This is a genomic window from Mycobacterium basiliense (genome assembly GCF_900292015.1).
GTDB lineage: Bacteria > Actinomycetota > Actinomycetes > Mycobacteriales > Mycobacteriaceae > Mycobacterium > Mycobacterium basiliense.
Genome location: NZ_LR130759.1, coordinates 2706747 through 2764417, shown reverse-complemented (window position 1 = coordinate 2764417; position 57671 = coordinate 2706747). Strand labels below are relative to the sequence as shown.

Annotated in this window: 48 protein-coding genes and 3 pseudogenes (2 of these 51 cut by a window edge); 20 read left to right on the top strand and 31 right to left on the bottom strand. The window is 64.0% G+C overall.

All coding sequences use genetic code 11. The features are described 5' to 3' along the window. Positions 1-698, bottom strand: the start of a protein-coding gene (locus MB901379_RS11795; protein ID WP_158016861.1) for a PE family protein. The gene continues 3580 nt to the left of window position 1, outside the view; the window shows 698 of its 4278 coding nt (coding positions 1-698); its start codon is at positions 696-698; its stop codon lies beyond the left edge, outside the window. 228 nt (positions 699-926) lie between these two features. Here MB901379_RS11795 and MB901379_RS11790 point away from each other — a divergent pair, with 228 nt between their 5' ends. Continuing rightward, positions 927-1493, top strand: a complete 567-nt coding sequence (locus tag MB901379_RS11790) for a TetR/AcrR family transcriptional regulator (RefSeq protein ID WP_158016860.1) — start codon at positions 927-929, stop codon at positions 1491-1493. A gap of 21 nt (positions 1494-1514) precedes the next feature. Here MB901379_RS11790 and MB901379_RS11785 read toward each other — a convergent pair whose 3' ends face one another. Together MB901379_RS11785 and MB901379_RS11780 are read right to left on the bottom strand one after the other, a co-directional pair. Beyond that, positions 1515-2324, bottom strand: a complete 810-nt coding sequence (locus tag MB901379_RS11785; protein ID WP_158016859.1) for a DAPG hydrolase family protein — start codon at positions 2322-2324, stop codon at positions 1515-1517. Next, positions 2324-3664: an FAD-binding oxidoreductase gene (locus tag MB901379_RS11780; RefSeq protein WP_158016858.1), complete on the bottom strand. Its 1341-nt coding sequence runs from the start codon at positions 3662-3664 to the stop codon at positions 2324-2326. Before MB901379_RS11780 ends, MB901379_RS11785 begins: the two co-directional genes overlap by 1 nt. A 63-nt stretch (positions 3665-3727) precedes the next feature. Between MB901379_RS11780 and MB901379_RS11775 the strand changes: the two genes are divergently transcribed. Then, a complete protein-coding gene (locus tag MB901379_RS11775) occupies positions 3728-4477 on the top strand; it encodes an IclR family transcriptional regulator (RefSeq protein WP_158016857.1) in 750 nt (249 codons plus the stop codon). A 19-nt stretch (positions 4478-4496) separates the two neighbouring features. On the opposite strand, the gene MB901379_RS11770 is transcribed toward MB901379_RS11775, so the two are convergent. The 8 genes from MB901379_RS11770 to MB901379_RS11735 all read right to left on the bottom strand — a co-directional run bounded on the left by MB901379_RS11770 (position 4497) and on the right by MB901379_RS11735 (position 12382). Next, positions 4497-4790 (bottom strand): ANTAR domain-containing protein, encoded by a 294-nt coding sequence (locus MB901379_RS11770; protein ID WP_158019119.1) that lies wholly within the window; start codon positions 4788-4790, stop codon positions 4497-4499. A 377-nt stretch (positions 4791-5167) separates the two neighbouring features. Further along, positions 5168-6454: a D-arabinono-1,4-lactone oxidase gene (locus MB901379_RS11765; RefSeq protein WP_158016856.1), complete on the bottom strand. Its 1287-nt coding sequence runs from the start codon at positions 6452-6454 to the stop codon at positions 5168-5170. Further along, positions 6451-7656, bottom strand: a complete 1206-nt coding sequence (locus MB901379_RS11760; RefSeq protein ID WP_158016855.1) for a M28 family metallopeptidase — start codon at positions 7654-7656, stop codon at positions 6451-6453. Before MB901379_RS11760 ends, MB901379_RS11765 begins: the two co-directional genes overlap by 4 nt. An 84-nt stretch (positions 7657-7740) precedes the next feature. Beyond that, the gene (locus MB901379_RS11755; RefSeq protein ID WP_158016854.1) at positions 7741-8982 is read right to left on the bottom strand and encodes an amino acid deaminase/aldolase; all 1242 of its coding nucleotides are present in this window, start codon (positions 8980-8982) and stop codon (positions 7741-7743) included. A gap of 158 nt (positions 8983-9140) precedes the next feature. Then, positions 9141-11018, bottom strand: a complete 1878-nt coding sequence (locus MB901379_RS11750; protein WP_158016853.1) for a PE family protein — start codon at positions 11016-11018, stop codon at positions 9141-9143. 195 nt (positions 11019-11213) lie between these two features. After that, the gene (locus tag MB901379_RS11745) at positions 11214-11570 is read right to left on the bottom strand and encodes a carboxymuconolactone decarboxylase family protein (protein WP_158016852.1); all 357 of its coding nucleotides are present in this window, start codon (positions 11568-11570) and stop codon (positions 11214-11216) included. Positions 11571-11638: 68 nt separating this feature from the next. After that, positions 11639-12052, bottom strand: a complete 414-nt coding sequence (locus MB901379_RS11740; protein ID WP_158016851.1) for a DUF302 domain-containing protein — start codon at positions 12050-12052, stop codon at positions 11639-11641. A gap of 60 nt (positions 12053-12112) precedes the next feature. Continuing rightward, positions 12113-12382: a metal-sensitive transcriptional regulator gene (locus tag MB901379_RS11735; protein ID WP_158016850.1), complete on the bottom strand. Its 270-nt coding sequence runs from the start codon at positions 12380-12382 to the stop codon at positions 12113-12115. A gap of 81 nt (positions 12383-12463) precedes the next feature. Between MB901379_RS11735 and MB901379_RS11730 the strand changes: the two are divergent. The 3 genes and pseudogenes from MB901379_RS11730 to MB901379_RS11715 all read left to right on the top strand — a co-directional run bounded on the left by MB901379_RS11730 (position 12464) and on the right by MB901379_RS11715 (position 15935). Next, a pseudogene (locus tag MB901379_RS11730) lies at positions 12464-12895 on the top strand (thioredoxin family protein). Between the two features lie 647 nt (positions 12896-13542). Beyond that, complete coding sequence (locus MB901379_RS11720; RefSeq protein WP_158016848.1) at positions 13543-14655, top strand: PPE domain-containing protein; 1113 nt, start codon at positions 13543-13545, stop codon at positions 14653-14655. Positions 14656-15359: 704 nt separating this feature from the next. Further along, complete coding sequence (locus MB901379_RS11715; RefSeq protein WP_158019118.1) at positions 15360-15935, top strand: TetR/AcrR family transcriptional regulator; 576 nt, start codon at positions 15360-15362, stop codon at positions 15933-15935. Positions 15936-16303: 368 nt separating this feature from the next. On the opposite strand, the gene MB901379_RS11710 is transcribed toward MB901379_RS11715, so the two are convergent. Beyond that, complete coding sequence (locus MB901379_RS11710; protein ID WP_162334469.1) at positions 16304-16870, bottom strand: TetR/AcrR family transcriptional regulator; 567 nt, start codon at positions 16868-16870, stop codon at positions 16304-16306. A gap of 363 nt (positions 16871-17233) precedes the next feature. Between MB901379_RS11710 and MB901379_RS11705 the strand changes: the two genes are divergently transcribed. Further along, entirely contained in the window at positions 17234-17668 is a 435-nt protein-coding gene (locus tag MB901379_RS11705; RefSeq protein ID WP_408632377.1) for a hypothetical protein, read from the top strand. Here the strand turns inward: MB901379_RS11705 and MB901379_RS11700 are convergent. From MB901379_RS11700 to MB901379_RS11690, 3 genes are all read right to left on the bottom strand, one after another. Beyond that, positions 17665-18048, bottom strand: a complete 384-nt coding sequence (locus tag MB901379_RS11700; RefSeq protein ID WP_158016846.1) for a DUF5073 family protein — start codon at positions 18046-18048, stop codon at positions 17665-17667. The two genes, MB901379_RS11705 and MB901379_RS11700, sit on opposite strands and share 4 nt — an antisense overlap. Continuing rightward, entirely contained in the window at positions 18048-18833 is a 786-nt protein-coding gene (locus tag MB901379_RS11695) for a heavy metal-binding domain-containing protein (RefSeq protein ID WP_158016845.1), read from the bottom strand. Before MB901379_RS11695 ends, MB901379_RS11700 begins: the two co-directional genes overlap by 1 nt. A gap of 128 nt (positions 18834-18961) precedes the next feature. Then, positions 18962-20386: a WS/DGAT/MGAT family O-acyltransferase gene (locus MB901379_RS11690; RefSeq protein ID WP_158016844.1), complete on the bottom strand. Its 1425-nt coding sequence runs from the start codon at positions 20384-20386 to the stop codon at positions 18962-18964. 318 nt (positions 20387-20704) lie between these two features. Between MB901379_RS11690 and MB901379_RS11685 the strand changes: the two genes are divergently transcribed. The 4 genes from MB901379_RS11685 to MB901379_RS11670 all read left to right on the top strand — a co-directional run bounded on the left by MB901379_RS11685 (position 20705) and on the right by MB901379_RS11670 (position 24672). Next, positions 20705-20899 carry a hypothetical protein gene (locus tag MB901379_RS11685; protein ID WP_158016843.1) on the top strand — a complete coding sequence of 65 codons (195 nt, stop codon included), beginning with the start codon at positions 20705-20707 and terminating at the stop codon, positions 20897-20899. A gap of 244 nt (positions 20900-21143) precedes the next feature. Next, positions 21144-22301 carry a cytochrome P450 gene (locus tag MB901379_RS11680; RefSeq protein WP_158016842.1) on the top strand — a complete coding sequence of 386 codons (1158 nt, stop codon included), beginning with the start codon at positions 21144-21146 and terminating at the stop codon, positions 22299-22301. A 173-nt stretch (positions 22302-22474) separates the two neighbouring features. Then, complete coding sequence (locus MB901379_RS11675) at positions 22475-23344, top strand: DUF4344 domain-containing metallopeptidase (RefSeq protein ID WP_158016841.1); 870 nt, start codon at positions 22475-22477, stop codon at positions 23342-23344. Between the two features lie 176 nt (positions 23345-23520). Beyond that, positions 23521-24672, top strand: a complete 1152-nt coding sequence (locus tag MB901379_RS11670) for a glycosyltransferase (RefSeq protein ID WP_158016840.1) — start codon at positions 23521-23523, stop codon at positions 24670-24672. Between the two features lie 187 nt (positions 24673-24859). Here MB901379_RS11670 and MB901379_RS11665 read toward each other — a convergent pair whose 3' ends face one another. The 3 genes from MB901379_RS11665 to MB901379_RS11655 form a co-directional block, all read right to left on the bottom strand. Then, positions 24860-25120 (bottom strand): hypothetical protein, encoded by a 261-nt coding sequence (locus MB901379_RS11665; RefSeq protein WP_232022055.1) that lies wholly within the window; start codon positions 25118-25120, stop codon positions 24860-24862. Between the two features lie 300 nt (positions 25121-25420). Continuing rightward, on the bottom strand, positions 25421-26440 hold the full coding sequence (locus MB901379_RS11660) for a Gfo/Idh/MocA family protein (RefSeq protein WP_158016839.1): 1020 nt from the start codon (positions 26438-26440) through the stop codon (positions 25421-25423). Continuing rightward, positions 26433-27668, bottom strand: a complete 1236-nt coding sequence (locus tag MB901379_RS11655) for an FAD-dependent oxidoreductase (RefSeq protein WP_158016838.1) — start codon at positions 27666-27668, stop codon at positions 26433-26435. Before MB901379_RS11655 ends, MB901379_RS11660 begins: the two co-directional genes overlap by 8 nt. Positions 27669-27882: 214 nt before the next feature. Here MB901379_RS11655 and MB901379_RS11650 point away from each other — a divergent pair, with 214 nt between their 5' ends. Continuing rightward, positions 27883-28521 (top strand): TetR/AcrR family transcriptional regulator, encoded by a 639-nt coding sequence (locus tag MB901379_RS11650; protein ID WP_232022054.1) that lies wholly within the window; start codon positions 27883-27885, stop codon positions 28519-28521. Between the two features lie 25 nt (positions 28522-28546). After that, positions 28547-30148, top strand: a complete 1602-nt coding sequence (gene fadD1, locus MB901379_RS11645) for a fatty-acid--CoA ligase FadD1 (protein ID WP_158016837.1) — start codon at positions 28547-28549, stop codon at positions 30146-30148. 119 nt (positions 30149-30267) lie between these two features. Here the strand turns inward: fadD1 and MB901379_RS11640 are convergent, their stop codons facing one another. Further along, positions 30268-30945 (bottom strand): hypothetical protein, encoded by a 678-nt coding sequence (locus MB901379_RS11640; protein ID WP_158016836.1) that lies wholly within the window; start codon positions 30943-30945, stop codon positions 30268-30270. 99 nt (positions 30946-31044) lie between these two features. Continuing rightward, positions 31045-31842, bottom strand: a complete 798-nt coding sequence (locus MB901379_RS11635) for an SDR family NAD(P)-dependent oxidoreductase (RefSeq protein ID WP_158016835.1) — start codon at positions 31840-31842, stop codon at positions 31045-31047. 357 nt (positions 31843-32199) lie between these two features. Between MB901379_RS11635 and MB901379_RS11625 the strand changes: the two genes are divergently transcribed. Continuing rightward, on the top strand, positions 32200-32982 hold the full coding sequence (locus MB901379_RS11625) for an SDR family oxidoreductase (protein WP_158016833.1): 783 nt from the start codon (positions 32200-32202) through the stop codon (positions 32980-32982). Positions 32983-33014: 32 nt separating this feature from the next. Here MB901379_RS11625 and MB901379_RS11620 read toward each other — a convergent pair whose 3' ends face one another. Next, entirely contained in the window at positions 33015-33941 is a 927-nt protein-coding gene (locus MB901379_RS11620; protein ID WP_158019114.1) for an alpha/beta hydrolase, read from the bottom strand. A 266-nt stretch (positions 33942-34207) separates the two neighbouring features. On the opposite strand from MB901379_RS11620, the gene MB901379_RS11615 reads away from it, so the two are divergent. After that, positions 34208-34624, top strand: a complete 417-nt coding sequence (locus MB901379_RS11615; RefSeq protein WP_158016832.1) for a CBS domain-containing protein — start codon at positions 34208-34210, stop codon at positions 34622-34624. A gap of 22 nt (positions 34625-34646) precedes the next feature. On the opposite strand, the pseudogene MB901379_RS24580 reads toward MB901379_RS11615, so the two are convergent. After that, positions 34647-34793: pseudogene (locus tag MB901379_RS24580) on the bottom strand (amidohydrolase family protein); the annotation flags it as partial. Between the two features lie 33 nt (positions 34794-34826). Then, positions 34827-36449, bottom strand: a complete 1623-nt coding sequence (locus tag MB901379_RS11610; protein ID WP_158016831.1) for a class I adenylate-forming enzyme family protein — start codon at positions 36447-36449, stop codon at positions 34827-34829. A 132-nt stretch (positions 36450-36581) separates the two neighbouring features. Between MB901379_RS11610 and MB901379_RS11605 the strand changes: the two genes are divergently transcribed. Beyond that, the gene (locus MB901379_RS11605) at positions 36582-37190 is read left to right on the top strand and encodes a GNAT family N-acetyltransferase (RefSeq protein WP_232022053.1); all 609 of its coding nucleotides are present in this window, start codon (positions 36582-36584) and stop codon (positions 37188-37190) included. 42 nt (positions 37191-37232) lie between these two features. Further along, positions 37233-38190 (top strand): annotated as a pseudogene (locus MB901379_RS11600) (M48 family metallopeptidase). Between the two features lie 204 nt (positions 38191-38394). Here MB901379_RS11600 and MB901379_RS11595 read toward each other — a convergent pair. Then, positions 38395-41016: an FHA domain-containing protein gene (locus MB901379_RS11595; RefSeq protein WP_158016830.1), complete on the bottom strand. Its 2622-nt coding sequence runs from the start codon at positions 41014-41016 to the stop codon at positions 38395-38397. A 145-nt stretch (positions 41017-41161) separates the two neighbouring features. Here MB901379_RS11595 and MB901379_RS11590 point away from each other — a divergent pair, with 145 nt between their 5' ends. Further along, the gene (locus MB901379_RS11590; RefSeq protein WP_158016829.1) at positions 41162-42478 is read left to right on the top strand and encodes a DUF1254 domain-containing protein; all 1317 of its coding nucleotides are present in this window, start codon (positions 41162-41164) and stop codon (positions 42476-42478) included. Between the two features lie 115 nt (positions 42479-42593). Here the strand turns inward: MB901379_RS11590 and MB901379_RS11585 are convergent, their stop codons facing one another. The 3 genes from MB901379_RS11585 to MB901379_RS11575 form a co-directional block, all read right to left on the bottom strand. Then, positions 42594-44039, bottom strand: a complete 1446-nt coding sequence (locus tag MB901379_RS11585; protein ID WP_158016828.1) for a gamma-aminobutyraldehyde dehydrogenase — start codon at positions 44037-44039, stop codon at positions 42594-42596. A gap of 24 nt (positions 44040-44063) precedes the next feature. Next, the gene (locus MB901379_RS11580; RefSeq protein WP_158016827.1) at positions 44064-45713 is read right to left on the bottom strand and encodes an APC family permease; all 1650 of its coding nucleotides are present in this window, start codon (positions 45711-45713) and stop codon (positions 44064-44066) included. A 63-nt stretch (positions 45714-45776) separates the two neighbouring features. Next, the gene (locus MB901379_RS11575) at positions 45777-47723 is read right to left on the bottom strand and encodes a primary-amine oxidase (protein ID WP_158016826.1); all 1947 of its coding nucleotides are present in this window, start codon (positions 47721-47723) and stop codon (positions 45777-45779) included. A gap of 358 nt (positions 47724-48081) precedes the next feature. On the opposite strand from MB901379_RS11575, the gene MB901379_RS11570 reads away from it, so the two are divergent. Beyond that, positions 48082-48384 carry a hypothetical protein gene (locus MB901379_RS11570; RefSeq protein WP_158016825.1) on the top strand — a complete coding sequence of 101 codons (303 nt, stop codon included), beginning with the start codon at positions 48082-48084 and terminating at the stop codon, positions 48382-48384. Between the two features lie 9 nt (positions 48385-48393). Here the strand turns inward: MB901379_RS11570 and MB901379_RS11565 are convergent, their stop codons facing one another. Further along, the gene (locus tag MB901379_RS11565) at positions 48394-49833 is read right to left on the bottom strand and encodes a serine/threonine-protein kinase (RefSeq protein ID WP_158016824.1); all 1440 of its coding nucleotides are present in this window, start codon (positions 49831-49833) and stop codon (positions 48394-48396) included. A gap of 176 nt (positions 49834-50009) precedes the next feature. Further along, positions 50010-51023, bottom strand: a complete 1014-nt coding sequence (locus MB901379_RS11560) for an alpha/beta hydrolase (RefSeq protein ID WP_158016823.1) — start codon at positions 51021-51023, stop codon at positions 50010-50012. Positions 51024-51504: 481 nt separating this feature from the next. Between MB901379_RS11560 and MB901379_RS11555 the strand changes: the two genes are divergently transcribed. Further along, a complete protein-coding gene (locus MB901379_RS11555) occupies positions 51505-52602 on the top strand; it encodes a ferredoxin reductase (protein ID WP_158016822.1) in 1098 nt (365 codons plus the stop codon). Between the two features lie 14 nt (positions 52603-52616). Then, complete coding sequence (locus MB901379_RS11550; RefSeq protein ID WP_158016821.1) at positions 52617-54041, top strand: fatty acid desaturase family protein; 1425 nt, start codon at positions 52617-52619, stop codon at positions 54039-54041. Here the strand turns inward: MB901379_RS11550 and MB901379_RS11545 are convergent. Beyond that, positions 54034-56244, bottom strand: a complete 2211-nt coding sequence (locus tag MB901379_RS11545; RefSeq protein ID WP_158016820.1) for a molybdopterin-dependent oxidoreductase — start codon at positions 56242-56244, stop codon at positions 54034-54036. The genes MB901379_RS11550 and MB901379_RS11545 overlap by 8 nt on opposite strands. A gap of 40 nt (positions 56245-56284) precedes the next feature. Then, positions 56285-57671, bottom strand: the 3' portion of a protein-coding gene (locus MB901379_RS11540) for an MFS transporter (protein ID WP_232022052.1). 125 nt of this gene lie beyond the right edge of the window; the window shows 1387 of its 1512 coding nt (coding positions 126-1512); its start codon lies off the right edge, out of view; its stop codon occupies positions 56285-56287.

Sequence of the window (57671 nt, the reverse complement as noted above, 5' to 3'; positions counted from 1 at the left end):
CCACCGACGCCGCCGGCGCCCAACATGCCCGCCCAGCCGCCGGCACCACCCGCGCCGCCGCTGAGCATGCCCTGCCCGCCGGCACCGCCTCCGCCACCATTGCCATACAGCAGCCCACCACGCCCGCCGATACCGCCGGCCCCGCCGACACCGGACGCGCCCCCCGCACCGCCGGCTCCGCCGGCACCGCCGTGACCGAAGAGACCCGCGCCCCCACCTGCGCCGCCCGCCTGGCCGACCCCACCGGACCCGCCGTTGCCACCGTTTCCCCACAGCAGCCCACCGGCTCCACCGGCCTGCCCGGTTCCGGTGGCCCCATTGGCGCCGTCGCCGATCAGCGGGCGGCCCAATAACGCCTGGGTGGGTGCGTTGATCAGGCTCAGCGCATTTTGCTCTATAGCCTGCAGCGGCGACACGTTCGCCGCCTCAGCGAGCCCGTATGCATTCGCACCAGCGGTGAGCGCGTGCACAAACCTTTGGTGAAGCGCCGCCATCTGCATGCTGGCCGACTGGTACTGCTGGGCATGCGCACCGAACAGCGCCGCGACTGCCGCCGATACCTCATCGGCCCCAGCGGCGAGCACCGAGGTGGTTGATCCGGCCGCGGCCACATTGGCCTGGGCCAGCGAAGATCCGATGCGGGCCAAGACGGCCGCCGCCCCTGTCATTAGCTCCGGATCCACCCACACGAACGACATTTCCACACCTCTCAGCAACCTATCCAGAAATCCACGGAACAGCTTGAGCTGCGGAAATAGAGAGGTCAACGGCATTGCGGCAAGTTGAAAACAGCAATTTGCAAACCTGATCTTGGTCCGTCTCAACTCGTCGGCTGGACCTGCGACTACCGCGAGAAACAGTGATATTTTCGTCTCACGATTGGAAAATCCTGTTGATCGGTTCCGAACCGGAAGGACACCAACTCAGTGCCCAGCGACGACTGGCTCGTTGGGGGCGATCGTCGCGCCGCCGCCACCGAACGGATTTACGACGCCGCCGCCGACCTCATTGCTCGCGATGGACTCAACGCGCTCGACATCGACAAGCTCGCAGTCCGCGTCCACTGCTCACGCGCGACCGTATATCGCTACGTCGGAGGCAAAGTCGAGATCCGGGAAGTGGTGCTGGCCCGTGCAGCGGCCCGCATCGCCAATTCCGTGCGATCGGCGGTGGAACACCTGACCGGAAGGGAGCGAGTCGTCGAGGCGGTGCTTCAATCGGTCCAACGAATCCGGTCCGACCCACTCGGACAGCTCATGATCGGCTCGATCCGCGGCGGCAGCCGCGAAGTCGCCTGGCTCGCCGAGTCACCGCTGCTCGCCGGGGTGGCCAGCGATCTCGCCGGACTCGCCGCCGGTGATCCGCAATCCGTGGAATGGGCCGCGAAATGGATAGTGCGCGTTGTGTTGTCGCTGATGTACTGGCCAGGCGAGGATGATGACGCCGAGCGCCGGCTGGTCGAAATGTTCGTCGCGCCCGCGTTTACCGCCTAGTTGAGCCCGGTGGGCAGGTCGCTACTCGTCGCCGAAATTTTCGTACAGTTCGGGTAGGAAGCCGGCCAGATGATTCATTTCCTGCGCGCAATGGATCAGCAGATTGCGGGCGGTGGACTCTGGCGTACCCAGAATCCGAGACGCAATGGCACGCACCGCCTTTGAAGCAACCCCGGGGGCTTTGCGCACCTCAATGTGCGATCCGCCCATCCAAAACCGGGAGCGCATCTCGGCGCCGCTAGGCGTCGAGCGCACGTGGTGCACGAACCAGCCGACGTCTACCGGGGCATCACCCGAGCCCAACCGCGCACAGATTGCCACCGCATCGTCGCCATCGTCCGGTAGTCCCATGCTGGCCGGTGCGACGAATTGGATAGCGCCGTTGAGCAGTGTGGAGCCGATGTATTCGCTGATCATCGAACGGCGACCGATGTAACGCTGCGGGCCTTGCCTGCCGGCGTCGTCGCCGTCCTTCCATGCCGCGGAGAGGTGCGCTCTGGGATGCCACAACTTGTAGCGACGGGTATCGCAACCATGCCAGCCGAACCACCACGCCCACATCGCGGGGGTAACCCCGGGCATGTCGGTGCGGACCGAAACCTGAAAGCCGCCGTCGGGCAGCACCCCGTAGCCATTCTCGGTCTGCTGGTAGCCCTCGTCGGCGAGCGCGGGCGCGTCATCGAATGCCAACAAGGCCATCCCGCCCTGCGGTCCGTGCTGCAGCGCCTCGACGACATGAGCTGGCAGCGAGGCCATTTCGGGTTTGAAGTACCTGCCGAACGGGGTCTCGGTGTCGGTGTCGCGGTAGCCGAGATAGAGGTCGGTGGCCATCAGATTCGTCCCATCCAACTGTTGAACAGTCCGTCGGGGTCATAGGTGGCTCGCGTCTTGTCCAGCCGAGCCATCGCCTGGTCGGTGGCGAACCGGGCCGGACGCTGGCCGAGGTTTTCGTCGGCAAGCTGAATGCCGGTGGCCAGGTGGGACATCGCAGCCATATTGGATCGCGCCCAATCGCCGTACTTGGTGTCGTCGGCGGGGTCTTTCCACGAGCCATACAGCGCCAGATAGATCTCATCTTCGATGCTGTAGGCCATGTCTTGGCGCGCCGGCGAGGGGCCCCAGTTCAGCCACAGAAAGTGCGATGGGTGCGGTGGCAAGGTGTCGAGGATGTTCCCGATGCCCGGCAGCAACGCGTCGGCCGACGCCGACGTCCACATGTTGTCCGCTGTGTAGCGATGATCGGCGAGGTAATGCGTCATCACGACGTCGTACCAGGTCGGTAAATCCGTTGGCATATAAGGGTTTTTGATCAGCGCGCGGTCGACCACCGGGCAGGAGTCGAATACCGACAACGCTTCGCGCGCTTGTTCTTCGGAGTCTGCGAACGCCGGCGAGGCCATCAAGATGACCGGGCCGTCGAGGCCCATTTCCGGGACGCTACTGGTGGCGAGAATCTGCATCTCGACGCGACGGTCCACCTGGGCGCTGACGCTTCGGGCCCACCTGTACACGTCGTCGGCCACCTCGAACGGGTAAACGTACACGCTGGTGCCGCAGACCGCCGGGCGCGAATACAGCTTGAGATAGAACGCGGTAACGACGCCGAAAAACCCCGGTCCGGCGCCACGGGCCGCCCAGTACAGATCGGCGTGATTGTCTGCGTCACAATGGATCTTCTGGCCGTCGGCGGTAATTACGTCCAGGCCGATGACGCTCTCGCATGCCGGACCGAAAACCCTACTGTTCCACCCGTAACCGCCCTGCAGCAGATAGCCGCCCAAGCAGACGCCCTTGCAATGTCCGCCGGGGAAAAAGAGACCTCGTGCTTCCAGGTCGGCCATGAGCACGCTGCCGCCCTTACCGGGGCCAGCAATGGCGGTCTTGCTGTCGACGTCGATACTCGCGTGATCGAGGCGGCTCACGTCGAGCAGGAGCGCGCCGTCGCGCAGATGGCTGGCGGCGAAGCTGTGCCCACCCGAAACGACACTGACCTTGTGGCCATTGGCCTTCGCGTAGCGCAGGCCCGCGACGATGTCGTCGCCGTCGGCGGCCTGCACAATCACCTCGGGATAGCGCTCGGGCACCCGTTGATGCCACACCGTTGCTCGCCGGGCCGCTTCATAGCCGTCATCGCTGCGGAAGAAATGCCGCCCGGCCGGTAAGGCGTTCATCTGCATACTCCTTGTTCCGTAATTCGGCTCCTATGAGACCGTAATGCGGATCACTATAGTGGAATGGTGCCCCGGACGGAACGAAATCTGCCAACAAATCGGGACGAAGGCATCCAGGTGCTACGTCGGGCGGCGGCCGCGTTGGACGAGATCGCGGCCGAGCCGGGCAACTTGCGACTTGTCGACCTCTGTGAGCGCCTGGAGCTGGCTAAGTCGACCACCCGCCGCCTGCTGGTTGGACTCGTTGAAGTTGGTTTGGCGAGCGTCGACGATCGCGGTCGGTTTTCTCTGGGCGAGCGATTATTGGGTTTCGGCAACGCGACCGGCGCTCGCGTTGCGGCGATGTTTCGGCCGACCATCGAGCGTGTGGCCGCAGCAACTGGCGGCGAAACCGTCGATCTGTCGATTCTGCGCGGCCAGCGGATGTGTTTCGTCGACCAGATCGAGTCATCGCACCGGCTTCGCGCGGTTTCGGCGATCGGCATCCGATTCCCCTTGAACGGGACAGCCAATGGAAAGGCGGCTCTTGCGGTACTCGACGACTCCGACGTGGCGGCCGCATTGGAACGATTCCCGCCCGAGGTTGCGGCCGGACTGCGCCGCGAAATCGATGAGATACGAAGCACCGGAATAGCTTTCGACCGCGATGAGCATACCCAGGGGATTTCGGCGGCCGCCATCGCGCGAAGAAGCGTAGATGACAGTGTGATCGCGATTTCGGTCCCCACACCTACCGAGCGATTCGTGGGGAAAGAGCAACAGATCATCGATGCGTTACGCATCGCCGCCGATTCGCCGGCGTGGATGCGGTGACGGCGTTCAACTCCGATGCTTAGCCATTGGCCACGGGCATGGCCGCCAACAGCTGACCCCACTCACTGCGAGCCGCGGCCTGAGCATCGGGGAAGCTGGCCGGTGCGGTTCCGGAATCACCGGCCAGTTGGGTTAGTGCCCATGCCATGGCAAACAACGAAACCTTGTGACGTTGCGCGGCGTTGAACAGCTCTTCAAAGGCCGTCTCCGACGAGCAGCGCCGAAGGCCCATGAGTATTCCGCGCGCGGTATCGAGAATCCGGCCAGAATTCGGGCCGCAGGACATCCGGGTGGGCGCCGAGTTCACCGTCATGCGTTGCCTACCTCCGACCGAAATCACCCATCCACCCCGAACGAATGCGGAGGTTTTTGGGGACATCTCGCTAGCGTGAGCGCTGCGACGGCCCACCGTGCAATGATTTGTGCAACCACCGCCGCTCGGCCAGCTTGTCGGCGATATCGGTATGCCCTTGTGATCGTCTTGATGCCGGCTACGCCGGCGCATCCTCCCGCTAGCGGCCAAACCCTAACAAGGATCTTCGCCGTGCCAGGCACGACGTCTGCGGTTCACGGAGCGCCAGACCGCGGTCGATTCGCAGCCCGGGTAGCCTGCAAGCGCTACGCGGTCGCCGCATCCGGCAAGTCGGTCAATGAATTTGGCCCTGATACGTCAGGCCTTGGTCGCTCCGGTCAGGGACCGAGCACTCGCCGGGTGTAGTTGTTGAGGAACGCGCGGTTGGGGTCGAGGCGGTCGCGCACCGCAGCGAAGCGGTCCCAGTCGGGGTACCGGTCGCGAAGTGTGGCGGCGGTCTGATAGTGCCGCTTGCCCCAATGCGGCCGTCCGCCGAACTCGTCCATGATCTCTTCCACCGCGCGGAAGTAGGTTTCGTACTCCATACCGGTGAACTGATGCACGGCGATGTAACAGGTGTCCCGGCCATGAGCGGTGGACAAGAACGCATCATCGGGAGCGCTGAAGCGGACCTCGAGCGGATACATGATCGGCAGTTTGCGCCGGCGTACCAAGTCGATGACACGCTGGACTGCAGTCCTCGCGTGCTCGCGCGGAATCGCGTACTCCATCTCCGTGAATTTGACGTTGCGTGCGCTCGCGTACACCTTCCAACCATGGTCTTGGACGCTCGATGGCGACATCAGGCTCGTTAGCAGACGGTTCAGTCTCGGTGCCGCACTAGGAAACTGCCGACCGGTACGGCAGATCAGGCTCAGCCCGGCGTTTTCCACATGGTCGCCGATCCTGCGCTTCCACGCGGGCGTCGGCCGAGGCTCCTCGTCGCTGCGCCGGGTGGTGCGCGTCAGCGCGGTTTCGGCATAGGGGAACACGAAGAATTCGAAATGGTCGTTGCTGTCGACATGTTCGTCGAGACGGTCCAGTGTGCCCGCCAGCGGCCGCAGTTCGTCGTCGCGGTGCAACGTGAATAACGGCACGACCTTGAGGGTGAGCTGTGAGATGACCCCGAGGGCGCCGATGGATACCCGCGCGGCCAGGTAGTCGTCGCCCTCCGACAGGGTCAGTACGTCACCGGACGCCGTGACCAGCCGCAGCGACACGATCTGTGCTGACACGTTGGCAAAGCGCGCTCCGGTCCCATGTGTCGCAGTCGCGGTGGCGCCCGTGATCGACTGCTTGTCGATGTCGCCCTGGTTTTCCAACGCAAGCCCGTTCTCGGCCAATTGCGCGAAGAGCGGATGCAGTTTGGCGCCCCCCTCGACTGTGGCTAACCCGGCCGCAGAGTCCACCTCGAGGATCCGCTGCATGCCCGTCATGTCGATCATCACGCCGTCTGTGCACGCGCAGTCGGTGAACGAATGCCCGGTGCCGACGGCACGCACCCGCTCACCGCGCTGGGCCGCTTTTGCGACAACCTCCGCCAGTTGGTCCTCCGAGGTTGGCCGGACAATCTCTGACGGCGCGCAATACTGCTCGCCGGCCCAGTTCCTCCACACCGTGCTCAATGCGCTAGCTCCCTTACTACCGACTCGGCCACGGTGACCGCGTGCGTCACCGTCTCATAGTTGACGTTGTCCGGCGTATCGGACATCTGATGGTAATTCGAAAGCGCCTTATGGCGGTCAATCGACGAGAAGCAGGCGGTCGGGTAGCCCGCACGACTCATGATCACCGCATCGGTGCTGTTGCGCGACCGCATGCCCCGTCGCAGGGGTGCATTGGCGCGCTCGGCGGCGCGGATCACGAGATCGCGGAACGGCCGGTAATAATAGTCTTCCATGATCGTGGTGCCCTCGCCTTCGAGCATGATCAGCTCGGGTGACCCGACGGTGTCGAAATTCAGGAAATAGGTGCGGTCACGGTCCAGTTCCGGCTTGTGGCGCGCCATGAAACCGTAAATGCCACCTTGCAATTGCTCCTCTGCGCCCAGCGATACCAACAGCACCCGCACGCCTTCCACCGGGCGGTCGCGTAACCGCTCGGCCAGTGCGACGATCAGCGCGACGGCAGACAGGTTGTCGTTGGCTCCCGGGACAATTGGGCTGCGAGCAATGTCGGCAAACGCCGCGACTCCGATCGCGCTCATGGCCGCCCCCGCGAGCATCATCTTGGGGCTGCGCCGCCACGCGCCGAGGCCGGCGACGGCCGGCGCCAGGATCGACGGCCACCAATTTGGCAGGGAGGTGTCGATGCGCTCGACGATCCCCGGGAACCGTTCGACAAAAAACCGTTGATAGCCGGGCTCGAAGAACATTCCGCTGTGTGCGGCGTCGTGGTGGGCGCACACCACCACCGTCCGTGCACCGGCCGGGTCACCGGCTTCGGCTACCACATTCCATGTCGTTCGCGATTTGTGAAGGGTCTTGCGCACGACGCGCACTCCGTTCGAACAATCGTCGGCGATGGCCAGTCCCGCACCCACACCCGCCAGCGCTGCAATGCCCCGTAAGCGGCGACTGAGCAGGCCGGCAATCGCGGCACCGACTCCAATCGCCGACAACGTGGCGTGCAGCTGCGGGTAGCCGTCGTAGAACTGCTCCTCTTCGATCCGTGCATGCCGTGCCCCGGCAGCGCTGAGCCATTCAACGATCCGGGCCGCCGATTCCTGCTCACCGGGCTCGCCGGCAGCACGTTCAATAGGGGCGAGGGCCTCGATGACCTGACGCATCGTGGCCAGCTCTGTTGGCGAGGGGGTGGTCGCAGTCATAATGCAGCTCCTTGTCGCGCGGGTTCGTCACCAGCCGGACCAGTCATGCAGTCGAGAGCGGTTGGGTCATCAGAGAATCGACCATCAGAGAAACGTGCACCCCTCGCCGCGGTAGGTGGGGACGGCGTCGATGATCCGAGCGCCTCGAACCAGATACAACCGGTCGAAGCGCTCACACAGTTCGCCGGCTTTTGTGTGACGGAAATAGACCTTGTCGCCAACCCTAAGCGACCGGGCGACGGCACCGGACAACGGCGTCTGGACCTCGCCAGTGCCCTCCATAGGATCGAGTTTCAGCCCGCTAGGCAGATATGGCGTGGGCATGCGATCCTTGGCGCCGACCCCACTGGCCAGGTAGCCGCCCCCGAGCGCGGTCACCGTGTTTCCGTTGGGACGGCGGCACACCGGTAGCGCGAACATTGCCGCTGGTTGCAAGCTGAAGGTCGAATAGCTGTCGAACAGCGTGGGCGCGTAGAAGCCCGAGCCGGCAGTGGCTTCGGTGATCTCCGGCTCCTGCGCAACCAGCTGGAGGTCGCCGGTGCCGCCGGCATTGATGATCTTCAGGTCGGCGACCTGGCGCACCAGTTCAACGGCGCGCGCGCGACGCTCACGTAGCTCCGCAAACGACTGCCGCTGCATCCACGTCACAACGGCATTTTGGGCGAATTTGCCTGACACATTGTCGCCGAACCCGGCGATATGACCTTCATAGGACATCAGTGCCACCAACCTCAGCGACGGTCGGCGCTCGATCTCCACCGCCAGAGCTCGGGCCTGCTCGGGCGTGTGCAGTGGGGAGCGTTTGGGGCCGATCCTGAGCAAGCCACCCGCTCGCCAGTAACCGGCATCAAGGTCTAGGCACAGTCGGAGCGGTTGGGCTGTAGCCGCTTCGAGCAGGTCGAGGTGTTCGAGGCTGTCGACCATGATGATCGGTGCCCGCTCGGGATCCGCAGCCGTCAGCTCACCGAGCTCACGAAGTCCCGCCCGATCGGCCGTCGGATAGGCCAGTAACAGGTTGTCGAAACCCTGGCCGGCCAGCCAGAGGGTCTCCGCCAACGTAAAGGTCATCAGACCGTCGAAACGTTCCCGGGAGTCCAGGATCTCGCGCTGTAATAACCTGCAACGCAACGATTTCGACGCTACCCGAATTGGCTTGTCCCCCGCGCGGGAAAGCAACTGATCGGCGTTGCTCCACATGGCATCGAGATCGACAAACGCAAACGGCGCGTCCTGGTCGGCGAACGCTTCTTCGTACCGCTGCAGCCGACCTTGGACATCCAGCCTCACCGGCTTGTCGGTACGTTGCTCGCGACCTACCTCATGCACGCCGTCACCCTACTGACACGCGGACCATTCCGACAGAGGTTCGGCGGTGTTGCCTCACCGAGCTCAGTCAGGGAAGCAGCATTATGTGCGATTTGCCTTCAAAGTTGCCAAGTCTTGGGCAGATTCCCCTTGGCCAGGCCAATCTGATGGGGTCCTGGCTAGGGCGTTCCATTCGTCCCGTTTTGGCCGAAGAGCAGCCCTCCCGATCCGCCACTACCGCCAACGCCCGTACCGGTACCGTTGCCGCCGTTACCGCCGTTACCGATGAGCACAGCGCTTCCGCCGCTACCGCCCGCGCCATTGCCACCCGGGGCTCCGTTCCCGCCCGCACCGCCGCTACCGAAGAACAGCGCGCCCGACCCGCCAGCGCCACCCGCACCCTGGCCGTAGGCACCGCCGGTCCCGCCGGCACCCCCGTTGCCGAAGAACGCCGAGGCGGCGCCGCCGTTACCTCCGGCGCCGACGCTGGTGCCGCCACCTGCTCCACCTGCTCCTCCGGCCCCGCCGAAACCGAAGATCACGCCGCCGTCGCCACCGTTGCCGCCGGTGGCATAGAGCACTCCGTTGGTGCTGGTCGCTCCGCCGTTACCGCCCGCGCCGCCGACACCGAACAGCAGGCCAGCCCGACCGCCATTGCCGCCGATACCGCCCACCGGTTGCGTATCAACCGGCGTCGCGGCAGTGGTACCGCTGCCGATCCCTCCACCAGCGCCGCCGGCGCCACCGAATCCGAGCAGCTGTGCATCGCCACCGGCGCCGCCAAAGCCGCCGGAACCCGCATAGCCGGTGGTGGTGGTGCCGACCCCGCCGGCGCCGCCGAGTCCGCCGTCTCCGCCGGCGCCGCCCACGCCCAACAACAGACCACCGGGGCTGCCGGTACCCCCGAGACCGCCGACCCCACCATTACCGCCGTCCATCCCGGCGGCCGCGCCGTCCCCGCCGACCCCGCCGTCACCGCCGGCCGCACCGTCGCCGAACAACCCGACGGCGCCGCCGTCACCGCCCGAGCCACCGTGACCGCCGGGGTTCGCGAAGGCTCCGACACCGGCGCCGCCCGCGCCACCCGCTCCGCCGGCACCCGGCGCGCCGGCCACCAGACCGCTCTGGCCGCCCAGGCCACCCATGCCCCCGAAGCCGCCAACGGTCTCGGTGGTCGAGTCGCTGAGCCCCCCGGTACCGCCGGCGCCACCGGCGCCGCCGAAACCGAACAGCGCCGCGCTACCGCCGCCGGCTCCACCGGTGCCCCCGACACCACCCGCGGAGAGGATGGTCTGCCCGACCGCGGTGGGCGGCGCTACCCCACCGGCTCCGCCGGTGCCGCCGGCACCGCCAAAGCCATAGAACAATCCAGCGCCGCCGCCATTGCCGCCGTTGCCGCCACTGGTGCCGACAAAACCCGCCAGTGGAGCGCCGCCCCCGTTGCCTCCGGCCCCGCCGGAACCGCCATTGCCCCACAGCAGCCCACCGTTGCCCCCAGCGCCGCCGTTGAAACCATTAACACCCGCAACGGTGGAGTTACCGGCGGCGCCGCCGTTGCCGCCATTGCCCCACAGACCGGCGCTGCCACCGTTGCCACCGGCTTGGTTGGTCGCCCCGGAGCCACCGTTGCCACCGTTGCCATACAGGAACCCGCCGTTACCGCCACTCTCCCCGGTTCCCGGCGCCCCGTCTGCGCCGTTGCCGATCAGCGGACGTCCGAACACTGCCTGCGTAGGCGCGTTGATCAGGTTGAGCAATTCCTGTAGCGGCGAGACGTTGGCGGCCTCGGCAAGGGCGTAGGAACTCGCTCCCGCCGTGAGTGTGTGGACAAATTGCTCGTGAAATAGTGCGGCCTGCTGACTCAGCGATTGATATGCCTGTGCATGCGCACCAAACAGCGCGGCAATGGCCGCCGATACCTCATCGGCGCCGGCGGCCAGCACCGCGGTCGTCGGAATAGCGGCGGCGGCGTTGGCCGCGCCGATCGACGAACCGACATTGGCCAGATCGGTTGCCGCCGCAGCCACCATCTCTGGCGCTGCGATGAGATACGACATCGGGACCTCCCACCACCTCACGGAAACCCGGCGGTCGCCCGGTCACCATTGAACCCTCGGCAAAGGGTATCGCTATCGGACCGACGCACCGCGCATTTCCGGTCGACCTACCATGCGTTTCGTTAGACGGTCGCGGAACGTTTCAGCCGTCGGGAAAAGTGCCGAGCATGCGACCGCAGATGGTGGGCGCAAACGCTAGGCGGACTCGGACTCCGCGAACTCGCAAAACGCGGTGTACGCACGTGCCCCGTGAATGGTGGCTGGTCCGCCGTGCATGAGGATGGTCACGCCGATCGCCTCGGCCGCCTCCTCGACGGTGGCGCCCGCACGCACCGCCGCTTGGGCGTGCGATGCAATGCAGCCGTCGCAACCTTGTACGACGCCGATGGCCATCGCCATGAGTTCCTTAACCTTGCGGCTGAGGACCCCGTCGGCGAACGCGGCACCACTTAAGGCCGCAAATCCCTTGTAGACCTCGGGGATCTGTTTGCGCAACGCGCGATGTTGGGGCAGCAACTCCTCGAGAACCTCGTGATGATGTTGGTCTGACATGGCCGCAACTATACCCCTATGGGTATTTGGGGAAGGCGCCGGGCGTCGGGGCGCGCTGACGCCTGCGACTATTCGTTGGAGTCCGTGCTTTTCAGATCGTCGATGGCCGCCTGCAGCCTGGCCGTAACTTCGTCGGCAATCGGGACGAGCTTCGGTTCGCCGGTAACGTCGGCCAACATCTGCGGGTTCATCGCTTCGATAAGCATCACGCCGGCCTGCTCGGGGGCCGACCGCACCACAACATTGCACGGCAGCAGCGTGCCGATCTGGCGATTCACCCCTAGCGCGCGGTGGGCCAGCGGCGGATTGCACGCGCCAAGAATCAGGTAGTCCTCCATGTCCTCCCCAAGTTTGGCTTTCAGCGTCGCTTTCACATCGATCTCGGTCAATATGCCAAAGCCCTGCTCCGCCAGCGCCTCACGAGTGCGCTTGACCGCCTCGTCAAAGCTGGTACGCAGCGTGGTCGATAGTGCGAGAGTCATAACCGATGCCTCCATCATTTCCAATGGTTTTCGCGTGTTGTTGGGTGTTGTCGGGCATGTTCAGGCCAGCGCCAAGAACAGCTTCTCCAACTCGGCCTCACTGAGCGGCGCCGCGCCGTCGGCCTTAGCACCTGCGACACATTCCTTGAGCCCCGTCGCAACGATCTTGAATCCAGCGCGGTCGAGCGCGCGTGACACCGCGGCAAGCTGGGTAACCACGTCCTTGCAGTCACGGCCCTGCTCGATCATGGCAATCACGCCGGCAAGCTGCCCTTGGGCACGGCGGAGCCTATTGAGCACCGCCACCATGCTGTCCTCGTCGCCGATCACGGTAGATCCTCCCGTCTCGTTGGTTCTGTCCAGCATAGTACCCGGGGGGGTATATATCGCTAGTGTTGCTTACAGCGGAATATACCCCATCGGGTATCCGTTCCACCAGAGCAGTATTCCGCAACGAAAGGACGGAAAGCGCCAACCGTCGATCTTACCCACGACACGTTCGAAGCCGCAGTTACCACTAATTCCCTTGTACTAGTAGCGTTTTAGGCGTCGCATTGCCGTCCTTGCCGATCGTTCGCCCCCACCTATGATCGGTCGGCGCTCGCCCATCCCGATGTGCTGCACGCCAAAGTCGACACTCAGGCCGAGCAAGAATTGGCCGCCGCGGCCGGCATTCGCTCGATTCCAACCATTATGGCGTTCCGCGACGGTGTACTGGTTTACAGCCAGCCCGGCGCAACGCCGCCGGCAGTGCTGGAAAACCTGATCAACCAGATGAAGTCGCTGGACATGGCCGAAGTGCGCGCCAAGATCGCCGCCCGCAAGGCAGAGGCGGTCGGTTGACGGGGCGGCATCAGAGTACGGCGTTACGGTCCTCGGCACGTGTGCTGTCGTCGCAAATCGACATCGATCTCCAGGAGTATCTTCTCGGGGTGCTGACCATGTTCCGGGGCCGTACGGGCGCCGGCGGGATTTTCTTGAATTACACTGGCGCGGCCAACGATCCGGTAGGACTGACCGTGGTCGTCGACGTTGGCCACCACATGCCCGTTGAGCCCGGCTTGCGGATTCGTCCTCGAGCATCTTTCGCCAGTGCACCAGGTCGCGGTCCGTGCGTGCGGGACGAGACGTTTGGCTCCACCGGAAGTTCTCGCCCACGGGCGGAGTTCTATCTGCCACGGACTCAGGCAGGTGCACTTGCCGGATGAACGACACGTTGGGGTTTGTTCCGGGCCTGTGGGGGTGTCTAGTACGGTGCTGGATGCGGCGATCGCTCGCTGGGTGACAACAACAAAGCTGTTGTGACACAGACGATTGCAGCGGTAATGCCGGTAGCCGATCCGGCGTGGTAATGGAGCGCGGGAGGTCGAGCGCCGGGGGTTGAACCTGCGCTGGCCGCGGAAGGGACTGAGGAATTTGCGGCATTGTGCGGTCGACGTTGCGGCCAGCGGCGACACGTCGGGGGCTTGGGTAGCTTCGGGTGGTCGTTGATGGCCGTGTCATTTTGGGCGGCTTGGCCGCCGGAGGTGCATTCGGCCCTGCTCAGCACCGGTGCGGGGCCCGGCCCATTGTTGTCGGCGGCGACGGAGTGGAAGTCGTTGGGCGATCAACATGCGAGGGCGGTTTCCGAGCTGGAAGAGCTGCTGGGTTGGGTGCACGCTGGGGTGTGGGAAGGCCGCGGCGCCGACGGTTTCGCGGCCGCCTGCGCAGCCTATCTGGCATGGCTGACGAAAACGACCGTTGACTACCTGATGGCGGCCGCGCTTCTGGAGACCACCGCAGCGGCGTACGTTAGCGCGTTGGCGATGATGCCGACGTTGGCGGAACTGACTGAAAACCAGGAGATTCGCACGGTATTGGTGGCGACGAACTTTTTTGGGGTCAATACGGGTTTGATCGCGCTCAACGAAGCCCACTATGCGGCGATGTGGGAGCGGGCCGCTACCGCAATGACTGTTTACGAGGCAACGTGTACCGCGGCGGTGGCGGCGGCCCCACCCCCGTTGGGGATAGAACCGGTCGTTGGTCAGGCGCACGCCGAACCCCGGCAGGCCATGCGTCAGCCGTTCTCGCCGGACTCGTCCCCATCGCCTTCGCCGTCGCTTGGCGGGCGTGCGGACAATGGACCGATGCTGGGATGGGACGAACAGGAGTTGGGTTGGCGGCTGGGATACGACGTGGTACATGATTCGGATTGCGACGACCCGTTTTGGGTCTGGGATGGTCCAGCGGAGTTGGAGCCCGATGAGCCGCCGTTTGCCCTGAATTCGTTGGCTCCACAGCGGTCTTACGTTCCGGCGTTACCACCCCGACCCCTTCCGCTTCCGGTTGGGGGAGGCGGCGGCGGGCGTGCTGTGCGCCCCGCATGTGATTCCGCCATTGTGGCGGATCATCCGACCGAACAGCACCGCGTACCGCTCGGCGGACCAGTGCAGACTGGCGCCCGCGGTGCTGGCGCGTTCGGTTTCGCCGGGACTATAGACAGGGCGGGCGGCACGCTCGGTAGTGGCTTAACTCTGCTAGAGACCGCGGGTCCCGACTGCGGCCTGGCGGCGCCGCTGCTGCCGGCTACTTGGGGTCAAGGGAGCGGGTTGCTGCCCTAAGCGATGGGTTGCTCCACGGTCTAGCAGGTGAACTACTAAAGCATTCAACAGCTTTAGCCGGGAGATCGCCTGCGGTACCCGAGTCCCCCGACAGTCGTGAGCTTCAGACCACCTCGGTTGCCGATGAGCACGCGGATCTCATCGGCGAACGCGACCGGATCACCGTCCGGTGTGCACCCGACCGGCTGTGCTGTGCCCGGGTACACACCCGAACTGGCCGGCGCCGCAATGGCTGCTGGTCGCCGACGCGCGATGTCCCGCCCATCGGTGGTCATGGATCGCGCGATCGTTGATGTGGGAAGTCCCCTTGGATACCGGTGTCGGCCACCGGAAATGGTCGAGGGTGCGTTTGTGTCGGTCGGCCCTCTGCGCACGTCCAGACCCATCCTCGCGGTGCGGAATTGGACAAGCATAGGAACACGCCTACCAGGACCGGTGCGGCTCGCAACCCGAGCAGCAAACCGTTGTGCCCGCATCCGACGACTCGCGCTATCCCCTTTTTCTGGACAGCAGTCCGTTTCGGACTCGCGCGAGGCGGCAAATGGATCGATGCTCACCCCACGCCGGACCCGACATGCCCTACTGCTCAACAAAGATTAGTTCCGATCATGTTTTACGGCCATGTTGTTGCCGATGGTTCGGGTTCCTACACTGGACGGATGTCTAGAAAGGCGGTGTCCCCACGCAGCGGTCCCGCAACTCGAATGACCGCCGCGGAGAGCGCAGGTGTCGGCCGCCGTTCGGATCGTCGACCGGGCCAAACGATTCGCAAGGTCCTTGACGCCGGGTTGGAAGAACTGCGCGATTCGTCGTACGCCGACCTGACGATGCGTGCAGTCGCCTCTCGCGCCGGGGTTTCGGCGGCCAGCGCCTATACCTACTTTCCTTCCAAGAGCGCACTGGTGGCGGCGGTCTACCTGAGGTTTCTGCGTGAGCTACCGCTACATACGGATGTCAACGACACGACCAAGACACGGGTAAGCGCCGCGATGCGCGATATGGCTGTTGTGGTCGCCGACGAACCCGAGCTCACCGCTGCGTGCGGAACGGCACTGATGGCCGATGATCCTGCCGTCGCGCCGCTGCGTGATCAGATCAGCGAGGAGGTCGCGCGCCGGATCAACGCTGCGCTGGGCCCGGGTTGGCCGCGCGCGGTCAAGTCCACACTGCACATGACGTTCGCGGGCGCGCTGATGACGGCACGGTTCCTGAGCTACCGGGAAATCGCCGGACAGCTCGAGGAGGCAGTCAACCTCATCCTCGGCGCATCTGTTGCCTGAAAGCCGGAAAGTACCGTGGCGGCTAAGGAATTTCCTTATGTCGATGGCAACAACGGCGGGCTCTTCGTCATGATGATCGGTCGCGCAGCTGCCGATGCAGCCCACCGCGGTAACCGCCCTGCCCGAATCCGGACGCCGTCGGTTGTTGCACTCATTTCTGGTCGACCGTGACCGACCGCCACGCGGCAGCGCCGACCCTCGCCGCTTCCTCACTCGATGGATCGGGCCGGCGATCGCCTACCCACAGCTGGCAAGCCCCACCGATGCGGCGCGTAACCTGGCTCCGCCCCGGGCTCGTCGGCGGTCTTCGGCGGCCTCCTGATCGGCGGATGTCGCTGCCCGCCGGCAGTCCGTTCGAATCCCGAAACTCAGCGGATTCCCGAGTTTTCGAGGTAGCAGACGATCGCGTTGGTCAACCCGCGGCGGGCCTCGTTCAGGTCGGAGTAGGTCCCGAGTTGCTTCTCGGAGGTGATGCCGCGCATCGCTCCCGGGATGAACGCGGCGACTTCGTTTACCCGGTTTGGATCGACGTCGAGGCCGGCAAATGCCTTTTGGCAGGCGTGTGCCCAGCTGCGCTGCCATGAGGAGAGTTCGGCAGCGGTACGCGGATAGTTGCGCTCAAGTTCCTCACGGTTGTTGGGCAGCGCCCTGCGCAGCGTCTCGATCGCGCGGGAATGTGTCGATGTCAGTCCCGCGTACAGGGTGTCGATGATGAGGGCAACTCGCTCCCGCAACGGTCCATCGGTGACGGCGTTCGATGGGAGCTCGCCGCGGCGTTCTGCCGTGCGGTGCAGCACCGCAGCCCAAAATCCGTCGATATCCCCGAACTGATACTTGACCGCACCCCAGGTCGCGCCGCACTCTTTAGCGATCCGATTTGCCGAAGCCGCCCCCGGATCACCGGAGGCTAGTGATCGCAGCGCGGCCGCCAACATGCTCTCGCGCGTTGCCAGACCGCGCCGATTGGTACGCCGCCCGTGCACCTCTACTCCAGCCATTCCCGGCATGCTAGCGGGCGCGTTTCGACTTTGGTGGCGATCCCGCCGCCCACATCACCGTCCTATTCGCCCCGAAACGACGGAACATATTCGGCCCGTGCCGAGTCCGGGCTGATAAGACCGCCGCACTGGCTACCATGCCGGTGGCACGGGCACGGGCACGGGCATGCGAGAAGTTGCTCCGTCGCCGAAGTTCGGCGATCCTCTACCGAGCCGACGTTGGATGAACCGAACAAGGGAGTGAGCTTGGTGGGCCTGGGACAACTCGCGCTCGACAGCGCGCCGGTTTTTGGTGGCGTAATGCTGGCCGTTGCGGCCGGGCAGTTCAAAGGCCCCGACTACCGCGGGCTCATCAAGCAGGACATGGACCTACTCGACCGGCTGCCACCGGAGGCGACCCAACGTCGGGCGGAACTGCAACGCACCATCGATGCGCGCATCGATGAGTTGGTGGAAGCGTCCGACAAGAGTCGGGCGCTGCGCCGAGCCGCCGCGTCCTACCAGGGTAATTGGCGCGACATCGTGCTCCTGCTGTGTGTGGTGCTGTTCGCGATCGTGTGGTGGAACGTCGATCACAGCCGAGCCAATTGGTTGCCGACGTTCATCCTGCTGATTGTGCTGGCGGTGGTGGCCGCCGGCTACGCGGCACGCGGGGTGATTCGCGCCGCGGCCACAACGGTGCTCGGCCGCCGGCGGGACAAGCAGAAATCGCCGCCCGCGGACCGGGCGTCCTAATTTCCGCCGACTCCGAAGGTTTCCAGCATCTCCACGGCCGCATCGATGCTGGGCACGATGGTGAGCCCGTAGTGGTTGACCACCTTGGCCAGTGCGTGGGCGATGTGTGGGCCAACCGCTGTGGCGGCGAGAATCTCTTCAGCCAGCACGATGCCGTTCACCAGATGCGCCGCGCTCAGGCGGCCATCCGCGGTGACCTGGTAACGCCAGTCACCGATCAAGATGCGCTCGGGTTCCGACCTAAAAAATCCACGTCGGGCCGGCTGATGGACGACTCCGGGAACCGCGCAGAACACCTTGACCACCATCCCGACTCCGCCGGGGCCGGCCAAGGCCGCCCCCACGGCCCGACTCACTCGCTGCTGGTCGTAGCCGGTCATCAATCGCTCATCGGGAGGACGAACGACGGCCTGATGCTTTGCGGTTCGCCGCTGCGACGCACCGCGGTTCCGGCCGCGTAGAACTCGACCGTGTGATGTCCCCACGCATAGTTCGAGATGGCGAAATGCACACCCACGACCCCGGTTCCGCCGTCTCGCTCGGCCTCGGCCTGCATACGGGACATCGCCAGCTCCCGGGCCTGGTAGCTGCCCTGCGTCCACTGCGGCATCTCGACGTTGCGACCAACCTGGCTCAGTGTTTTCAAGAAGCCCTGAACCGCGATGTGGAAAACACAATTGCCCATCACGAAGGCGACCGGGGCGAATCCGGATCGCAGCAATGTGGTCAAGTCCTGGCCGGACAGGTGACTGGTGAATGCCTGCCCGTTTGCGCGGCGAAATGCTCCAGGTTTGGCGCTGTATCGCACGGCGGTCCCGACCGCAATGAACTCGAGATGCTGCCCCTCCCCCTGATGGCGCCAGTCGAGGCGGACCCCAACAACTCCGTCCGCACCCACCGCATCGGCTTCGGCCTGCATGCGCGACATCGCATTCCAGCGAGCACGGTAGGTCGCTTCGGTGAGCACCGGGAGCTCCGACTGCTGCCGTAGACCGGTGAACTGATAGCCCACGTGATAGACCGAAACTCCCATGACGAGCTCCATGGGTTCGAATCCGGCGCCGTGCAGGAGCGCGAACTCGTTGATCGACAGATCAGAGGTGAAGACCCTCGCAGCGTGGGATAGCCGTTCGCTCGCGACTGGGTCGAGCTGGTTGGGTTGCATGGTCAAATACCCTCCTGCGGTCCCGGACAGCCTAGGACGCAGGTCGGTGCCGCATACGCATTATGTGCGACATCCACCAGGCATGTCGTGCAGACAAGTGAGCTGTCGGATTCGCGACGGAAATCCGGTCAGTGGCCGATCGGAGGCAGCCCGGAGTCCGACGGTTGCCTGCCGTTGCGCTCGACACCGCACTCCAGCAATTCTTTGAGCGCGTCGGCGAATCCGTCGGCCAACTCCCACAGATCGGGGATCAGGTCGGGGCAAGAAATGAGACCGATCCCGAGTCCACCGTCGAGTGACATCACGGTGATGTTGAGTCCCGCGCTCCCCAGGATCGGACCGAGCGGATACATGGCGTCGAGGTGGCATCCCAAGAAGTACAGCTGCGCCTGCGGGCCCGGCACGTTGGACAGGATCAAGTTGTAAGCCGGATTCGACGACATCGGAATGTGCGGCAGGATCCGCATGGCCGCGCCGAACATCGTTGGGCCGCCGAACTGGGTCCAGTCGTGGAGCAGGGTGGGGCCTATGGCGCCCGTGTGGTCTTTTGCAGCGGTGTTTCCCGCTGCGATGGTGCGGATCCGTTCGGCGGGATCACCGATTTGGGTATCGACCCGGCAAAACATCCACGTGGTCTGGTTGCGTCCGGGCCGGTCAGACTTGCCGTGCACCGACACCGGTACCGTCGCAACCAGCGGGGTGTCGGGCAGTGCGCCGGATTCAAGCAAGCTGCGCCGCAGCACGCCCGCGCACAAGGCCACCACAACGTCGTTGACTGTCACCCCGAAGCGGTCTTTGACTCGCTTGACGTCGCGAAGATCCAGTTCGGTGAAGGCGATGTTGCGGTGCCGACTGACGGTGCCGTTGAAAGGGGTCGGCGGAGCGGAAAACGGCGCGGCCATGGTGCGGCCGTCGCGCGCCCGCATTAGCGTTTGCGCCAACGTGACCATCGTGGACGGCAACAGCGTGGCTAATCGCAACGGGCGCAATGCAAACCCTTTCAACCCGCTCGCCGCGATCTGCAGTGGATTGCCGGCGCCCGCTCCCGGCGCGGGCCGAGGAGGCAACGCGTCGGGCTGCAGGCTGCACAAGTGCGCCAGCAGGTTGGCCCCGGCGACCCCGTCGACAACGGCATGGTGAACCTTGAGCATCAGCGCCACGAAGCCGCTACGGGCACAGCCCTCGATCACCCACATCTCCCACAACGGGTGATCGCGGTCCAGTGGCAGTCCGGCGATGTACCCACAGACCTCCGCCAGCTCGCGCCGGCCTCCCGGCGAGGGGACCCCCACCCGCCGGACGTGATGACGCAGGTGGAAATTTTGGTCGTCGACCCAGACCGGATGATCCAGGTTCAACTGGTTGTCAGCCAGCTTCATTCGAAACTCGGGCACCGCATACACGTGCTGCTCCAACAAGGCGCGGAAGCGGCTGTACGTGTAGCCGCCCGGCATCGTCGAGGTGTCCAACTCCAATATGCAGCACACATTCAGTGGCTGCGTCGGCGTCTCCAGGTAGAGAAAAAATGCGTCAAGCCCACTAAGTCGTTCCACGGCCGCCCCACCCGACTAGATGATTTAAGTACTATCTGAGAAATTCCCCCGCCCACAAAGTCTAGGTACCACGAACGCCGGGATCCAGCCCCTGAGAAGCCTTTTCGAGTTAAATGTTGATGATCGCAGCGGAGTTGGAAACCCTGACGATAAGGCGCATCGCACCACAAATTGGGACGTGCCTGCCCGCGTCCGTGCGGCTGGTGTTCCCAGATCACATCAACGATAAACATCTTGTTTGGGCGCCATCGAGGAGCGTGGCCAAACGCACTATTCCCAGTCAGGTCATCCCCGCATCGCGCACTCTCGGGTCGCCGGATGCTCAACAATCCCGCGCCGCTGCCGGTGTCCAGGCCCCCGGTGTTACCGGTGTTGCCCGGCCGGTTGAAGGCCACGGGTCGAGTGATCGACACCGTGAGGACTACGCAACGGGATTACTACGGCTCCCACGAAAGCGCCTTCCCGAAGTCGACTGCCGGCGGGCGGGGCATGTTGCTGCTGTCCAACCCCTGAGCACCCAAGATCGAGCCCAAAGACCGCCACGAGACAGTATGTTCTGGGTGTGTTCTGGGCACCGAAACCTCAAGAACGAATCCGCGTCCCAGGTGCGGACGTGGGCACGGCAGCAAGCCAGTTGGCAGACAACGGGAGTGGTGCGCTGCCGCAGCCTCCCGACGCGGTCGCGGCGGGACGCCGACACCACAGCTGGGCAGAAATTCTTCGTGACCTCGCGGCCAATCCGCGGTGAGATATTGGTATGACCGTCGACGTGCCGCACGTTGTCTACGCAGAGTTGCCGATGGCCGCCGACCGGGGAACCGGCTGGGGGGCCTTACGCGCGGCCGGTCCGGTCGTGTTCGGCGACGGGTTTTACTACCTGACCAGGCGCGCAGATGTGCTCGGCGCGCTTCGCAATCCCGACATTTATTCGTCCAAGAGTGCCTTCGATATCCTGGGCAGTCCGCTGCCGTTGGTCCCGCTGGCATTCGATCCGCCCGAACACACTCGATTTCGGAAAATTCTGCAACCTTTCTTCAGCCCGCACGCACTCCACGGTGTACTGCCCTCGCTACGAACCCAAGCGATCGAGATCATCGAAGCGATCGCCAGCCGACACGAGTGCGAAGTGATGTCGGATCTGGCAATTCCCTACCCGTCGCAGGTGTTCCTGACGCTGTTTGGTCTGCCGCTGGAAGATCGGGATCTCTTGATTCGCTGGAAAGACGCCATCATCGATCTCGGCCTGCTGGACAGTCTCGACGGCGCCGACCTGACCCCAGCGCTCGAACTCACCGCATACCTCATCGAGGCCATCGCAGAGCATCGGCGCAACCCCGGCACCGATATCTTGTCGCAGGTATTGACGGGCGATGATCCGCTCAACGACGAGGAAGCCCTCGGGCTCAGTTACGTCTTCGTGCTCGCCGGTCTGGACACCGTCACCTCCGCAATCGGGACAGCGCTACTCGAGCTGGCCCAAAGCCCATCGCTGCGCGATTTGCTGATCGAAATGCCGGATCAGATTGCCGTTTTCGTTGAAGAGATGGTCAGGCTCGAGCCGCCGGCACCGGTCGTGCCGCGGGTGACGACCCAAGAAGTCACTGTCGCGGGTGCCAGGATCCCGGCCGGTGCCAGGGTGTGGCTGTGTCTGGGAGCAATCAACCGCGACGGCAGCGACGCGATTTCGGTCGACGAAGTGGTCATGGACGGCAAGGTTCACCGACACTGGGGCTTCGGCGGCGGCACTCACCGCTGTCTTGGTGCACACCTGGCCCGCATGGAGCTAGAACTCGTCATCGGGGAATGGCTGCGTTGCATACCCAACTTCGAACTGGCGCCCGGGTTCACACCCGAAATAGTTTGGCCATCAGCAACTTTTGGCATTTCTGCGCTGCCGCTGCGGTTCGCCGCGTAGCCCACCGGTGGGGTTGACTCAGCGGCTCGGGGTGGCCATTCGCCGTCGAACCGCACGATGTTTTAGCCGGGAGCCGGAATTTCGCCTGCCAATGGTGCAAGTGCCGTACCGTTCTGCACACCCGAGGACATGCGTTGTCGCGGGCGCGAGCGTGTCACAGAAGGGACAGCGCAATGAGAAGACCTGTCGGTATCATGGCGATCTGTTCTGTCCTCGTGTTGTCTGCCGGATGTGGTGGGTCGGCTCGCCGCGCCGACGACAACCCGTCGTCGCTCGAAGCGTCCAGCCAGGCTTCACCGCCAGCCCAGCCGACCCAGCCCGCGCCGGCGGGAACCATGACCGCTCGGTATGAAGACGCCTCAACTCCAGAAGCACAACAAGGCCGCCAACTCATGGCAGACGCCAAGATTTTGGAGGCCGTCGCGCAACAGGTTAACGACATCTTGAATCTGCCCTACGACGTCGCTGTGGTGGGTAAGCAGTGCGGTGAGGCCAACGATTACTGGGACCCCAGTGTCAACGAGATACAACTGTGCTACGAAGACATTCAGGAAAGTGAGCAAAGGTTCGCCAACAACGGCAATCCGGACCCGGTGATGGCCGCCGTCGACGTCACGACGTCGGGCTTTTATCACGAGCTGGGTCATGCCACTCTGGCCATATACCAGCTCGCGTTCACCGGACGTGAGGAGGACGTGGCCGATCAACTGTCGGCGTTCATGCTGCTTGCCCCCGGCGCGGATGGGAGGCCCTACCCCAACGGGGTTCGCATCGCCATCAATACCGCCCAGGACTGGAAGTTGAACGCGAAAGAGGACGGCGACGCCAACGAGCTGCCCTTCTGGGACGGCCACTCGATGGACATCACCCGCATGTACAACTGGGAGTGCTGGATTTACGGATCCGATCCGGCGTCAAACGCCACTATGGTCGCCTCCGGCGACCTTCCCGAAGACCGGGCCAGCAATTGCGAAGATGAATTCCAGAACATGTCCCGCGCATGGCATCAGATGCTCGAGCCGCACCTCAAAAAGCCCGGCTAGTTCACTCCAGTCCGCCGATTGGGCGGCGACATCGCGCTAGGCATCGGCCGAGGTCCCGACCGCAGCTCGCAGTGAAGTTTTGGTTGCGGCGTTCCCCGGCAGAATTTCACGGACTGTTCAGGTTCCGGTCGGTTCTAACTCGATGACCGCACACGGTCGCCGGTTTTTCTCACGGTATGCGTGTCGTTCAGGTGGCAAACTTCTACGGACCGCGTTCGGGCGGACTACGCACGGCGGTCGACCGGCTGGGAGCGGAGTACTGTGCCAGCGGTCATGAGGTATTCCTGATCGTTCCTGCTCCGCATGCCGCATGGCACCGTCTCCAAACGGGTGTCGTGCGAATTAGTGTGCCCGCCAAGCTGATTCCATTCACTGGGGGCTACCGTGCGGTACGGCCGGGACCGGTGCGGACCTTGCTGGCAGCGCTGCAACCGGACGCTCTGGAGGTTTCCGACCGGCTCACGATGCGGTCGTTGGGGCGCTGGGGCCGCGAACGCGGTGTCACAACCGTGATGATCTCCCACGAACGTCTTGATCGGTTCGCGGGCCAGGTGCTGCCGCATCGAGCCGCCCGCAGGTTCGCCGACTTCGCGAACAGGCGCACCGCCGCGAATTACGATGCCGTGGTGTGCACCACCGTCTTCGCGCGTGCAGAGTTCGACCGTGTCGAGGCGAAAAACACCTTCACCGTGCCACTGGGCGTCGACCTGCAGACCTTTCACCCGAGCCGACGCAGCGCCCTGGTGCGCCAACGCTTTGCCACACCGGAGCAGCTACTGCTGATGCACTGTGGCCGCTTGTCGATGGAGAAGCACGTCGATCGCAGCATTGGGGCGGTCGCCGCGTTGTGTGACGCCGGCGTCGACGTCCGACTGATCATCATCGGCGAAGGCCCACTGCGCGCCAAGCTGCAACGACAGGCAGCCTCATTACCCATCAGCTTCATTGGTTTCATCTCCCAGCGACACACCGTCGCCACGTTGCTGGCCTGTGCCGATGTCACGCTCGCCCCCGGACCTCACGAGACATTCGGGCTTGCCGCGCTCGAATCGCTGGCCTGCGGCACCCCGGCCGTGGTTTCGCGCACATCGGCGTTGACCGAGATCGTCACCGCAGACAGCGGCGCACTCGCCGACAACGATCCCGTGGCCATCGCTCGTGCGGTGCGCGCCATTGTCGACCGGCCGGAATATGTCCGTCGGGCCTGCGCAAGACGCCGAGCCGAAATGTTCACCTGGCAACAGGCGGCAGCAGGAATGCTGACAGTGTTGGGCGTCGACGGGTCCGGAAGCGGCAACGATTTCGACTGTACTGCCTGTACTGCATAGCGTTTCGTTGATTTTCCCAGGCTATCCGCACCGGCATCGGGATTGGGCAAACATTCGCCCGCCGGCTTAGCAACCGGTTTCGGCACGCTGACCGATGACCGCCGCCGATATATCTGGGGGTGCTAGCCGCAACCATCCCACCCAGGAAAGCACGCCGGCCCGGGGCCGTTGCGGCATTTGCGACCGATCAGGTACACGGAACCCCGTGCGGCCCACCGATCCAGTGACCGGGTGGGGACTGCCAAGGGCAGACCTTCTTGATCTGCCCGGGCGGCAGCGGGCGCCAGTTGCCCCCACCGTCGAAATGCGGGCCCGGCGGACCCGGTATCCGTGGTCCGGGATCTGCCTGCACCGTACCGGCGCCGAACCCGAGTGCTGCAAGGCTCAACGCACCGGCCAGAGTCGCGGTTCCAGCGAGTTTCTTGACGTGGATCTTCTTGGCGCTCATTTCTGCCCCCTTCCGGCCGATCCGGCGGGACCCGGGAGTTGACTTGGCGAGTTCCGGGTCAGACCGGCCTAACAGACCGCAATCGGTCATAGGAGTACCCCTGCTACGGGTATCTGTAACCTCGTGTGCCCGGCCGGGTGGGGACCCGCGCCCGGCTCCCCACCCAGGCCTTTCCGTCGGCTCCGGCGGGCGCCAGCAACAACGCAGATCACCACGTCCGCCTACATCCCGCCTCGTCACGAAAGCGATTAGCCATGTGCCCATGCGGTCGCCGATTCCCGGCGTTCGTGTCGCGGTTTCTCAACTGGACGACGTTTTGCTGGGGTTGCGAAGCGGGAGTCCAGCGGCACGGTAGATCGCGTCAATGACGGTCATATTCTCGACAGCGTCCTCGGGGGTCGTCTTGATTGGTTGGCCACGCAGGACCGCGTCAGCAAAGGCCTCGAGCTGGTAGGAATACGACGTTCGGCGCGGAAGACGCTCCGTCCGTTTGCCGCGTGCGGATCGCACCGATAGACGGTGGAAAAGCTGCGGCACTACGGGATTGAGCACCCTTACTTCACCGGCATCGCCGACCACCCGCGCACTGATATTTAACAGATCCGACGACCACATCGAACAGCGGACCCGTCCCGTACACCCGCCAGCAAATCGCAACTCGGCCGTCATTGCCCGATCGATCTCGGGGCTACGGAGTTTAGCTTGTGCCGCAACAACTTCCGGCGTCGCACCAGCGAACGTGCGGACCATGTTGACGGCGTAGCAGCCGGCATCCATCAATGCCCCTCCGGCCAGCGAGTAGTTGTAGCGGATGTCGGAGAACTTCGGCAGCGGAAAGCACATGCTCGCCTCTACCCGCTGCAATGTGCCCAGTTCGCCCGAGGCGATGATCTGCTCAACCCGTAGCACCAGCGGATGGTAGCGGTAGTGGAATGCTTCCATCACTACCCGGTCCGACATTGCCGCCAGTTCGGCGATGGCTCTGGCTTCGGTCGCGTTGGCGGTGAGCGGCTTTTCACACAGCACGTGCTTACCGGCGGCCAATGCCGCTGTGGTCCATTGACCGTGCAACCCGTTCGGCAACGGGATGTAAACGGCGTCGACTGCGGTGTCTGCGAGGAGCGCCTGGTAACTCTGGTGCACGCGTGCGATGCCGTGTTTGGCTGCGACGGCGTGTGCCCGCGACTTATCGCGCGACGCTACCGCCGTTACCACGACCTCGGCGTTCGCCTTGGCAGGGTTGATCAACGCCATCGGCGCGATTCGAGCTGCACCCAGGATGCCGAAACGCAGCGGTGCTGCAGGCGCAGACTCAGCCATCGCGGTGGTCGGGTGGGCGGCGGGCGTAGGCGGGGGCGTGTTCGGGCCGTACGCCGACGCCGATGAAGTAGGCGGGCAGGATCGACAGCCACGGCAACCGTTGCAGCATGGCAAGCACCGCCGTCGGCGGAGAGGGATCGGCGCCGCGCAAGAGTGGCCCGAGCAACTGTCGCTGCAAGATCCGCTGCACGGATTGGGTTAGCGCGGTGGGAAACGCCCGACGCCGCCGGACGGCCGCCAGATCTTTGTCCGTCACCCGGTGCTGCCGCAGCGGTTCGGCCAATACCGCGCCGGCCGCCACCGCATCTTGAACCGCAAGGTTGATACCGACCCCGCCCAGCGGAGACATCGCGTGCGCGGCGTCGCCGATGCACAGCAACCCGTTGGTGTGCCAGCGACGCAGCCGGTTTACCCGGACGTCGAGATGCTTGACGTCGTCCATGGATGCCAGCTCATCGACCGAGTCGGCCGCCTCGGGCACCACCTCGGCGATGTCGCGCCGAAAAGCCTCCACCCCACGCTCGCGCAACTGGGCGTCGGCGCCCTTGGGCCCGATGTAGGCGATCTGGAAGTAGCCCTCGCGGGGGATCACCGCAAACGCCTTGCCGGGAGCCACTCGCGGCAAGAATGAGTACTTCGTTTTCTCGTGACGGGGCAACTTGAACCACCACACGTCGAATTTCACCGGGAATTCGTGGGTCTTGAGACCGGCTGCATGGCGAGCGATCGACCACCGGCCATCGCATGCAACGGTCAGCTCGGCGGTGAGTTCGCCAGGGCCATCGGGTCCCCGATAGGTCACGCCGATCACCCGGTCGCCGTCCCGCAGCAGCCCGGTGACCTCGGTGTTCATCCGCAACGAGAACGTGGGCTCGGCTTGTGCCGCCTCCGCGAGGAGATTCAGTAGGTCCCACTGCGGCACCATCGCGATGAACGGGTGGGGCTGATTCAGCCGATCAAAGTCGACATAGGTGACCGAGCGGCCATCCTTCTCGAACGTCGCGCTATGCACCTCCGTGTAGGGCAGGCGTTGGAAACGCTCCCACAGGCCGAGCTCGTCGAGCAGCCGCATGGTCGTCGGATGCACGGTGTCACCACGAAAGTCCCGCAGAAAGTCGCCGTGCTTTTCCAGCAATGTGACATCGACGCCCGCTCGAGCCAGCAACAGACCAAGGACCATGCCGGCCGGGCCGCCGCCGATAATCGCGCACGTGGTTTTCTCAACCATTAGCGCACAAGCATAGAGGGCGGCCCATCCGGCAATGCCGCCCCTCACTGCTGCCCGTCAGCCAAGTTGGCAACCGCGATATTCGCCCCGCCAGGTCCTCGATAACGCCCCCGATGGTCCTGGTGCTCGACATAACATGGCCGGTGCAAAGCTTGATGGATCTGGCCGCGGGTGTCCGGCGATCGCCCGCCAAGCAAACAGATGAGGTGTTCTGGTGGTGCTGTCCCGACGAGTCGCTCCCACCCGTCATACGCACGGCGGGCAGGCACGTGCCGACCGCACCCGCGCACTGGCGATCGATGTCACCGTTCAGATCGTGCTAAGTGAGGGCATCGCGGCGGCCAGTGGCCGACATATCGCCGAGCAGGCCGGCGTCACGTGGGGCGTGATTCAGTATCACTTCGGTGACCGTGAGGGCTTGCTCATGGCGGTTGTAGACCAAGGGTTCAGCGAACTGCTGGATGCCCTCAACTCCGTGCCCCCGCCGGCGCCGGGCGCGAGCACACGCAACCGGGTGGAGGCCGTGGTAGCGGCGGCCTGGCATGCCATCTCCAGCCCCACCGCACGCGCTGCCACCGAAATTCTGATCGGAACCCGCGCCAACCGTGGAGCTGCGGCGGTCGGACATCTGCGACGGTTGGCCACGACGTTCACCGAGCTCGGCAGGAGAATCGACGATGATCTGGGCCCGACGCAAAGCGCGGCGGTCGGCGAACACTTGCTGACCACGCTGCGCGGCATGATCGCCAATCAGCTGATCGTGCCCACGGCCGTCGACACAACCAAGAGTCGTCGGGTACTCGTCGACATCCTGTGCGGATATCTTGGCCAACAGCACCCAACAACGACGTAACCGGTGAAACAAGGGGATCCGCTACATGACCGACACGGTTCAAGCGCTCTTGCAGCGGCGCAAGTCGGATTCCGCTGTTGCCGTGAAATACCAAGATTTGCACTGGACTTGGAGCCAATATCTGGCCGAGTCGGCAGCGCGTGCCGCCGCGCTGATCGCCGCCGCGGATCCGGATCGCCCGATGCACATCGGCTGCTTGCTGGGCAATACACCCGAAATGCTGGCCCAGATGGCGGCGGCCGGACTCGGCGGTTACGTGCTGTGCGGCCTGAACACCACGCGGCGGGGTGCGGCGTTGGCAGCCGATGTGAAGCGGGCCGACTGCCAGATCGTTGTGACCGATGCCCAACACCGGGGGCTGTTGACCGGTTTGGACCTGGCACCGGTGCGGATTCTCGATACGTCCACACCCCGGTGGTTCGACCTTGTCGCTGATGCCAGCCCGTTGGTCCCGCATCGGCAAGTCGACATGATGGACCCCTTCATGATGATCTTCACGTCCGGAACAAGCGGAAATCCCAAGGCGGTGCAGGTGTCCCACCTCATGCCGACCTTTGCCGGTCGCAGCCTCACCGAACGCTTCGGTCTCTCCGAGCGGGACACCTGCTATGTGTCCATGCCTTTGTTCCACTCCAACGCGGTGGTCGCGGGCTGGGCCCCTGCGGTGGTGTCCGGTGCTGCTATCGCCCCGGCGAGGTTTTCGGCGACCCGCTTCCTGGCCGACATCCGTCGGTATGGTGCCACGTACATGAACTATGTCGGCAAGCCGCTTGCGTACATACTGGCCACCCCGGAGCGGCCCGACGACGCCGATAATCCCCTGCGAGTGGCCTTCGGCAACGAGGCCAACGACAAGGACATTGACGAGTTTGCGCGTCGTTTCGGGGTTCAGGTCGAGGACGGCTTCGGCTCGACCGAGAACGCCGTCATAGTGATTCGAGAACCTGGCACGCCCCCGGGCTCGATCGGCAAGGGCGTCGACGGGGTCGCGGTGTACAACAGCGACACCGTCACCGAGTGCGCGGTTGCCCGTTTCGACGAAAGCGGCGCCCTGACCAACGCCGACGAAGCCGTGGGCGATTTGGTCAACACGACGGGATCGGGCTTCTTCACCGGTTACTACAACGACCCCGACGCCAATGCCGAACGTTTGCGCAACGGGATGTACTGGTCGGGCGACCTCGCGTACCGGGACTCGGCGGGCTGGATCTATCTCGCGGGCCGCACCACCGATTGGATGCGGGTGGACGGCGAGAATCTTGCTGCCGCGCCAGTTGAGCGAATTCTATTGCGACACAACGCGGTCAACCGTGTTGCGGTGTACGCGGTGCCGGACGAACGGGTCGGCGATCAGGTGATGGCGGCCGTGGTTCTCCAGGAGCGTCGGGGCTTCGACCCCGACTCGTTTGAAGCATTCTTAGACACGCAACCTGACTTATCCCCCAAGGCCTGGCCTCGATACGTCCGGATCGCGGCCGATTTGCCCAGCACCGCCACCCACAAGGTGCTCAAGCGCCAGCTGATCACCGAAGGAACATCGATTGGCGAGGGTGAGACGCTGTGGATCCGCGAGCCACGCGGCACCAGTTACCGGATCGAAACCCGCGGTCCGGCTCATACGTCATGAGGCGTGCGCCACCTGGACCGCGCGCCCGTTGATTGGTCAGGCACTCGCCGAATCGCCGGGAGCTGTGCGGTTTTCGTAGCGCCCCTGCACAGTGCACCGGGGGGCGGCCCAGGCACGAATTATCCGTCGATCTCACCGGCGATGCCGCGTTCGAGGCTGGCCCGCGTGTTGCCCGGCAGCACGATCAGGCCGTCGAGTTCGGAACGGGCCAAGTCGTAGGCACGCGAACGCTCCTGGGCGGTCGCAGAGGCATCTGCAGCAACTCGCAACAAGCTTTGGGCGCGGGCCAGCCGTTGTTGTGCCTCCCGGGAGAAGTCGCTTCGGCGCCTACGCATCGCCTCGACTTCTGCGGCATTGAACGCAGTGACATAGTTTTCGACCGCATCGAAGTACCCGCGTGCGGCGTCGCGATCATCCAGCAGGTCTTCCGCGCGCATCGGACGCTGGAGGTCGGCCGCCAACTTGGCCTTGTGAAAACGCGTGGTCAGCGGGTCCCTCATGTCGGTCATGACGGGGAAGTCGAGGAGCTTGGCCACGTCGAGCTCGTAGTCCAGCCAGCGAACGTCCGTTTGATCGTGCGTGTCGATCGCGCGCCTTATCGCCTGCCACTGTGCGGCTTGGTTGCCGCGCGCGACCAATCGCGAATCGGCGACACCCGAGCCGCCGGGCACGTCATCGGTCGGTGCCTCATCGGATCGCCTGGTCAAAGACGAGATGGCTCTGATGCCGGCATAGATCACACCGACAACCGGTGCGAGCAGCAGCAACAACTCGACCAACCGAAACAGCAGTCCCACGAAGCCAGGATGCCACCATCGCAATCGGCGCAGGAACGCTCACGTAGCACCGGGCCCGTCACCACCGTCGGGCGTGCGGTGCCGGATGCGCGGACCGACTCAGCGTTTGTCGGTCTGGCCAGCGGCGATCTCGTCGGCCGCCTTGGCGGCGATGCCCCCCGCCAGGCGTGAGGCTACCTCGGGCACATTGGCGGCGAAACGTGCCAACGCCCGCTGGCGTAGGGGCGCCACGGTAATCTCTCCGCGGTTACGCTCGATAGCGCTGACTACGGCCGCACCAACCTGATCGGGTGTACCGGTGCCGATCAGCGGCGGGGCGGATGCTCCGGAGTCGGCGAACATCCCCGCACCGCTGATCGCTCCGGGGCTGACTACCGACACGCCAACCCCGGCCGGCCGCAAGTCGTCGCGCAGGCACAATGCAAAGCCACGGATACCGAATTTTGTTGCCGCATAAAGCGACGCGCGTGCCGTTGCCGTCTTGCCCGAGATCGACGAGACAAAGACGAAGTGTCCGGAGCCGCGCCTGGTGAACGCCGGGATCAATTCTCGCGTCATCTGAACCGGCGCCTCGAGGTTCACACGCAACGCACGACCCACCTGCTCGGCGGTAAAGCTTTCCAGCTTTCCGGAGGCCGGCAGCGCGGCATTGGCGACCAGGACGTCGATCTCCCCCGCGTGCTTAAGCAGCGCGAGCCCAGCATCCGGCTCGGCCAGGTCTGTGACGATCGTTCGGTGATCGTGTCCCCGAAGCGAGGCGGCGAGCTCATCAAGTTCTGCGGGCTTACGCGAGCTGAGGATCAGCACGGCGCCGCGGTCGGCCAGCGACGATGCGATCGCGCGGCCGAGACCGCCGGTAGCGCCGGTGAGCAGGACGATCTTCCCGGATAGTTCCATGTGGACGACGGTAGCCGACTCCTCCGTTGGACACGATGGGACGTCATGGTCACGCAAACCGCGTCGAACGAAATTGGGGATCGGACGGAAGTGGGGAGGTCACGCATCCGCCGACCCGTTAAAGCATGGCAATCCATACCACCATGTTTGTATGGTGAATTCGAGGTTTCCCGGATTGTGTCGCCGCACCGCCGGGCTCGCGTGGCTGGGTGGTATGCCGTTCGACGAACCTGTTGATGTCGACGGCGCATCTTGCCTCTTGAAATTGGACGACGATGGGAATGGGACCGTGCGACCCGACCCGACCACCACCGGCTACGGCCCCCAAGAACGATCCGGACTCACTGAGGAGCTGCAATGTCGAACCGATTGACTGGCAAAGTTGCCCTTGTCAGTGGTGGTGCCCGCGGCATGGGCGCATCCCACGTACGGGCCCTGATCGCCGAGGGCGCCAAGGTGGCGTTCGGCGACATCCTCGACGACGAAGGCACAGCGGTGGCCGCCGACCTCGGCGATGCGGCTCGCTACTTACACCTCGATGTCACCGATCCGGACCAGTGGGATGCCGCGGTTGCCACTGTGCTCAGCGAGTTCGGCGGGCTCGACATACTTGTGAACAACGCCGGCATTCTCAACATCGGAACGTTCGAGGATTATTCACTGTCCGAATGGCAGCGCATCCTCGACGTCAATCTCACCGGCGTGTTCTTGGGTATTCGTGCCGTCGTCCAGCCCATGAAAGCCGCCGGCCGCGGATCCATCATCAACATCTCTTCCATCGAAGGGCTGGCGGGCACCATGGCCTCTCACGGCTACACCGCAACCAAGTTCGGTGTACGAGGCCTGACCAAATCAGCAGCGGTCGAGCTGGGAGTCAATGGAATCCGGGTGAATTCCATCCACCCCGGCCTGGTCAAAACTCCGATGACGCAATGGGTTCCCGAGGACCTGTTCCAGACCGCGCTGGGCCGGGCCGCCGAACCCCAGGAGGTCTCCAACCTCGTCGTCTACCTCGCCAGCGACGAGTCGAGCTATTCCACCGGCGCAGAATTCGTGGTCGACGGCGGTACCGTCGCTGGCCTGGGCCACAAGGACTTCGCCAACGTCGACGTCGCCCAGCAACCCGACTGGGTCACCTAACCCCAACGTTGGAGGAGTAAGGAGCCGTGGCGCTAACACCCCGGTGCCAGTGCGGTTCGTAGATAGTGGCACTGGCTGGCAAAAAACGACAACGAAATCGGTGCCTTCGGTGCGAGCAGATCGAAGGCGTGGAACGCGCCGGCGGCAATCTCTTCGTGCACCTCCACGCCCGCGGCACGCAGGCGCCGCGCGTAGTCGCGGCATTCCGCATGGAACAGGTCCAGGGTGCCCACTCCGATCCACGCCGGCGGCAGACCTGACAGGTCGGCGCGTCGCGCGGGTGCGGCTTCGGCGGGATTCGCCCCGCCCAGATACCACCGCCAGGCCTGCTGGTTGTCGCTCGCGCTCCACATGATGCGTTGATGACCGTCCGGAGGTGCGCCGGTCCGGTCATCGAGCATCGGATACACCAACATTTGCAGCACGGGCTTGACCTCGCCACGGTCATGGGCGCGCTGGGCCACGGCGGCCGCAAACAGGCCGCCGGCGCTGGCACCACCAACCGCAATCCGGGATGGATCTACCCACGGTTGGCCCTGCAGCCACAGCAGCGCGGCGTAGCAGTCCTCGAGCGGGGTCGGATAAGGGTGTTCGGGTGCCAGCCGGTGGTCTACCGCGGCGACCGCCACCCCGGCGAAATGAGCAAGCTTGCGACAGTACTGATCTTCCTGCGCGGCACTGCCCATCACCGTTCCGCCGCCATGAATCCAGAGCAACGCAGCGTCGCGGTCGGCCAACTCGGACGGTCGGTGCACACGCACGGTGACATCATCGTTGACGCTGGCCACCGGTACGTCCCGCACACGGCACATCGCGCCCGCCAGGCCCATGAGCGCCCGTGGCAGCTTGAGACCGCGGCGCAACCCATATCCACGAGGCAGTAGCCGGGCAACGGATCGCAGGCCGGGGTCTAGCACCCTCGATGAGGTGAACGGGCGACCGGAATGTGGGTCCTTCATCAACCGCTCGCCGTCCGGGGATCGCGCATACCTCATACACTCCCACAGCCATCTGACGGCGGGCATGCCCTCTGCCGGCAAGAAAGACACCGGCTCACGCGACCACCACGCCGCTCGGGGATGCTAGCGGTCTGTCGATCCGGCGACTGCTTCTCCCTTCTTGGAACAGAGCCCCGAGGCGGCCGATTTGCACGGGCGACCAACGCGATCGGTATTGATGACTCAAGTCACTAGATGTACGGGCCGGTCACGTGGAACATGGTGGCGTGCCTAGTCTTCCCTCTGCCGGGTCGCTCCCGATTTCCACTGTGACCGGCGACCCAGTGGCGCGAGTTGTCGGCGATGCCAGCGTTGCCGATGCGGCCAATGCGATGATCGCTGACAATGTCGGAGCGATCGTTATCGGCGACGACGACCGGCCCACGGCGCTTATCAGTGAACGTGACGTTGTACGACTGGTCGCTACCGGGAAAGATCCCAACGTCGTGCCCGCCCTTGAGGTCGCCAGCACCAAGCTGGTGTGGTGCGATGCTGCGGCCACCATCGATGAAGTGGCGAACCGGATGATGGAGCACTACATCCGGCACATTCTGGTGGACCGCGACGGTACTCCAGCGGGGATCGTTTCCGCTCGCGACCTGCTCGGCGTCTATTGTTCCGAGGCCGACCTGGATTTGAACTAGGCAGCAGCGCGCGTGGCGGAGTTCAGAACGCGTCCGGATTCCGCTGGACATCGGACAGTACCGGACGGCGATACAACCGCGCGGCGTTCTCCCAGGTGATCTTGCGGATCACCTCGTGGGGCCACCCGCTAATTTCGTCATGAATTGTCTGTTGGGTGTGCGGCCATGTTCAACCCAGCCAATTCCCCCGCCCCGCCGGGCACTAGGAGCTTTCATCAGCGGCCTCCATCCTGTTTCGGATATCCTCGCGGAGTTTGCCTTTGGCGATCTTGCCGCCAGAAGATCGAGGCAGTTCGTCAACCACGACGAGGCGCTCCGGCAGCAGTTCTTTGGAAACCCCTTGCGCCAAAAGATGGTTGATGAGATCGGTCAAGTCGATGATATGGGAGGTGACCAGTTCGGCGTACAAGCAGACCTTTTCGCCAAACACCGGATCGGGCATCGCCACAGCTGCGGCCACCGCAACCTCAGGGTGCGTCATCACTGCGTCTTCTACCTGTGCGGCGCTGATGTTCTTGCCGCCGCGCAGGATGAAGTCGGCGGTGCGGCCGGTGACGGTCAGGTAGCCTTCGGCGTCGATTTCGCAGATGTCCCCCATCCGCATCCACCCGTCGTGGGTGAACAAACTGGCATGGTCGGTGCCGCCCAGATAGCCGAGGCTCGTGGCCGGCCCGCGGCACGCCGGCTGACCATGGCCGGTCTCAGTGACGTCGCGTTGCCCCTCGAAGAGCCGTACCGACATTTCTGGGACTACCCGACCACCCGTCCGGAGCCGACGATGCCGCGGATCGTCCACAGTGGTCCCGCTCAGCAGTCCGGTCTCGTTGGATCCGTAGAACTGCAGAATCTTTGCACCGGTGAGTTCTTCGAAATCGACGGCCGGCCGATACGGTAATGCTTCGCCACCAGCGAAAACGACTCGCAGTGAACTCAAATCATAGTTGCGGCAAGTACCTTCAGTCATCAGCAGGGTCAACTGAGTACTTACGCAACATAAGACAGTCACCTTGTGCCGGAGTATTGCCTCACAAGTGGCTCGCGGCGTGAACTGTTCCAAGATCACCGCGGTGGCGCCCAGATAGATAGGCGTGGTGTGGCTGGTCCATACTCCGAACCCGAACGGCGTCGGTATCGCGGGCAGGAAGACATCGTCGGACGTCAACAGCGCATTGGCGATCGCCTTTTGGTGAAAGTAATGCCACCGGTTTTGGGTATGAACGACGCATTTGGGTATCCCGGTGGTGCCGGACGTCGAGTTGATCAGGAAGACGTCGTCGGGACCTAACCTGGACTCGGTTCCCAGCGCCACCGGCTCGCTGTCCACCGTCAAGCAAGGTACATCGCCGTCACAACCGAGGGCTAGCACCGACACCGGGAGTTCGGTCTGCAGGCCGGCGGCCAGCGTGGCGCGCGATTCATCACTGATCATGATCCGCGACTGGGTGTCGCGCAGAATCTGGACCACCTCACGAGCACCGGCGCGCGCACCGATCCCAACCACCACCGCGCCACAGCGCTCGATCGCGACGAACAGCACATGAATCGCGGCGCAATCCCGATGCCACACCGCGATCCGATCACCCCGTAGAACGCCGATACCGGCGAGCTGCTCGGCCAAAGCGCTTGCCGCAAAGTCGAATTGCTGCCAGGTAAGGGGACGACCCGGGTGGTCGACATAGGCAACACGGTCAGGTATCCGCTCGGCATTGCGACGTACGGCGTCGGACACCGTCGAGTCCGACCACCAGCCCGCGGCGTGGTATCGGATCGACTCCGGCGCGCTAAATGCCGGAGATCCCGCTATGTCGAGTTCACCGGCGCCCATTACCCAATGATAGGAAAATACGATGCCGCTCCATCCAGAGTCGTAAACGGCCGTCGGGCGGTCCAGCACGGGACCCTTCGACGCGCGGGGCCCTGCGCTACTCTCCCCTAAACCTTTCGCCGGGGAGGGACGGTGCGCATCCGTTCTGGCTCCCCGATCAACCACACCACGGGGGTAAGCGTGACGGAGATGCCCGACGGTATCTCGATCCGGCAGGCTGAGCCGGCGGACTATGAGGACGTCGCGCGGATGCACTACCCGAGTTGGCGGCTGTCCTACCGGGGCATCATGACACCGGAGATGCTCGATCTGTTCGACTGGCAGAGATGGATTGATGAGGAATACCCACGCAGACTCAGCAGACCCGGATGGGCCATGTGGCTTGCCGAGTCGGGGGACCACATCGTCGGCATGAGCATTTTCGGACCTGAGGACGACCACCCCGATCGTCTCGAGATCGACTCCCTCTACGTCGCCGCGGAGAAGCCTCGCCGAGGAATCGGCAGTCTGTTGCTCGATCATGCCCTCGGCACAGAGCCGGCAAACGATGCGGTGCTGTGGTGCGCTGAGAAAAACTATCGAGCGCGCCGCTTCTACCAGAAGAAGGGCTTCCAGCGCGACGGGCGGTCGTTCGTGTGGACTTTGGTGCCTGGCATTCTCGACATCCCCCAAATAGGTTTCACGCTGCACAGATCACCAAGGATCCAACAAGAATCCGCCAAGCGCGTGCCAGGACGGTGAACTCGTCAACTACCGACATCACAGAGGTGCCCGACCATACCCATGGCCATCGTGGAATCGCCGGCGAACGCACATGCGCCCGACCAGCACATCCCGCCCTCGTTCTATGGCGCACCACCCGGACCGACCCGGGCCGACCCGGCTCTTTCGACCACCCCAAACGGCATCCGTGGGAGATCGGTCTTGCTTGCCCTTGGTCATCACGTGCAGTGTGCCGCTCTATGTGATCGCGATCGCGGTCGTGCTGGCCGGCAAGGCCAGCGTGCTATGGCTGTCAATCCTGGCCACGCCCGTCGTGCTGTTTTTTCTCCGCGGGTTGACCTACGGACAGCAGCGGGCCAACGGCGTCAAGATGTCACCCACCCAATTTCCCGACGGCTACTGGCTGGTGGTCGAAGCCGCCCGGCGGTTCGGGCTCAGTGAAGTCCCGGACGCCTACGTGGTATTGGGCAACGGCTTGATCAACGCCTTCGCCAGTGGGCACGGTTTTCGCCGCTACGTGGTCGTCTACAGCGATCTGTTCGAGATCGGTGGCCACGCCCGCGACCCCGAGGCGTTGGGATTCGTCATCGGCCACGAGGTCGGTCATATCGCCGCCGGGCACGCCTCCTACTGGCGTCAGCTGCTGCAGCTGGCGATGCGGATCCCGCTGCTGGGCCCGTCCCCGTCTCGGTCGATGGAGTACACCGCGGACAATTACGGCTACGCGTTTCGTCCGCACGGTGCCGGCAAAACCATCGGCGTGCTCAGCGCCGGAAAGTATCTGCTGAGGTCGGTGCATTTCGACGGCATGGCAGACCGCGCCGGGTCGGAGACCGGCCTTTTCGTCTGGCTGGCGAACATGGTGTCCTCCCATCCGGTGAACACCTGGCGCGCGGCGGCGCTGCGCAACCCTACCGTCGCGGGTTCGCTGTTCTTCCGGCCCACGCAACTCGCGCCGGCCGCACCGCAGCCCTGGCCGGGCGGTGTCGGCTGGATGCGCGAAGTCGCTGACACCTGAATTCGACAGCCTTGGCACCGCTGAAGCGGTAGACGCGGGACGTATCGGTGACCATTGTGGCCGCATACTTGCGCTCGTCGGCAGCGATCTGATTCCGCACATCGAATAAGGCGTAGTTACCGCCTATGGTGCTCTGCTGCGTCTGCCGGTCCCGCTCGCCTTCGGCCGGACAAACCGAACCACCGTGACCGCCGCACCGACCGGTCAGCCGCCTTTGAGCCGAATCTTCCACCGGACGAAGCTGACGTAGAACACACTGATCACCACCAGCATCGCCATGTCGAACCACCACGCGCCGGCGGTGTGACGCCAGTGGGAGTCCTTCGGGGTCAATGGGCCGGGTACCAATTTGGTCAGGTCGACGGATGATGCCGAGGCCGCAAACCCCCATCGGGCCGGAGTGGCCCATGACATCTGGTCGAGCCCGATACGCCCGGTGACCGGAATCATGCCGCCGGAGAACACCAGCTGCGACATGACCGCCACCACCAGCAGCGGCATGATCTGTTCGTTGGACTTAGCGACGGCCGACAGGGCCAACCCGAGCATGGCCGAGGCAACGCAGGTCGCCGCGACGTCGACGAACAACTCCAGTCCGGGCTTGCCCAGCGCAACCGCGCCCTGGGTGGGGCCGCCCTTACCGACGAGCACGATGATGGTCACGATCGCCGACTGAACGACCGCGAACACGGTGTAGACGCAGATCTTTGCCAACAGATAAGCGGTCGTGGACAGGCCGACGGCCTGTTCGCGGCGGAAGATGGCGCGCTCGCCGATCAGGTCGCGGATGGTCAGCGCCGTGCCCATAAAGACCGCACCGACATTGAGCAATACCAGGATCTGGCCGGGCTCGTTGGGCGCGTTGCCCATGGGATTCGGGAAACCAAAGCCGACGTTGCCGGGCACCGACATCGACAGCGACCCCATGATGAAGGGCAATATCGCCAGGAAGATGAAATAACCCCGGTCGGAGACGATCAGCCGGATCTGCCGTCGGGCGATGGTTGAGAATTGCCGCAACAGGCTGGTGTGCGACGGGTCACCGCCCAGGTCGGCCGGGTGCTCCACGGCGGGCACCGGCGGGGGTGGACCCGTCTGCGCCAGGTAACGGGCGTTGGCCCCATCTGGGTCGTCGGCCACCGTGCTGAAGATGTCGGCCCAGTTCGTGGTGCCCATGGCCGGGCCGATCTGGTTGGGCGGCCCGCAGAATGCCGTCTTGCCTCCGGGGGCCAGCAGCAGAACCTGATCGCAGACGTCCAAGTAGGTCAGCGAGTGAGTCACCACCAGCACCACGCGACCAGCGTCGGCCAGTTGCCGCAGCATGGTCATTACCTGCCGGTCCAGCGCAGGGTCCAGGCCCGACGTCGGCTCGTCGAGAATCAGCAACGACGGTCCGGTCAGCAACTCCAGCGCGACCGAGGCCCGCTTGCGCTGACCGCCGGACAACTTGTCGACTCGAGTCTCAAGGTGCTTGGACATCTCCAGCTCCTCTAGCACCCGAGCAACCACCTGTTCACGGTCTTCCTTGGTGGTGTCCGGCGGCAGCCGCAATTCGGCGGCATACATCAACGCCTGCTTCACCGTCAGCTGACCGTGCACCACGTCGTCCTGCGGCACCATGCCGATCCTGCTGCGCAGCGAGGCGTATTCGGCGTGAATGTTGTGGCCTTCGAACGTCACCAAGCCGCTGGTCGGGTGGGTGTAACCGGCGACCAGCCGGGCGAAGGTCGACTTGCCCGCACCGGACGGACCGATCACCGCGGTGAGCATTCCGGGGCGTGCGGCCAACGAGATGTTGTCCAGCAGGATCTTGTTGCCCTCGATGGTCCACGTCACCCCGTGCACATCGAGCCCGCCGGTGCGCGTCTCTAGCAGGCTCTCTTCACGGCGTGCCAGGGCACCGTTGGCGAAGACGAGGTCAATGTTGCCGATCGTTACGACGTCCCCGTCGTGCAGCAGCGCCGACTCGACGCGGGCGCCGTTGACGAAGGTGCCGTTGATGCTGCGATTGTCGCGGATCTGGGTGCCCTGGGGCGTCGGGATCAAGGTCGCGTGGTGGCGCGATGCCAACACCTCGGGAATGACGATGTCATTGTCATCGGCCCGGCCGATCCTGACGGCGCCCGCCGGCAGTTCCCCTGCCGCTCTACCCGGCCGCAGGATCTTCATCATCGACGTTGCGATGTTGCCCGTCTCCCCGCTGGGACGGGGGGCCAGCGGAGGCGGCTGAGCTGCCGAGGGCGGCCGGTAAATCTGTGGCGCCGGCTGTTGTCCGGTGTACGAACGAACCGGCTGCGGACCGCTCGGGTATTGCTGCTGCGGCCCCGATGGCGGCGGAATATGCTGCGGCCCGCTGGGTGGTTGCGCGGGCATCCGGGTGGTTGGTGGCGCCTGTGGCGGCGGGCCGGACACCTGTGCGCCGGTTTGCGGCGGACCCTGCGGCGGCCAGGGCCCGCCGGGTGCGGGCGGAATCTGGATTGCCGCTGTCGGTGGTGGGCGCCCCGCCGAGCCCTGGCGACGGCCAACTTCAAAATCGAGCGCGGGGCCGTCGGGGTTGCCGATATTTACTCGCTGGCCATCTTGGATGTCGACGACCGGCACGCGCCGGTTGTGCACATACAGGCCGTTGAGGCTGCCGTTATCAATGGCAATCCATCGGCCCTGGTCGTAGCGCAACAGCAGGTGCACCCGGGAGATCAGCGGGTCTGCGACACGGACATCGGCCCGCAGATCACGGCCGATCACGACATCGTGTCCCGCTGCGAAGGTGCGCTCCGCTCCGTTGTATCGCACGGTCAGCACCGGCGGGGCGGCTGTTTGGGTCATCGGGACCAACTGTAACGGCACCAGCGTCCGCTGCAGAACAGGACGCCCATGTGTGCACGCCCATGCCCGGTTGGACTTCGCTGATCCGTTACATCGTCCGGCTATCGTTCAATTCGCTGGAAGAAATCTGCCGAAGGAGCCTTTCGTGAGCACCCTGTCGGATGACCTGCGCACCCTGAGCAACGAAGCGTTCATCTACTTCTACCCGCTGGTCACGATGGACGTGACTCGGTTGCAGGCGCTTAGCCCGGTACCCGACGCCAGGCCCGGGGTTGGCCCGCCGAACCGCTTCTCCCACATGCGCACGTTTCCATCGGCTGATTTCCGCGCGGTGGTGCGGCCGAACTTCGACACGCTGTATTCCCTGGCCTGGTTGGACCTGCGCGACGGCCCCGTTCGTCTACAAGCGGCCGATACCGACGACCGCTATTACATGCTGCCAATGCTGGACATGTGGACCGATGTCTTTGCCAATCCGGGCAAGCGAACCAGCGGGACCGGCCCGTTGGATCTGGTGATCGCCGGTCCCGGCTATTCCGGCGAACACTCTGCGGGAACGACGGTCGTCGCCGCCCCCACGCCCTACGTGTGGATCATCGGCCGGACACAGACCAACGGGCCGGCCGATTACCCTGCAGTGCACCGGGTTCAAGACGGCTATCGCATCACCGAACTCGCCACCCGATCCGGGTCCGCCGATGGACCAGCTGCACCCCACCACGACACGACCGCCGAGCCGTCGAAGATCGTCAACGGAATGTCCGCGCTGGAATTCTTGTCCTACGCGGCCGATCTGTTGCGCGTCAATCCACCTCATCCGACCGATTTCTCCGTGCTGGCCCGGCTGGCCCACCTGGGAATCGTGCCCGGCCAGCCGTTTGATGCAAGCCGGTTCAGCGCCGCTGAGGCGGCAGCTGTAGAACAGGGCAAAACCGACGCGCTCAACACCATGATGGCGGTGGCTCCGACGCTGGGCGCCAGTGTCAATGGCTGGATCACCCTGGCCGAAAGCATGGGCGTATACGGCAACAACTACTTGCGGCGGGCCGTGGTGACCCTCATCGGTCTGGGTGCCAACCCACCCGAAGATGCCGTCTATCCGCTTCTTGGCGCCGACGCCGACGGCAGTCCGGTGACCGGCGAACGCGATTACGTCATCCACTTCGACGCGGACAAACTGCCTCCCGCCGAAGCCTTTTGGTCCATCACCATGTATGACGCCGAAGGGTTTCAGGTAGCCAACGAGCTCGACCGGTTTGCGATCGGCGACCGCGACCCGCTGCGCTATAACCCGGACGGCTCACTCGATATCCATCTTCAGCACCAGAACCCCGGGCCGGAGCGTGAGTCCAATTGGCTTCCCACGCCGTTGGGGCCACTCGGTGTGACCATGCGGCTGTATGCACCGAGGCCCGAGGCAATTGGCGGTCGCTGGTCTCCCCCGCCGGTGCGCCGGGCCTGACCCGGGGCCAGTCACACCACCGCGTGGCCATTACTCCGAGATCGAGGTCTTGCCGCGAAAGTTCGGGGAGCGCTGGCCGGCAAAACGTCGATCTCGGCGCCGTTGCGTCGCTCGGCTAGCCCTCGAATCCGTGATAGTGCATCACGTGCTTGATTCGGGTGTAGTCCTCCAGCCCGTACATGGACAGGTCCTTGCCGTAGCCAGAGTGTTTGAACCCGCCATGTGGCATTTCGGCAACCAGCGGAATGTGCGTGTTGATCCATACGCAGCCGAAGTCCAGCTGTGCTCCCATCCGCGCGGCGGTGTCGACGTTTTTGGTCCATACCGAGGACGCGAGACCGTATTCGGTCCCATTGGCAAAAGCCAGGGCTTGTTGCTCATCGCCGAATCGCTGCGCGGTCACCACCGGGCCGAAGATCTCGGTCTGGATCAATTCGTCGTCTTGTTCTAAATCGACAATCAACGTCGGCTCGTAGAAAAAGCCCGCACAGTCTTTGCGCTTGCCGCCAGCCAGAATTCGGGCATGCGCCGGCGCGCGGGACACCAGGCCATCGATATGGCTCATCTGGGTGCCGTTGTTAATGGGTCCAAACAGAATGTCCTCATCCGCCGGGTCATAGCCGGTCCGGGTGTTGGCCACGGATTCGGCCATGGCCGAAAGGAACTCGTCGTAGATGCCATCCTGGATAATCAGCCGGGTGGCCGCCGTGCAGTCCTGACCTGCGTTGAAATAGCCTGCTGCGGTAAGCCCCTCAACGGCTGCTGCAATGTCGGCATCGTTGAAGATGACTACCGGCGCCTTGCCTCCCAATTCGAGATGCGCACGCTTGAGATCATTGGCCGCGCTGGCGGCGACCGCCATGCCGGCCCGGGTGGAGCCGGTGATGGACACCAGCTGCGGCACCCGATGTGCGACGAGCGCAGCGCCGGTGTCGCGGTCGCCGCAGACCAGATTGCACACCCCGGGCGGGAAGATCTGCTGCATCTTCTCCACCATCCAGTACGACGACGCGGGCGTGGTGTCCGACGGCTTGAGCACCACGGTGCAGCCAGCAGCCAGCGCCGGGGCAAATTTCCACACCGCCATCATCATTGGGTAATTCCAGGGTGCTACCTGCGCGACGGGGCCGACCGGCTCCCGCCGTATCGACGAGGTGTAGCCCCGCATGTACTCGCCTTGCGCGCGGCCTTCCAAAACCCGCGCCGCCCCGGCGAAAAAGCGGATCTGGTCGACCATCGGCGGAATCTCCTCCGACCTGGTCAAGGAGATTGGTTTGCCCGTGTTCTCGCACTCGATCGCGACGAGTTCTTCGGCGTTTTCCTCGATGAGGTCGGCGAGCCGCAGCAGCGCGCGCTGCCGCTCGCTCGGGGTCGACCAACGCCACGACTCGAACGCCTTGGCCGCCGCGACGAACGCATCATCAACATCCCTGCCGGAGGAGTTCGGCGCCGATGCATACACTTCGCCCGTGGACGGATTGACGATGTCCATCGTGTTTCCGTCCGGCTTTGCCTGGATTTCGCCGGCAATGATGTTGTGAAAGACCTTCTTTTCGGCCATGGTGTCCCGTTCTACGAGTAGTGCTCAGCGATGTTCGTCCGGACCGGCGTCCGGCTGGCTAGCGGTGGCGACGGCGGCGTCGTCGGTGAGGGCCGGGGTTGACGGCGTCAGCGTGTGACCCAAGAAGAAACCGGGTTGGCGAACTCGCATGACGACCATCAGCACCACGCCGAGCAACAAGATGCCGAAGCCAAGGTAGAAGACTAGCCCGACACCCGCGATCGACGCGCCGCTGCCGTGCCGCGGGTCCATGCTCTCGTGGACCGAGACCGCAAAGACGAGTAGCAGCATCATCCCGCCGAGCAGCGGGCACACGAACTTGAAGGCCACGTTGCGCAGGGACCTGAAGAGTTCCTTGCGGAAGTACCACATGCAGGCGAAGGCGGTAATGCCGTAGTACCAACAGACCAGCATGCCGAGGGCCGCGATGGTGTCCAACAAAGTTCGCTCGGACAGCAACCGTGCAAGGGTGTAAAAGGCACCGGAGGCCACTGCCGCCGCGATGGTGCTGAAGAGTGGCACCTGAAAGCGCGGGCTCACCGCCGAGAACCGCTGGGGAAACGCCCGATACGCGCCCATCGCGAGCATGCACCGCGATGCCGGGAGGAATGTCGTCTGCAGACTCGACAGCGTCGATGCCAGGATCCCCACGAACAACAGCTGGCTACCCCATGGGCCGAGCACCGGTCGCGCGAGCGCACCGAACACGTTTTCCGAGTTGTCCGGATTGCCCAACCCGGGCCCCTCCGAACCAACGCCGGCATACATCATCATCGCCACGCTCACTAGCAGGTAAGTGAGCAGAATGCTGACCACACACAGCACGCCGGCGCGGCCGGGAACTTTCTTTGGGTCGGTGCATTCCTCGCCCAGGGTCAGGCAGGTGTCCCAGCCCCAGAACGAGAAAATCGAGCCAGTCACCCCGATCACAAATGCACCCATGGCAAGCCCGCTGAACGGGTCGAACCAACCGAGGTTGAAGCTCAGATTGGCCGGGCCGTGTCCCCGGATTGCCCCGACAATGGCTGCCACACCGAAGCCCAAAATCACCGTCATCTGAAAACACACCAGGAGGCCCTGCACCCGCTCGCTGGTTTGAATGCCTCGACTCGAAACCCACGTGGCCCCGGCAATAAACACCAAGGTGGACGCAATATCGACCCACCGGTTTGCGCCCAGTGCGGCGATTCCGGGGCTGTCGAACATGCCGGCGAGCAGCAGATAGAAAAATTGCACCGCGACCGCAGCCAGGTTTGACAGCACTATGACCGTCGCAATCACCATGCCCCAGCCGCACATCCACCCCACGTACGGTCCGAAAGCCTTGGTGGACCAGGTGAAGGACGCGCCACAATCTGGCGAGTCGGCGTTGAGCTCGCGATAGGCGAACGCGGTCAAAAACATCGGGATGAACCCGAACACAAATATCGCTGGCATCTTGAGCCCGACCGCGGCAACGATCAGACCGACGCTGGCCGTCAACGTGTATCCGGGTGCCACGCACGCGATGCCGAGGATTGCACCAGAAACCGTGCCAACCGCACCGCTGGCCAACCCCTTGGACAGCACACCGTCAGACGCGGTGTCGTCGCGGTGCGGCACCAGGGGTTGCGCCTTGAACCTGTTTCCTTTGGGACCGCGTGCGAAAATCTGCGCCGCTGGCGTGCCGGTCATGAGGCGTTGACTCGATCGCTGATGCGCGTACGGGCGCAGCGGCTCAACGGCTGCTGCGGCACGTCAACGACCGCCCGCGCCATGACACATTTCCGATGCCGTCGGTGCGACATCCAAAGCGGGATTGCGGTCAAAAAACCCAACGGGCTTGAGCCAGAACGACGCGGTGTCTACCGGCATCACCGGCCAGTCCTCCGGCCTGGTTACGTGGTGGATGCCGAACGTGTACCAAACCACAACGTCGGTGTTCTCTATCGACCGGTTCGCCGCCGTCCACTCGGGCAACCCCAGTCCCGGACCACTTTGATTCACGAATTCTCCTGCTGGCCAGCGCTCGCCGGGATGATTCGGGGTTACCCAAACGGTGTGGCTGATGACCTCGGCGCGGCGCAGCACGGGCGAGCTGGGATCAAACATCGCCGGGATGGCCGCACCCGGTACGAGCTTGTAGGACGGGTGCGTGCCCAGCCCATTGGTGACATTCTCGTTTACCACCCGCCAGGCACGTTGGGTCTCCCAGTTGTAGTCCTGCTTGCCGTCTTCCTCGGTACGCAGCGGGATGTTTTTCTGCCGCAACGATAATCCGTACGGGTTGTTTGGCCCGGTGGGTACTACCTCGGTCTCACTGACATACACGGTGTTGTGGGTGCCGTCGATATCCAGATCCAGCCGTGCGGTCAGAAAATGTTGGTGATACGGGGCGTAGGTCCGCTCGTCCACCAAGGTGCCGTGTGGATGAGGCTCTCCGTCGGTGACGGCAGTGGTCACCATCAATCCGGTTGCACGAATTTCACATTCGATGTTGCCGTCCTGATAGAACCGCCAGTAGACCAAGTACTCGTAGTTGGCCACGGTCACGTGGAAGGAAATGGTCAATCGGCGCATCCGCCGCACCTCGGCGCTGCCGTCGTAGGCAACGTGCTTCCATAGCACCGCGTTATCTTCTTCATGGATGCAGATCGCGTTCTTAATCGTGTGCGGCTCCCCCTTGCTGTTGTGCAGGACCGCATCGAGATACCGGATTTCACCCAGACAATCGCAACCCAGCTCCAGCGAAGTCGTCATGAATCCGAGTCCCCATTCGCCGATATCGAACGCGGTGCGCCGATAGTGATCAGCGCAATGATCGCGGTAGGGCACCGTCATCTCGGCGAACGAAATCCGGTGAGCGATTGGACGGACTCGACCATGATCGTTGTAGGCGACCTTGTGCAGCGTCATCCCCTCGCGATAGTTGAAACCGACACGCAGCGACCAGTTTTGCCATTCCAGATGGTTTCCGCGCAATGTGAACGACGGGCCCTCCGGTTGGCTAATCTGCAACGGCCGCAGTGCGCCCCGGGCGCTGGAATCGCGCAGCCGCTCGGGAATATGCCGCGGAATGTACTCGGCCATGACGGCCGGGAACTCGAGCGGATTTCCCTGCTCGATCTCTAGCAGCTCCATGGTGTTCAAGTCGATGACGCAATGGAATCCCTTGATGTGTTGGGCATACAGATTTGCGCCACCCGGGGTGGTCAGCCAGCTGTCTGACCACGCCAGCCGTCGGCCGCGATACTGCACTGGAATCACGGCGTCTCCGTAAGCCCAAACGTCGACGAGCATGTTTTCCAAATCGGTGATGCCGCGTCGGTGCAGAGCCTGGACAACATCTGGATGGCTCCGCAGCACTGCGCCCGCCTCGAGCCATTCATCGTGGGTGATGTTCGCCTGCACACCTGGCAGGCAAACCCACGACAGCACCTTGTCCTCGGTCAGTGAAACACTGGCCTTATATGTGCTATTCGAGTCGCGGTTGAAGCACACGATGACCGCCCGGCGCTCCGGCACCGTACCGCTATGGTCAAAGGCAACGAGCTCCGGCTTGCTTGGCTCCTCGAGTTCCATTGAGGCGAATCGCCAGCGCCCGTCGACACCCCGGTCACGGCGCAGGATGGCGACCGCCTGCTTGAACTCGTTCTCGGCGAGCGGGTCCAGCGGGTGGAAAGTCTGGACGATCGTGTCGGTCATAGCTGCTCCTGTGTCAACCCGGCCCATAAACGTACCTGCGGGACCTCGCCTTCCTCCGTCAGCGGGCAACATTTTCCCGCAAGTTAACATTGCGCTGGTCGGTTCCCGCAGCACATGGCTGACGGGTGCGTCCGAAAATCTACTGCTTCGCCATATTCACCGATCGATTACTGCAGAAATTCACGACTTTCTCTGTGCCGCAGGGCCCCCGAGAACTGCTCGCCAAGTTGAGCGCAACCAATTACCAACTATCGGTAAGCTGCCCCGGGATTCCGTTCTTGCTCGAACTCGCCGAATCCGCCGCCGGGGTCACTAGAGTGAGCAGCGTGCGGGCGGGCATTGGCAAAGGAGAATCTCGATGAGTACCTGGAAGAGGTCATCGGCCACCGTGGCGCTGGCGGCCCTGACGTTGACCGGTATCCCTGAACTTTTCGCCATCGTGGCGCCGTCCGGCGTGGCGCTAGCGGATGTGTGCGTCAACGCCGGCCGGCGGGTTTCGGTTAGCGGTTGCGCCAACGTCGCCGATGCGCTCGCCCCCTATGCGCCGCCCCCGGCCGAATACGCACCACTGCCGGAGGACTACCCGCCTCCCCCGCCACCTCCCAACATCAACGTCTGCGCCAATGTCGGTCGTCGGGTCAGCGTTAGCGGGTGCGTGTAGCCACCGCCATCACGGCCAGCCGTTGCTGCGGCGAATTTCGTCGCGGCATATACGGCGGGACTGACCTGTCTGCTCCATGCAGATGCGTATCGGTGATTCTTGCCCGATCGGTAGTGGCGTCTCGGTCGGATCGACCGACGCCGTGCCGGTCGGGCTGGCCACCGTGCCCTCGGTGAGTGACCAGATACTCGTATTGGTGCCCTGCAGCGTCGCACAGTAGGCAGTTGCACCCGTCTTCGTGGTGCCGGTGCTGCCCAGCTGAGAACACATCGCCCCGATAACCACCACCGGCGCAGGTGCCGGTGAAGCCGTGGTCACCGCAGCCGAAGTCGTCGACGCCGTTGTGGGTGCCGTCGTGGATGACGTCGTGGATGGGGTTGCCGCGGCCGCCGAGGTGGTCGAGGGCATGCTGGAGGTCCTCGGCGCCGGGGTGGCCACACTCTCATCGTCGGCGCGCTGGTACTCCCGCAGCGCCACTGCGACCGCGATGATCAGCAGCACCGCCAGCACCGCAGGGATGATGACCGAGGGGCGTGCCAACGACCGTTTGGCTGGCGGCTCGGCCACCGCGACCGGCTGGGACACGCGGGTGTCCTCGGGATCGCCAGATCCGCCCAGCCGATGACTAAGGGCTCGCGCGAAGTCGATGCACCGCTGGTAACGGTCCTTGGGATCCTTGGCCAGCGCCTTGGCAAAAACCGGGTCCAGCTCCGCCAGGGCGGGAAGTCGTTGGCCGATCGCCGGAGGTGCGGCGCTGAGGTGCTGGCTGATCACCACCGCGGGGTTGGAGTGCTCGAACGGCGGGGTGCCGGTCAGCAGTTGAAATGCCGTCGCGGCCAGGGCGTACTGGTCGGCGCGCCCGTCCAGATCCCTGCCCATCAGCTGCTCGGGAGGCGCGTAGGACACGGTGCCCACCGTCATGTTGGTCGCCGTCAATCCGCTCGCTTCGCCAAGCCAGCCTGCGATGCCGAAGTCGGCCAACATGATTCGCCGGTCTGCAGCGCCAGCCTTGGCAATGAGAATGTTGGCTGGCTTGACATCGCGGTGCAACAGCTTGTGTTCGTGGGCGTAGTCCAGCGCCTCGGCCACCGCGGTGACGATCTCGCTGACCTCTGGGCCGGGCATTCCGTTGGGATACCGATCGCGCAGCAAGGTAACCGCGTCGGTGCCATCGACGTAGTCCATGTCGATCCACAACTGACCGTCGGTTTCGCCACGGTCGTGCACAGCGAGGATATGCGGATGCCAAAGCGAGGCCGCTGCGTCGGCTTCCCGGTGGAAGCGCTGCCGGTACTCGGTGTCCGCGGACACCTCCGGACGGAGGACTTTGAGCGCATCCTGCCGAGGCAGTCTGGGGTGTTGGACCAGATAGACCTCGCCCATCCCGCCGGAGCCCAGCTGTCGCACAACGGTGTAGCCGGCGAACGTCGAACCTTCGGCGAGCGGCATGGCGGCATCGTAGCTCGCCACCGGCTGACAGGTCGAAAGTGAGGCCGTTATACCAGGTCAAAACCATCAGGAGGGGTGTATCGGCTGAGCGGCCCAGCACAGGCCACCTTGCCGCACGACGGGCCGATAGGCGTGCGCCCTAGCGGGTTCACCCAGCAATGTGAGTGCTATCTGCGTTACCCCGCCGTTGGCGCAAGGTGCCTGTGGGGGGCGTCAGTGACCTCTTTGACGAAATCGCCGATGTATCGGATGGCCCGTCGGCCCTCGGGCAAGACGTCGGCCGCCAGCGGGAAATCGTGGATTTGGCCATTCCACAGGTGCAGATCACAACGGATTCCAGTGGCATTGAGACGTTTCGCCATGAGCTCGGCGTCTGCGAGTAACAGTTCATCTGAACTGGCGTGGATGGTCACCGGCGGCATGGCGGATAGATCGGCGTCCGCCGGTGATGCAACGCTGCTCGGACAATCTCCTAGCCGAGCCTCGCCCAGATATTGCACAAACATCGACAGGGCTCTGCCGGTGAACATCGAGCACCCGCGCACGTTGCGTTGACCGAGCTTGCGAGTCGGATCTGTGTCGGTGAAGGGTGACACGGTGGCGACCCCGGCGGGTTTGTCGATGTGACTGCCAAGGGCCGCGAGCGTGGTCATGAATGCCAAGTACCCGCCTGCCGAGTCACCCGCGACGACAACCTGGTCGCCATCGAAGCCCCGATCGTGCAGCCATCTAAGGCCGCTCAATCCGTCATCGATCGCATCACTCAGCTGGTGCGACGGTAGTTTTCGGTATCCAATGTTGAGCACGCGCGCATCCGCCGCCGCCGACAATCGGATAGCCAGAGAGCGGTGCGTATTCAGCCCACAGGTAAGGAAGGCCCCGCCATGGAGGTAGAGGATTGCTCGCCTCGCGGAGATGCCTGGAGCGCAAATCCATTCGGCTGCACAGTGTTTGAGACTGACCGGTTCGACTGCGGCCGCCGATCGCGAAAATGGCAGGACACCGGCCAGCACATCGACGTAGTCAAATGGCCAGCTCAGATTCGGCTGCATGGCCCAGGCTCGCACGGTGTTCTTGACGATCAATCGCGAGGCCACCGAGATCGCAATCGATTGCGCGCTGCGGCGGCGATGAATGCGGCGTCGCACGCAGCCAGGAGATGCGCGATGCGGACTCCAAGCGGCGACCATTGCGAACAACTCCTTGGTTAGAGCTACCGAATACCCTCGCCGGAGGTAATCAAACCTGCCGTACGCCGGCCGAACAATGGTATGCATTCCCCTGTTGCCAATAGTTTCCAGCTGGGTTGTCGGTGGAGCACGTATAGCGTTGATGCCCAACATAACTCGACATCACGCGCGCGAATCGCTAATCCGCACAAACGGTTCCGAAGGACCCTCGTCTTGAGACCATGGCGGCTCCCACGCCGGACCCGCGCCACTACTGGTGTTTGACCAGCGCAGATATCGGGCATCCGGTAGCCGGGGCCGACGTTTCGAGGTGCACAGAAGACGACTTCGTGGTCCGAAGTCCGAGCGTTGAGCAGAGGCTACAGTGAACGAACGTTCATCCAACTATAACCCCCAGTGTGCAGCGCCATTAGTCGGCTTATACTCGTAATTTAATGGAACATCGGTTTACTTTTAGTAAACATCTGTGTACTATGTTGGAATGGCCGAACGCGGTGCGCAACCACAGGTTCCACGCGGCCGGCGCTTGTTCCTCAGAGCCGTGCGTCGACTGTTCAGCCCGTTACAGCCCGACGACTACCTCGAGATGATCAACCCGCTTTGGACGACCAAGGAGCTGCGCGGAAAGGTCGAGCGCATCGAACCGCAGGGTTCGGAAGCGGCCAGCGTCCTGATTCGTCCGGGCTACGAATGGCCCGGTCACAAGCCGGGTCAGTACGTACGGCTGGGAGTCATCATCGATGGCCGCTACCACTGGCGGGCGTATTCACTCACATCCGACCCTCAACCCGATGACGGCCTGATCAGCGTCACCCCCAAACGAGTCGACGGCGGTGTCGTCTCGCCGCATCTGGTGCACGAAATTCAGCCGGGGGGCCTAGTACGCCTTGGTGAGGTCGAGGGCGTATTCACACTGCCCGAGGCGCTGCCGACCAAACTGCTGTTTGTCAGTGCAGGCAGCGGTATTACGCCGATCATCAGCATGCTGCGCAGCCTCGACCACCGCGGCGAATTGGGCGACGTCGTGCTCATACACTCCGCCCGCACCAGCGAGCAGGTGATGTTCTTGTCCACCCTCGAGGACCTCGATCGACGCCACGAGAATATGCGGCTGGATTTGCGGCTCACCTCCGAGCGTGGCCGAATGTCGGCTGCCGACCTGGACGATCTGTGCCCGGACTGGCATGAACGCGACGCATTCTGCTCCGGCCCGGGCAAGCTACTCGACGCCCTGATCGAGCATTGGGAGAACAACGGCGACCCGGATCGTCTGCACTACGAGCGGTTCCAGCCGAAGATCGGCGGTCAGGCGGGTGCCGGCGCGGGCGGCACCGTGACCTTCCTTGACAGCGACGTGACCGTCGAGTGCGACGGCAACACGCCAATTTTGGAAGCCGGGGAGAAAGCGGGCATCAACCTGGCTTACGGCTGCCGGATCGGGATTTGCCATACCTGTGTCGGGACCTTGAAAACCGGCAAACTGCGAGACCTCCGCTCTGGCGAGGTAATCGAGCCCGCCGAGCAGGACGTGCGGATCTGCATCAACACCGCCGAAGGCGACGTCGAACTCCAACTGTGATCGGAAGGTACACCATGACTTCTACGGCCGCTCACGTGATGAGCCCGTTGGACCAGCTGAACGAACAAGACTTGGAAAGGCTCGCCGAGGAATTCGATGCCATTCACGACGAGGTGTTCGCTGACCTCGGGGACCGGGACCGACGCTATATCAAGACGGTAATCTCGGCGCAGCGCCAGATCGTGGTGGCCGGACGCGTACTGCTACTGGCTTCACGCTCCAAAACCGCATGGCTGCTAGGCACCACGTGTCTGGGCATTGCCAAGATCCTGGAGAACATGGAGATCGGCCACAATGTCATGCACGGACAGTGGGACTGGATGAATGATCCCGATATTCATTCCTCGGTCTGGGACTGGGATTCCGCTTCCACCGCGGAAGCCTGGAAACACTCACACAACTACATCCATCACACCTACACCAACATTCTTGGCAAGGACAAGGACCTCGGCTACGAGATCATGCGGATCGATCCCGCCCAACCGTGGCGGCGCGCCTATCTGGCACAACCGATCTACAACCTGTTACTCATGGTCCTCTTCGAGTGGGGGGTAGCCGTTCACGATATGGACTTCGACGCCGTGCGAGCTGGCGAAAAATCGTGGTCAGAGGTGCGAAAGGACCTCAAAGGCGTTCGTGGTAAAGCACTCTCACAACTGCAGAAGGACTACATCGGCTGGCCGGTGATCAGTGCGGGCGCGTTCGCGCTAGCCCAGCTGGCGCTGCGCGGCAGGATCAACCAGCCGACCCGGTCGCGGATTGGACGACGGCTGGCCAACATAGCCAGCAATGGGCGCGTCGGGACGGTGGCCCGGTATCTGGACCGGATGCTGCCGGGCGTGGAAAGCACCTTCCTGCGCACCCTCACCGCCGACGCCCTGGCCAATGTCATCCGCAACGTCTGGGCACACGCCATCATCTTCTGCGGCCACTTCCCGGACCAGACCTACACATTCACCGAAGAGCAAGTCGCCGGCGAGACCCGTGGCGGCTGGTACGTGCGCCAGTTGATCGGCGCGGCCAACATTACGGGCAGCCCGCTGTTTCATGTGCTCAGCGGTAACTTGGGATACCAAGTGGAACACCATCTGTTCCCCGACATGCCGAGCAGCAGGTACTCCGAAATCGCCCCGAAGGTCAAGGACGTCTGCGACCGCTACAAGTTGCCCTACAACTCCGGCCCGTTCCTCAAACAGTGGGCTTCAGTGCACCGCAGCATCTTTCGGCTGGCACTTCCCGGCGGGAAGCCTCGGCCCAAGCCCGGGCCGTATCGTCGCGAGGACCACCCAACTGCGGCGCAGGCTTCCAGCGAGGCCAGCACATTCCGGCAACGTGTCCCGCCACCCGCACACCCGGTCGCGGGTCCCGAGCACGAGTCCGGCGGTGTCGAAGTCAAACCACCACCACGGCCAAAGGCCAACGCGCGACCCGCTAACTGACGATCACCGGGATGCCGTTGAGCACACCATTGCCGGATGGCTCGTCGACAAACGTCGGTGGGGACAGCACGTTGGTGTTGGCGCCGGGCGAACTGTTGGCTACCGCCATGCGGGTGTCCGGTTTGCCGTGCCCCCAGCCGTGCGGCATCGAGACCACACCGGGTCTGATCGCCTCGGTGATCTCTACCGGCACCCGGATCTCGCCCGCCATCGATTTCACCGTGACCGTATCGTTGTCGGCGATGCCATTTCTGGCCGCGTCGTCAGGGTGAATCAGCAACGTGCAGCGATCTGGGCCCTTCATCAGCGCCGGCACGTTGTGCAGCCACGAGTTGTTCGAGCGCAGGTGCCTGCGGCTCACCAGGACCAATTGTTCGGCCGGCCGCTCGATTCGCGCGGCCAGCCGGGGCAGGTCATCCAGCAGGTACTGCGGCGTGAGCCGGATCTTCTTATCCGGCGTGCCGAGAATGTCGGGTAGCTGGGGAACCATGGGTCCAAAGTCGATCCCATTCGGATTGGCCTTGAGCTTGTTGAGTGTCAGCCCACCGGGGTTTTCGCCGTACCGGTCTCCGAACGGGCCGGTTCGCAGGGTGAGGTCCAAGATGCGCTCCGGGCCACCCCGGTCGTAGAGCTTGCGGATCGCGGCACCGTCCAGTCCACGGGTAAAGGCCAGATAGTCGAAATAGCCGTCGTCGATGGCGGTGACGTCGACATCTTCGGCCGGCGTGCCGGTACACAAGCCAGTCAGCCGAATCAGGATCTCCCACTCGTGCGGGCGATCACCCGAATCGAACACCGGCGCCGAGTAATTGGCGAAGCTGCGGATCGCGAACTGCAGCACTAGGTCGTCGTGATGGGGCTGTTCGAGCGGGGACAGCCCGGGCAGGATGACATCGGCATGACGCGTCGTCTCGTTGAGCCACAGATCAACGGAGATCATCGCGTCCAGCATCGGCAGCGCCTCGTCGAGCTTGTCGCCACCGGGGGTGGACAACACCGGATTACCGGCGACGGTGATCAATGCCTTGAGCTGCCCCTCCCCCGGTGTGGCGATCTCTTCGGCCATGCATGAGACCGGGGCTTGGCCGAGGACTTCCTTGGCACCGCGAACCCGGGTGCGCCAACGTCCGAATTCGGCGACCCCGCCTTCCAGGCCCGGCAGCGGCTGTGTGGTGATCGACCAAGCGGCTGGACGGGGAAACATCGCACCCCCGGGGGTGTCGAAGTGGCCGGTCAACACGTTGACAACGTCGACCAACCAGCTGGCCAAACTGCCAAACTCCTGGTTGCACAGGCCAATCCGGCCATATACTACCGACCTCGGGGTGCTGGCGAGTTCGCGGGCCAATTCACGGATGCGACCGGTGTCGATTCCGGTGGCGGCGCTAACTCGTTCCGGAGGCCAGTCGGCGGCCACCTGTCGCATCGTGTCGATACCGTCGACGTGCGGTCCGGGATCGATCAGGTTCTCGTCAAAGAGCGTATGCGCGACCGCCAGCAGCAGTGCCGCGTCGGTACCTGGGACAATCGAAAGCCATTCATCGGCACGGGCAGCGGTCACCGTGCGCACCGGGTCTATAACGATCACCTTGCCGCGCTTGCGAATTGCGTCGATGAGACCCATCACGTTAGGTGCTGCCAGCAGCGAGCCCTGCGAAGCAGCAGGATTGGCGCCCATGATCACCAGCAGATCGGTGCGCTCAATATCCGGCACCGGGAAGCTCCACCAACCGCCGTACATCAGATGCGATGAGAGATTCTTCGGCCATTGATCCACCGTGCCCGGCGAATACGTGATCGGAATTCCCGACATTCCCAGCAGCACACCCGCATAGCGCGCCAACGAAAACGAGTGGGCCAGTGGATTGCCGGTGTAAGCGGTAACCGCGGCGATCCCATGCTTCGCAATCACCGGCGCCAGCAATTCGGTGCAGCGGCGAAACGCATCCTCCCAGTTGACCTCCTGCCAACGCCCATCGACCTTGATCATGGGTTGGCGGATACGGTCCGGATCGTCATGTAGGGCGCCCAATGACACCCCTTTGGGGCAGATGTGTCCGCCGCTCCACACGTCGTCGGGATTTCCGCGGATTCCGGCGACGCGGCTATGTCGCGGGCCGCCGTCAACGCGAACTTCTAAGCCGCACATGGCTTCACACAGGGGACATGTGTGCAGATGTCTGCCGTGGCTGACGGTCTTCATCCCCCCACCATATTCCGCTACCATAGGTAACGGAAGTAAATTAGCGCTTGCCGTTCACCCCGACTTCGGCAGTGGGATGCGGTTGCCGGCGCTGGCCGGCCGCGTGTTCGGAGGCGAGCGCGGTGGCAACGTCACGTGGGTATGTCCGGCGAGCAACCAGCAAGATCAGGGCGCCGGCCAAAAACATCGTCACAAGCATGATCAAGAACGTTTGCTGCAGCCCGCTTGACCCGTTGACCAGGTGTGTCGGGCCGCCGCGTTGTGGCGCCAACTGCACGGCGACAAAGGCGAATACCAAAGGGGCTACCGCGGTGAATCCCGATCGGAGCGTAGTGCGAACAGCTTCGGCACGCCCCCATAGCCGCGAATGCACGATGTCGAGCCGCGCCGCATCCAGCGGGGGGTTGACTCCGCCGAGTCCGATCGCCGCGAGGAACGCAGCCACGACGGCGACACCAAGGTTATCGGTGAGCAGGGCCGGTACGAAGAATGCTCCCGCCATCAGAAACGCTGCCCCGGCAACCGTCAGCCGGGCACCGATGTGCCCGCGCCCGATCAACCAGTCCGCAATTCGTCCAGCACTTAATGCCCCGATCAGCGCGCCGATACCGATAACCCCGATCAGCGATATCGCCACTCCCTGCCCGATGCCGAACCGGCCTCTCAACAGCGCCACAGCAAAGGTGCCGAGACCGGTGAAAAAGAAATATCCGCACGTCGATGCGACGATCAACGCCACGTTGGTGCGGATCGATAGGACATATCGCACCGCTCTCCACAACGGCCACGTTCGGGGGCTGTACTGCAAGACCTGCTTTGGATGAGGCCGGATGCGCCGCGCCAGCACCGCTGCCGCAAGGACATCGGCTGGCTGGCCAGCCGGGCGGCGTCGTACGGCGTCGACCCTGTCCGCGGTGCGCGCAGGTTCGGGTACCGTCTTGGCCACCGCAATCGCGAGCAACAATCCGGCCACGGCTAACCACAGAAAACTCAACCGCCAGGCAATAGTGGCCAACCACCCCGACACTAATACTCCCAGCGCGGTGCACACACCCTCGCCGGCAAGCACAAAGCCGTAGATTCGGCCCCGGTCCTGCTGAGCGAAGAAATCGCCGATCAGCGAGGCGACCACCGGGCCACCGACGGCCACCACCACACCCAGGGCAACGCGGCTGGCCAGCAACCAACCATATCCGGCGCTGGCACTGCCCAGGCCCATCGCAACCGCCCAGATAAGGACGGTGATCCAAAGGACGCGGGTTCGCTTCACCCGGTCGGCTAGGGTGCCCGATACCAGCGTGACGATGATGCCGATTGCGGTCGACGCCGACACCAGCAGGCCAACCTGCATGTTGCTGATCCCGAACGCTTGTTTCAAGGCCACCGCCAGTGCCCCGATGGTGCCGTTGCTGGCGCCTTCCAGGCCA

Bases quoted from the DNA above. Each gene is read 5' to 3' on its own strand.
- MB901379_RS11705 (WP_408632377.1), top strand. From the start codon at position 17,234: ATGCTGGCCGTTGCGGCCGGGCAGTTCAAAGGCCCCGACTACCGCGGG.
- MB901379_RS11675 (WP_158016841.1), top strand. From the start codon at position 22,475: ATGAGAAGACCTGTCGGTATCATGGCGATCTGTTCTGTCCTCGTGTTG.
- MB901379_RS11670 (WP_158016840.1), top strand. From the start codon at position 23,521: ATGCGTGTCGTTCAGGTGGCAAACTTCTACGGACCGCGTTCGGGCGGA.
- MB901379_RS11660 (WP_158016839.1), bottom strand. From the start codon at position 26,440: ATGGCTGAGTCTGCGCCTGCAGCACCGCTGCGTTTCGGCATCCTGGGT.
- MB901379_RS11550 (WP_158016821.1), top strand. From the start codon at position 52,617: ATGACTTCTACGGCCGCTCACGTGATGAGCCCGTTGGACCAGCTGAAC.
- MB901379_RS11620 (WP_158019114.1), bottom strand. From the start codon at position 33,941: ATGAAGGACCCACATTCCGGTCGCCCGTTCACCTCATCGAGGGTGCTA.
- MB901379_RS11555 (WP_158016822.1), top strand. From the start codon at position 51,505: ATGGCCGAACGCGGTGCGCAACCACAGGTTCCACGCGGCCGGCGCTTG.
- MB901379_RS11575 (WP_158016826.1), bottom strand. From the start codon at position 47,723: ATGACCGACACGATCGTCCAGACTTTCCACCCGCTGGACCCGCTCGCC.
- MB901379_RS11745 (WP_158016852.1), bottom strand. From the start codon at position 11,570: ATGTCAGACCAACATCATCACGAGGTTCTCGAGGAGTTGCTGCCCCAA.
- MB901379_RS11685 (WP_158016843.1), top strand. From the start codon at position 20,705: ATGCTCAACAATCCCGCGCCGCTGCCGGTGTCCAGGCCCCCGGTGTTA.
- MB901379_RS11720 (WP_158016848.1), top strand. From the start codon at position 13,543: ATGGCCGTGTCATTTTGGGCGGCTTGGCCGCCGGAGGTGCATTCGGCC.
- fadD1 (WP_158016837.1), top strand. From the start codon at position 28,547: ATGACCGACACGGTTCAAGCGCTCTTGCAGCGGCGCAAGTCGGATTCC.
- MB901379_RS11680 (WP_158016842.1), top strand. From the start codon at position 21,144: ATGACCGTCGACGTGCCGCACGTTGTCTACGCAGAGTTGCCGATGGCC.
- MB901379_RS11655 (WP_158016838.1), bottom strand. From the start codon at position 27,668: ATGGTTGAGAAAACCACGTGCGCGATTATCGGCGGCGGCCCGGCCGGC.
- MB901379_RS11635 (WP_158016835.1), bottom strand. From the start codon at position 31,842: ATGGAACTATCCGGGAAGATCGTCCTGCTCACCGGCGCTACCGGCGGT.
- MB901379_RS11780 (WP_158016858.1), bottom strand. From the start codon at position 3,664: ATGAACGCCTTACCGGCCGGGCGGCATTTCTTCCGCAGCGATGACGGC.
- MB901379_RS11665 (WP_232022055.1), bottom strand. From the start codon at position 25,120: ATGAGCGCCAAGAAGATCCACGTCAAGAAACTCGCTGGAACCGCGACT.
- MB901379_RS11740 (WP_158016851.1), bottom strand. From the start codon at position 12,052: ATGACTCTCGCACTATCGACCACGCTGCGTACCAGCTTTGACGAGGCG.
- MB901379_RS11545 (WP_158016820.1), bottom strand. From the start codon at position 56,244: ATGAAGACCGTCAGCCACGGCAGACATCTGCACACATGTCCCCTGTGT.
- MB901379_RS11585 (WP_158016828.1), bottom strand. From the start codon at position 44,039: ATGGCCGAAAAGAAGGTCTTTCACAACATCATTGCCGGCGAAATCCAG.
- MB901379_RS11570 (WP_158016825.1), top strand. From the start codon at position 48,082: ATGAGTACCTGGAAGAGGTCATCGGCCACCGTGGCGCTGGCGGCCCTG.
- MB901379_RS11710 (WP_162334469.1), bottom strand. From the start codon at position 16,870: ATGTTGGCGGCCGCGCTGCGATCACTAGCCTCCGGTGATCCGGGGGCG.
- MB901379_RS11610 (WP_158016831.1), bottom strand. From the start codon at position 36,449: ATGGGCGCCGGTGAACTCGACATAGCGGGATCTCCGGCATTTAGCGCG.
- MB901379_RS11560 (WP_158016823.1), bottom strand. From the start codon at position 51,023: ATGGTCGCCGCTTGGAGTCCGCATCGCGCATCTCCTGGCTGCGTGCGA.
- MB901379_RS11695 (WP_158016845.1), bottom strand. From the start codon at position 18,833: ATGCAACCCAACCAGCTCGACCCAGTCGCGAGCGAACGGCTATCCCAC.
- MB901379_RS11580 (WP_158016827.1), bottom strand. From the start codon at position 45,713: ATGACCGGCACGCCAGCGGCGCAGATTTTCGCACGCGGTCCCAAAGGA.
- MB901379_RS11715 (WP_158019118.1), top strand. From the start codon at position 15,360: ATGACCGCCGCGGAGAGCGCAGGTGTCGGCCGCCGTTCGGATCGTCGA.
- MB901379_RS11625 (WP_158016833.1), top strand. From the start codon at position 32,200: ATGTCGAACCGATTGACTGGCAAAGTTGCCCTTGTCAGTGGTGGTGCC.
- MB901379_RS11770 (WP_158019119.1), bottom strand. From the start codon at position 4,790: ATGACGGTGAACTCGGCGCCCACCCGGATGTCCTGCGGCCCGAATTCT.
- MB901379_RS11565 (WP_158016824.1), bottom strand. From the start codon at position 49,833: ATGCCGCTCGCCGAAGGTTCGACGTTCGCCGGCTACACCGTTGTGCGA.
- MB901379_RS11760 (WP_158016855.1), bottom strand. From the start codon at position 7,656: ATGACTGCGACCACCCCCTCGCCAACAGAGCTGGCCACGATGCGTCAG.
- MB901379_RS11775 (WP_158016857.1), top strand. From the start codon at position 3,728: ATGGTGCCCCGGACGGAACGAAATCTGCCAACAAATCGGGACGAAGGC.
- MB901379_RS11595 (WP_158016830.1), bottom strand. From the start codon at position 41,016: ATGACCCAAACAGCCGCCCCGCCGGTGCTGACCGTGCGATACAACGGA.
- MB901379_RS11700 (WP_158016846.1), bottom strand. From the start codon at position 18,048: ATGACCGGCTACGACCAGCAGCGAGTGAGTCGGGCCGTGGGGGCGGCC.
- MB901379_RS11785 (WP_158016859.1), bottom strand. From the start codon at position 2,324: ATGGCCACCGACCTCTATCTCGGCTACCGCGACACCGACACCGAGACC.
- MB901379_RS11750 (WP_158016853.1), bottom strand. From the start codon at position 11,018: ATGTCGTATCTCATCGCAGCGCCAGAGATGGTGGCTGCGGCGGCAACC.